Below are 57,671 nucleotides of genomic sequence, written 5' to 3'. Positions count from 1 at the left end.
GCCGCCTTTCACAACGGCAATTACGCCAAGTGCATCGGCGACTGCCGGCTGGCGTATGATCGCCTGGGCCTGACCTCAACACCCAAGACCAAGCTTCCCGACAAGCAGTTCGACATGTCCTTTTCCGAACGTGTCGATCTGCTGGTCGCCTCGGCCCGGCACTGCACTCACCTTCCGCACCACGACGATGGCGCCGACAGCAGCGAACATACTTACTCTCGCGAAGAAGCACGGCTCGTCTTTCAGGTTACGGCCGCGGTTGCGTCATACTGGCTGAACGCTCGATAGAGGACGCTGGCTCAAGCCTTCTCCGCGCCGGCCGCGACCGTCCACAGGCCTGTCCCCAGCAAACCGAGCCCAGCGCCGCTAACGACGTTCTGCGGTCGCCCGATTTGTGGTACCCACAAGATCTAGTGTGCGTGCGTACCCCTCGTCCCATCATAGGCGAACATGAGCACGGAACGAAGCAAGGCGGCACGACCTGACCTGGGCCCGTATGGACGGCTGGCCTACGCCTATGCTGTCGCGGGCGTGCCCACCTTTCCCGTCTGTCCCCAGACTAAAAAACCGCTGGTGCGCCAGTACGCGAAGCGGATCCCGTCCACCACGACCATCGAGACCTGGGCGCAGCGCCACCCCCACGCCAGCCTCGGCTTCGCGACGCGTCGCGCCGGGGTTGTGGTGCTGGATGCCGACGACGCCGAGGCGCTGGCCTATTTTCGCGAGCACGCCGGGCCTCCCGTTCTGCGCACCCTGACCCCTAAAGGCGAACACTGGTGGTTCACCGATCCGGGCCGACGCCGCCGGGGCGGCAACCGTCCCACCGATCGCGCCTACGACATCAAGGGCGCCAAATCCTGCGACCTCGTGCTGTTACCCGGCTCGGTCTCGGCCAACGGCGTCTACACCCTGGCCGACGGTGGCTCCAGGGACGTCCCCGGCCTATTCGCCGAGCGGCTGCGGCGCCTCACACCGCTGACCGACGACGCCTACGAGACTCTCATGGGCCCAGGCGGCCTCGATCCCGCGAGCCGCCGATTCGGCCAAGCGCCGATCGCGATGGACAGCGTCGCTCTGCTCGCCCTAGACCGCGTGCCCGAAGGACATCGCAATCAGGCCGTCTTCGCCTATGCCCGGCGTCAGTGTCGGCAGGTCCGCCGCGAAGTCTCCGATGCCGCCGGCCTGGAGGTCCTGCTGGCCCGGGTCTCGCACTACAATCAGATGGCCTGCGATCCGCCGCTCGACGATGCGGAGGTCGAAAAGACCGCCCAGAGCGCCTGGCGCTGGGAGCTGGCCAACATGATCCGCCTGCCCGCCAACCGGGCGCGCGAGATCCGTAAGGCCCTCATCGACCACCAGGGCGAGGCCCGCGCAGTCACGCTTCTGCTGCTGCTGTCGCAGACCTCCGTGCCGGGCGAGGACTTGGTGCTAACTCCCTCCCGCCTGGTCAAGCAGTGCTTGGTGCCCACCTGGAGCCAGACGCACTATCGCACCGCGATCGACGCCCTGGTCGCCACGGGCCGGCTGAGAATCACCGAGCGGGCGCGTCGCGGCCGTGGCAGGACTGGAACCTACCGGCTGGCCTCGCCGCTCGTTTCGTCCCTGAACATCACCAACCTCTTAGCGCGCCTGGACGGAAACGCCGACGCCGCCACGCTCTACGCCATCGTCGCCGAACAATGGGGCGCGCCGTCCACCGCCGAGCTGAGCGTCCGGGGCATGTGCGCCCAGCGCGGCGGCCCGTTCGGAACCTGGGACGAACGCCGGCTTCGTCGCGCACGCAACCGGCTGGAAGCGGCGGACCTGCTCGAGCGGCGCCTCCAGCCACGTCTGGGTCCGAGAACGCCTCGCGCGATGTTCTCCGTCCGGTCCTTGGATGTTCCAGACGTTCCTAAAATCATCGCAATCGCACCAGAAGAGAATCACCGCCCCCTAGGCCTGACGGTGAACTGCACAGTTCTCTCCAGCCCCGCACCGATGCGTCCAGTTGAGCGTCCACTGGACCCCGCAGGTTGGGCCAAACCAGATCAGAGTGGTCCGCCATGACCGATCTGATCACCGAAACGCCCGATCCGGACCTCCAAAAATCGGCGGGCGAAAATTTTGGCGATCGATCGTTCTCCCCGAACGGTCAATTGGGCTGCCACGACTCAGGCCCCAACGACCCAGGTGACGCCGCCCTGGTCGAACTACTCCGGCGCGATCGCGACCGTCAGCTCAAGGCGCTGACCGTGGAGCTGGGCGAGAGCCTGGACGGGCGAACGGTCGTCTACCTCGACACCTGTTTTTGGATCCACCTGCGCGACGCCCAGCGCGGCGACCACGGCGTCCGGGGCGGTGAACTCCTAGGCCGGGTCCGCGGAGCCTTGGCCACCGGCGCGGCGATCTTCCCGATCAGCGACATGACAGTCTTCGAGGTCCTCAAGCAGTCGCCCACGTCACGAGCCGAAACGGCCGCCCTGATCGCCGAACTGAGCCAGGGCGTATCCATCGTCGACACCCATCGCCGGATGGCCACGGAAATCTGCCACCTGGTCAAGACCGGACGGCCGGAGCTGGATCCCGATCAGTTTCATCCGTTGCGCCACCTAGTCTGGAGCCGGGGCCTCGGCATGGCGGGGATGGACTGCCCCTATGTGCCCGGCATGGATCCCGGTCAGGCCGTGCGATTGCAGCGCCGGGTCCTGGACCACCTCTGGCGCTCGATCGGGGCCGAGGAGGTCATCGCCGCCTTCGACGCGTTCGATGACGAAGACTTCCACAAGCTGGTCGTCGAACTCAATCTGCGCATCGCCAAGCACAGCGGCGAGCTGGACAGTTTCAAGACCGCCTACGGGGCCGAGGCCGGCGGGGTGGCCGACCTGGCCGGCGACGTCAGCATGGAGATTTTCGCCGACGAAGCGCGCGCGGCCGGCATCGAGCCGCCGCAGCCCGGAACCGAAGCCTGGACCCAGGCCCGAGGGCGATGGTGCGCGCTGCTCGTCGCCGCGCTCACCAACGGCCCCAAGCCTCGCCAGCGCCTGAGAACCCTTCACGCCCTGGCCGCCCTCCACGCGGCCTTCCGCTGGAACAAGGGCCAGAAGTTCGAGGTCAATGACCTCTACGACTTCGAGCACGCCGCAGCAGCCCTAGGCTATTGCCAAATGTTCTTCACCGAGCGGCCGCTGCACCACATGATCACCGCCGGCAACCTCAAGCTGGACCAGCTTTTCGACTGCCGGGTCGTGCATGGCTTCGACGCGGCCATCGCCGCTATCGCCGGTCTGGCCAAGCCATCGCCTTCCTCTTGAACTTATCCCTCTTTTTGCACATCGCCGCCCTCACTGATCTTGCTTTATGCATAATATATGGCATTGTTTCCGGGTTCACGCACACGCGGACGGAGAGATTCGATGCCGACCGACCTGAAGAAGCGCCTGATCTCGACCCTGCCGCGCGATCTGCTGATCGATCTTTTCGACATGGCCGCGGCCATGGCGCTCAAGGCGTTCGAACTGATCCGCGACGGGACCGACCTGGACACCAAACGCGCCCGCAAGTCGGTCGGTTGGATCCGCTTCCATATGCAGGAAAAGGGCTTCGTCGAAGTTTGCGAGAAGCACGGCGGGGTGATCCTGGCCGACGGCGTCATCCCGGGCGCGGCGGCCAAGGCCTTCCAGCCCTTCGCCCGTTTCGGCGGCGACCGTCCCGGCGTGATCCTGGGCCTGGCCACCATGCCCGTCCCGCACGAGCTGCCGGCCAAGAACCGCTCGCGTCTGGCCGCCGTCACGCTCAACCCCGGTCTCACCGGCAGCCTCTTCCCCGAGCCCGACGCGCCGCGCGAGGGCGACGTTTTCGTGTGCTTCCTGGTCGCGCGCGACCGCAACAGCCCCGGCCTGATCGAGGAGGTGGCCATCGGGGTTATCAGCAGCGCCTATGACGGCTGGGTGCATTACGAGCCGATCGCCACGTTCCTGGACGGCTACGGCGTCGGCGACGCGCCGGACAGCCCCGACGGTCCGTCCGAGCCGCCGCTGGTCAGCCTCAAGCGCCGCCGCAAGCCCTTCACCCCGCCGGAGCAGAAGCCGCTCGACGCCGCCAACGACACCGACGAGGCGGCCAAGGACCGCAAGGACGAAGGCGAGGGCTAGGCCGGAACGGCCGCTCGTCTCTGGTGGGGGCGCCCCTCTGGCCTTTCGGGGCCGGGCGCAGTAGGGAACGACGCCATGCGCGTAGGCACACCTGGGTTCATCCCTGGCCGTCTCTCGGAGGCCAGGGATGCTAGACGGATTCCGAGCATGTCGGCGCTGGCGCGCCAGCTGGGCATCAACCCCAGCACCGTCTCCCGGTGGGAAGATGGCGACAGCTCCCCCGACCCCGAAACACTTCGCCGTCTCGCGGCCGAACTTGATCTTCGGCCCGAGTATTTTCTGCGTGACCCCCTGGCCGCCAAGGAGCCGGTGTTCTTCCGCTCTCTCGCCAGCACCCTCACGCGCGACCTGAACTACCAGCGCGCCCAGATGCGCTGGCTGCAGGAAATCAGCAGCACGCTGGAAAACTATGTCGACCTGCCCGACCTGAACCTGCCCGACGTGCTGGGCGGGGCCAGCTGGCGGCAGCTGCGCGATTCCGACCTGGACGCCATCGCCCTGGACCTGCGTCGCCATTGGCGCATAGGAGAGGGCCCCTGCACGGACGTCGTCAGCGTCCTGGAGCGAGTCGGGTTCGTAGTCGGGACGATCGAAATGGGCACTGCCAAGCTCGATGGGCTGTGCAGCTGGTCGCCGATCGACGGCCGCCCCCATATCCTGCTGGCTACCGACAAGATGTCGTTCCCGCGCCGGCAAATGGACGCCGCCCACGAAATGGCCCACGCCCTGCTGCACCGCGGCGTGTCCGAAGAAGAGTTCCAGTCCGACCTGAAGGCCATCGAGGCCCAGGCCTTTCGCCTAGCCAGCGCCTTTCTGATGCCGGCCGCCACCTATCCGATGGAGGTTAAGTCCGCCTCGCTAGCCCAGCTGCTGCTGCTCAAGGAGCGCTGGCGCGTGTCGGTCAAGGCGCAGATCCGGCGCCTGGCCGACATGCGGCTGATCTCGCCCGAATACGCCACCCAAATGTACAAGCTCCATTCGGCTAAGGGCTGGACCAAGGAAGAACCGCTGGACCGGCAATGGGAGCCCAGCAAGCCCCGGGTCCTGCGCGAGGCGCTACAGCTGATCGTCGACGAGCGCGTGCGCACCAAGGCTGACCTGCTGGCCGTCGAGTTCACAATCGCCCCGGACGACATCACCAACCTGGTGGGCCTGCCGCAGGGATGGTTCGAGCGCGATCCGGCTGAGGTGGTGCGGCTCAAGCCCACCAGCCGCCCGCCGATGATCGGCGGTGGCGACGTCGTGCCCTTCCGCCGCAAATAATAGTCAACTATTTTGACTATCTGACGATAGCCGACGCGGCGGGGCCTATTAGACCTTCTGCTGAGTCACACCGACCGCCGCTAGGGCATGAAAGATTTCCGCGATGCTGGCGTTACGGTCAGTCCCGCACCGCGTCATCAGCAGCCGGTCGCGGGCCCGCGAGGCGGCCACGAAAAACACCGAACGCCCCTCGGCCGGGTTCTTGGAAAAGCTCCACCACTGATCGTCGTTGAGGCCCAGCAAGATCACCAGGTCGTATTCGAGGCCCTTGCTCTTGGTTATGGTCAGCAGCGGCGTCTGACCCTCGCCCCGGAACCGCGCGATGACCTCCAGCCACGACCCCGCGGGCTTGGCGCATTCGATCAGGAAGGCTTTGGTGGCGCTGCGGATGCGCTCGAAAAAGTCGCCGACCGCGTATTGCGGCATGATCGACTTGAGGCGGGGCAGCTGCAGGAAGCTCTCGATCTGCCCCAGCGCCGCCTCGATCGCCGCCGGCGTGGCCAGGCCGGTCAGCCGATGGGCGTCGTGAAAGTCCGCTAGCGACAGGGCCAGGACCCGCTCGATCTCCGGATCATCGTCCGGCGACAGGCCCGCCACCGTCGCCAGGTGCGATAGCGCCGTGGTCCACAGCACCCCGCCATGCCGTCGGCAGAGCAGTTCGAGCATGTCCACCACGACCCGGGAATAGGCCTCGGTCATCAGGTCCTGGATGGCCGCCCCGCCGACATCACGGTCCTCATTACGGAAGGCCAGGCCAGCGGCCGAGAACGCCGCCGAAAGGCGCGCCTCCCAGTCGTTGGCCTTCTGCCGGACCAAGAGCCCGATCTGGCGCGGATCCACGCCGCTTTTGATCGCTGCGGCCACGCGCTTGGCCACGGCCGCGGCCTCGGCGTCCTCGTCGTCGGCCACCAGGATCGAGCAGATCTCCGCGCTAGGCAGGTTCGGTGCGGGACGGGCGGCGATGAAGTCGGGCTCGCTGGGCGCCAGCCGCTGCTTCAGGCCGTTGAGGATTTCCACGATACGCGCGTTGCTGCGGAAGTTCTGGGTCAGGACGACGCGGCCTAGATCATCCGGGCCGCCCAGGAAGTCGGCCGAGAAGGCGGCGAAGACATCCTCCCGCGCGCCGGCCCAGCCCATGATCCTCTGCTTGTCGTCGCCCACGGCCACCAGGGAGGTCTCCGTCCCCTTGAAGATGGTCGCGATCAGATCGTACTGGACGGAGGTCGTGTCCTGGAATTCGTCTAGGAACACTTGGCCATACGTCGCGCAGAGCGCCCTCCGCACCTGCGGATTGCCCGCCACGATCGCCTGGGCCAGGCGGCCGATCATCGCAAAGCCAAACTGCGGCGTCGGGCTGGTCAGGGTGGCGCGCAGCTGCACCAGCTGCAGATATTGGGCGTAGTCGGTGATCGTCAGAGGCTCAAGCCTGAGCGCCTGGATCGACTTGTTGAACGCGTCCAGCGTCACCCCGTTGATGCCGCTGGTCGTCACGTCCTTGCCGATCAGGGCTTTGGCCCAATGCGCGGGATGGCCCTCCTGGTAAAGCCCCCAGGTGGCCGAGCGCTGCAAGTCGGAGAAGGCGGCGTTGTTGACGAAGGGCGCGATGCCGTAGGCGCCCTTGAACGCCAGATGCGCGGGCAGGGCGGGCCAGAACCGATCGAGGATCTGCTTGGCGAAAGCGTCGAAGGTCATCGAATCCAGGCGTCGGGCCAGCGCCGGGCCGCACCGGCGCTCGACCCGGTCGCGCAGGTTGCTGGCCGCATCGCGCTTGAAGCTGATAGCCAGAATACGCCTTGGAAAAATGCAGCCGCCCGTTTGTAGGAGATAGGCGGCCCGTTGGCCCAGGAGTTCGGTCTTGCCGGTGCCCGGGCCGGCCACCACCAGGGCGCTGCCGCGAACCCGAACCGTGTCGAGCGCGGCGGCCTCCATGGCCGCCACGCCGATCGGCTTCCAGGCCTGGCGGTCGATCATGCCAGCGGCGCCGCGAGCGAGGCGCGCACGTGGGCGATCAGCCGCTGCAAGACCGAGGGGCATTCCAATTCTATATCGACGTCTTCAAGGTCGTTCAGTTCGCCGAGCGCGGCCAGGTGGACGGCTGGCTTGCCCCGATCGCCCAGGAAGAGATAGGCGTACCAGGCAAAAAGAGCCATTTCCGGCGTGCCCGCATAGGCCGCCACGCCCAGGCCGTCCTCGCCCAGCACCCGCTCGGCCGCCTTTTGCTGGCGCGTCGGGTCGTCTGGCGTCTGCGGCCCCCGTGCGCCGGCCGGCAGTTTTTTGTAGGCCGCCGGGAAGGCCTTCAGCATCAGCATGTCCAGGTCCAGCAGGGACGACATGAAGATCCCTTGACCTTCGAATGCCTTTGCCCAGTTCTCGATAGTGGCGCGATCGATCGCGCCGCCCGTCGCCGGATCGGGACGCACCAGGGTGAACGCCAGGTCCACATTGGTCTGGTCGGTCTCGGGCAGCTTTCGCCCGGAGTCGCGCAGCGCAGCGGCGGCGGCCTTGAACTGCTGGAAGTCGCCGCTGCTGCGACCCAGGTCCAGATCCAGCAGGGTGGTATGGGGAATGCCCAGCTGTTCGACCAGCCGCCAGAAGTGCTGGATGTGGCGCCCGCCGATCGGGACGATGGCTACGAACGATCGGTCGATCGGCACGCCTAGGGCCTCGGCCAGGCGTGGGATGACGATCTCCTCGGACGGGCCTTCGCCGAAGATGGCGTGGCGCGCGAAGTATATCTCCGGATGGGCCCTGACGGCCTCGCGCACGAACTTGGACGCCTCGGCGTCGCCCTTCGGCAAGGCTAGGCGCGTGATGGTGGAGGCGCCGGTGGCCTGGACGCGGCGTACATGCCGGATCGCCGTCGGCTCGATCCGGCCCACGATCGCCGGCGCGTGGCTGGTCACCACTCCCTGGACGCGTTCGGTCTGCGTCAGCACCTCCAGCTGGGTCAGCAGCCGCGACAGGAAATAGGGAGCCAAGTGATTTTCCGGCTCCTCGAAGGCGAAGACCGTCAGGGCCGGCGCTCTGGCGAACTCCGGTTGGAAGGGGATGTCCTCGCCGCCGGCCGCGGACTTTTCCAGATCCAGCTTGAGGTCCAGAAGCGCCTTGACCAGGGCGAAGTGGAAGAGCGAACGCTGCCCGTCACTGAGATCTTCGACCCCCATGACCCGTCCGGTGGACGAGGGGGTCAACATCATGGTCGCGGCCTTGACGATCTGCTGGAGGTCGGGCGCCAGGACCGATAGGTTGGCCACAGTGCCGGTCTCGGCGGTGTTCAGCTGCGACCAGCAGGCGTTGATAGCGGCATTGACCTGGCCCAGCGCGGCCTCCTGGTCCAGCTCCTTGGAGGCCTCGGCGATCAGGGCGTCGATCTTGGCCTTCTGTTCCCACTTCACCGCCCGCATCAGGCTTCGGCCCAAGCTGCGGACGGTCAGCTGGGTCAGGGCCGTGACGTCGCGCGACGCGGGGATGTAGCGCACCACGACCTGACCGCGATCGCCGGCCGTCACCTTCTTCTTTCGCAGGGGGTCGATGTCGCCGAAGTCGACGAAATCCGAGCCCAGGATCCAGTACAGAGCTTCCTCGACCACCCCGTCCAGGGTCCCGGCCTGCTGCCAGGTCGCCTCCAGGCGCACGCGCGCGAACGGCGCAGCACCCGGTTTGTCGACGATCATGTGCCGGAAGGTCGGCGGCACGGTCCTGTCGGCCGCCTCGCCATCCTTGGCCAGTTCGGGAAAATGGAACGTCGCCTCGATGAACAGGCGCCGCTCCACGACACTGTCCAGGCGCTGTCCGGGCGGCACGAAGAAGTCGGCCGGCTGCACGGCGCGCTCATCGCGAGTTTCGCCGAAGAGGCGCAGCACGGCCTGGATGAGAGAGCTTTTGCCCGCGCCGTTGCGGCCGATGAAAACGTTGGTGGCCGCCTCCAGATCGACCTCGACCGGACACGGTCCAAGCACGTCCTCGAAGTCGGGCTGGGTGGAGGCGAAGCTTCGGAAGTTCCAAAGCTTCAGCTTGGCGATGTGCATGCTGCCCTCCGAGGCTTCTCCGTCCTATGGCGGTTTGCTTTGCAACTCTTCCTCTCCATCGGCAAACCGAAATTCCATCGGTTGCGCCGCGCCATCCGGTCCAGGCCACCGGCCTGTTGTTGTGGGGCCTGGCTTTACAACAAGGCCGTGTTGCGTCGGCGACGTCGTGATTTTAGTGACCAGGGCTATCCAACCGCCCCTGACGCCGCCGGCCCGATGCCGGATCGTCGGGGCAGCAACGAAAGGCCCTCGCATGTCCCTCATCGATCTGACCGCCACCGTCGTGACCGCCGCCGCCGGCCCCGCCGGCGCGATCGTCGTCGCCCTAGCCGCGCTCGCGGTCGTCGCCTTGGCCCTCAGCAAGATCCCCGGCGCGGGGCGACCTTGACGACGGTATCGGGCAGATGGCGCCCAAGGCGCCGATCAGAGGTCAAAACCGGGCGCTGCGTCGGCTGGTCGGTTCGGGCGCCGTCGCAGCTTGGCGCGCGAACAAAGCTATGGCATCGCCGCGCTCGATACCAACCATGCCAGCGCCGGGCCCCATGACCGCCGACGACTTTCGCCAACTGGCGCTCAGCCAACTCAACGCCCGCGTCGCCTCGCGCCTGGGGACGATCGAGTTCCTGGTCGGCGACAAGGTGTTCGCCACCCTGGGCGCGCCCGACCCAGCCTTCGCTGTGCTGCGCCTTTCGCCCGAGGACCAGGCGGCCGCCCTGGCCGCGGCGCCCGGCGTCTTCTCGCCTCAGGCCGGCGGGGCCGGCGCCCGCGGCGTGACCTGCGTGCGTTTGGCGCTAGCCCAGGCCGAGCACCTGAAGCCGGTCCTGGCAAAGGCGGCCGCCAAGGCCCGCAACAGCAAAAGCGCCTTTACCCGCCTGGTCTGACGTCGCCACATCCCGCCGGCGGCGCTCAGTTCGGCAATGACGCCCGCGCCCGCTGGCTGTGCCTTGCCATTTGGTCGAACCGCGTTCTAGACTCTTCGCACGCCGCTGAAAGCGCGGCGTCGAGGCGTGAGAACCTCGCTTGAACCAACCGCTTCGCGTTCGGCTCCGCCCCGGCGCGACCGGTGTGCTGCGCCGGCGGCGCCGTCGATGACGGCCGCTCCACACTCAAGCTCGGTCTCAGGGATCCGGCGTCGCCGGAGCCGCCGCCTCTCCTGGAGGCGGACGTGGCTAGGCGAGCAGAGACCAGACTTCGAACTAACGACCCTCGGCGCGCGATCTCACGCCGATGACCATGGACACCGTCGACCCCGTCCTGGCCGAGGCTGAGACCGACACGCATCGCCAGCTCGACGCGCTCTTCCGCCGCCAAGCTCCAGCGCTGGTGCGGTTCCTGTCCCGGCGGACCGGCCGCGAGGAAGCCCAGGACTTGGCGCAGGAGGCCTTCCTGCGCCTGACCGACGCGGCCGGGCGGAAGATGCTGCAAAAGCCCGAAGCCTACCTCGCGCGCATCGCCCGCAACCTGCTGCGCGATCGGGCCAAGAGCGTTTCGGGTCATCGCGAACGCACCCACGCGGTCCTGGAGCCGGAACTGCACGCGGCCTACGACGGCGACCCGCATCTCGTGCTGGAGGCGCGCCAGTTGCTCGAACGCCATGAAGCCGCCGTCCTCAAGCTCAAGCCCAAGACCCGCGAGGTCTATCTGCGCCATCGCCTGGACGGCCAATCCTACGCCGAGATCGCTCAGGCCCTCGGGATCGGCGTCAGTGCTGTGGAAAAGCACATGATGAAGGCGATCGCCGCCGTCGACCGCAGCCTCGGCCGGCCCTAGGATCGCAACATGACCCCGGGGGACGAAGAGCATCTGCGCCGCGAGGCGGCCGCCTGGTTCGCGCGCATGCGCGGACCCGGCGCCGAAGCCGCGCGCTCCGAGTTCGACGCCTGGCGCGCCGGACCCGGTCGCCAGGGCGCCTATGACCGCCTGGTCCAGCGCTTCGAGGAGTCGGCGGTCCTGGGTCATTCAAGACTTTCGGACCTGCGTCTGCGCACCAGCGCCGCCCGTCGCGGCCCGCCGCCGGCGGTGTGGTGGACGGCCGCCGCCGCCGGCCTCGTCCTCGGCGCTGTCGCTCTGACACAGACCCTGCGCGCGCCCGTCACCGAGGCCGTAGGCGGCGCCCGCTATGTTTCCACGCCGGGGCAGATCCGGACCATCGCCCTGGCCCCCGATCTGACTGTCGTGCTCGACACCGACACCGTCCTGACCGCCTCGACCCGTGGAGATCGCCAGCGCCTGGTGCTCGAACGCGGGCGGGTCCGCGTCCAGGCGGAACGCCCCCTTGAGGTCGACGCCGACGGCGCGCGCGTGGTCGCCGCGCGCGCCGCTTTCGACATGCGCCGCCAAGGCGGCCAGGACGTCGAGCTCTCGATCCTGCAGGGCGAGGTTCAGGCTGAGGGCGGCGGTCTTTTGCGACGCCCCCGGACGCGGGTTGGGACCGGACAGCGGCTGATCCTGACGGGCGGCCGCCCCGGCTTGGCCACCCCGGCGCCCACGCGCGATCGGCAATGGCCCACGGGCCTGTTGGTGTTCGACGGCGCGCCGCTGGGCCAGGTGGTCGCCGAGGCCAATCGATACGGCTACCGCAAGATCCGCTTGGCCGACCCGGCGCTCGGCCGCCTGCAGGTCAGCGGTGGGCTGAAGGTGACCGATCCGGACGGCTTGGCCCGGGCCCTAGCCGCGGCGCTCGGCCTGACCATATCGGCCGCGCCGGGCGGCGACCTAGTCCTGGCCCGTACCGACGCCTGACCGACGCGCGACAACTCGATGAAAGTTTTTTGTGAGGTCGCTGGCGCCTAGCTCGTCAGAGCCCCCCGAACGACCGCGACCGTCGCGGTCCGGGTTCTGGGGGCCCTCATGTATCGCCACGCTTCTCATCTCCGCCGCGGCCTGCTGGCCACGGCCGCCACGCTCGTCCTCGCGACCGCCGCGCCCGCGCTGGCCGCGCAGCCGCTGCTCCAGGCCGAGCACCAGACCTATGACCTCAAGGCCCAGCCGTTGGCCGCCGCACTGGCCGAAGTGGCGCGGATCAGCGGCCGGCCGATCGTCGTCTCCACGAGCCTGGCGCGCGGCAAGACCGCCCCGCCCCTGAAGGGCCGCTTCACGCCCGACCAGGCGTACGCTGCCCTGCTGTCCGGCTCTGGACTCAAGCTGGTCACGGTCGGCAACAACCTGGTGGTCCAGCCCGCCGACACGGGGGTCGCCGCGCCAATCACGGGGGAGTCCCCGGCCGGCGACGCTGAGCAGGTCGCCGAGGTCGTCGTCACCGGCACGCGGATTCGGGGGGCCGCGCCGGCCGGCGCGCAGGTCATCACGATCAGCCGAGAGGACATCGAGGCCAGCGGCTACGCGACCACCCAGCAGATCGTGCAGGCCTTGCCGCAGAATTTCGGCGGCGGCGCCAACGAGGCCACCACGATGTTGAGCACGCGCAGCGGCGCCGGTTCCAACACCGGGATGGGATCGGGGGTAAACCTTCGGGGCCTGGGTACGACCTCGACGCTGGTGCTGCTGAACGGCGAGCGTCCCGCGATGGGCGGTATTTCGGGGACGTTTGCCGACCTGTCCCTGATCCCGGCCAGTGCGGTGCAACGTATCGAGGTCCTGCCCGACGGCGCGTCGGCCTTGTACGGCTCGGACGCTGTCGCCGGCGTCGTCAACGTGGTCTTTCGGGATCGCTTCGAAGGCGCGGAGACGCGGCTGCGCTACGCCACGGCCGACGGCGATTTCGATGAGGTTCAGGCCGGCCAGTTGTTCGGCAAGGCCTGGGACAGCGGTCACCTCATCTTGGCCTACGAGTACCATGCCAAGGGTCGCCTCGCGGCGGCTGATCGGGACTATGCCCGAGAGGACCTTCGTCCGTTCGGCGGCGGTGACTATCGCGCCAATTACAGCACGCCGGGGACGATCGTGGCGGGCGGACGCACCTTCGCGATCCCGGCGGGACAGAACGGCGTCGGGCTGACGCCCTCTCAACTACTGCCTGATCAGATCAATCGCCGGGACGCGCGCCTGAACACCGACCTTTTGCCGCGGCAGCGCCGCCAGTCGATGTTCGTCGCGGCCGAACAGGCCTTGGACGGCAAGACCACCCTGAAGGCCCAACTGCTCGCCGCCGATCGTCGCTTCAATAGCCGCGTGATGAACGTCTCGCAGTCTGCTGTCACGGTTCCCGTCGCGAACCCCTTCTATGTCGACCCGATCGGGACGCGTGCGCCAGTGCGCGTGCAGTACGATTTCAGCCAGGACCTCGGGCCGATGGCCCTTCTTGGCCATGTACGCGCCTACAACGGCGTGGTCGGGCTGACCCGCACGCTCGGCGACTGGTCGGCCAGCGCCGATGTCGGCTTCGGTCAGCAGCGGGAGTATTCCCGCTACGACAACTACGTGAACACCTATCGTCTGGGCTTGGCGTTAGCCGACACCAATCCAGCGACGGCCTATAATCTCTTCGGGGACGCCCGATCGACCAATCCAGCCACCATAGAGTCGATCCGGGGGTGGAGCGCCAACAGCGGTCTGTGGCGGGTCTGGACCTCGAGCCTGCGGGCCGACGGCCCGCTCTTCGACCTGCCCGCTGGGACGGTGAAGCTGGCGATCGGCGGCGAATGGCGAGCCGAGCGGTTCAAGTACGGTTCGCTGACCTATCGAACGACGGCGGCGCCGGCGCCCTCGTCATCGCTCTATCCTGGCGCCCGCAAGATCTTGGCGGCCTATGCCGAGGTCCGCGTTCCGCTCGTCGCCGAGACCATGGGCGTCACCGGCGTCCGCAACCTCGCGGTTTCGCTGGCCGGTCGTGTCGAGCGCTACAGTGACTTCGGCACGACCGCCACTCCGAAGGCGGGTCTGGAATGGTCGCCATTCCAAGGCCTGAGCTTGCGCGGATCCTACGGTCGGTCCTTCAGGGCGCCGTCGTTCGCCGATCAGCGGATCGCCGTCGGCTACGTGCTCTATCAACCCATCCGCCTGACCGATCCAAAGTCCCCCACCGGCGCCACCAATGTCGTCGCCCTAGTCGGCAACACCGCCGACATCGGGCCGGAGCGAGCCCGGACCTGGACGGTCGGGTTTGACCTCCGCCCGACCTGGGCGCCCCGCGCACGGCTGGAAACGACCCTGTTCAAGGTCGACTATCGCGACCGGATCGGCAGCATAAACGCCGACTTGTTGAACGTGCTGGTCAACCGCGCGCTCTACACCTCCCTGATCGAGAACAGCCCATCGGCCGCGCGCCTGAGCGAGCTCTATGCCAGCCCGTTCTTCAGCAATCCCTCGAACATCCCGGCATCGGCGATCGGAGCCATCGTCGACAGCCGCAACACCAACCTGGCCTCAGTGGTCGAAACCGGCCTCGACTTCGACGCCCGGTACGCCCCGGAGATGGGTCCCTACCGGCTCGAACTGGGCCTTTCGGGGAGCTACCTCTTCAACCGAGATCAAAAGGTCACGCCCGACGCCCCCAAGACTGATGTCGTCGGGACAGTCGGAAATCCCGTCGACCTGCGACTGCGCGGGCGCGCGATCCTGTCTCGGGGGTCGTGGGACACAGCCGCCTTCGTCAACTTCTACAACCACTACACCAACCAGACGGTGGCCCCGGCCAAGACCATCAAGGCCTGGACGACGGTCGATCTCCAACTCGGCTATCGTTTCGGGGCCAGCACCGGTCCGCTCGATGGCGTCCGGCTGGCGTTGACCGCCTCGAACGTCTTCGACAAGGACCCGCCGTTCGCCGACCTGCGCGTCAATATCTCCGGCGTCGGCTTCGACAGCGAGGCGGCGAGCCCAGTGGGCCGCTTGATCGGCGTGCAGGCGACAAAGTCATGGTGATCGCCGCGCTCGCGGCGGCGGCTCTGGCGACCGCGCCGCCAGCCGTGTCCGCAGGACCCCAGGACCTGTCGGCTCTGGTGTCGATGCAGGATATCTCCAGCCTATCGGTCGGACCGGACGGCCACAGCCTGGTGTTCCGGGTCGACGCCGCATCGCTGGCCACGAACCGGCGCCATCTTAACTGGTGGACGCTCGATATTGACCGCCCTGGACCGGCTCGCCGGCTGACGGACGGCGGGGACGCGATCTGGGGCGGCTATGGCACAATGGACGATGAGCCAGCCCAATGGTTGGCCGACGGACGCTGGATCTACTACCGCGCCCTGTTCGGCGGCGCGGTGCAGGTCTGGCGGTCGAACCTGCGGGGCAAGGCCCGGCAGGTCACGCACGACGCGGCGGATGTCGAACGCTTCGCGCTCGATCCTGATGGGCGTGGCCTGCACTACGAGGTGCGGGCGACCCGGGCCGCGATCGACGCCGAAGAGCAGCGTCAGGCCGAGAGCGGCGTCCGGATCGACCCGTCCGTCGACTGGGGTCAGAACCTGTTCGGCGCCGCCCTGATTAACGGGCGCTGGCGCGCGCAGCGTCTGACGGGGACCTGGTTCTCCCGCACCGGCGTCCTGGGCATGACGGCCGTCAGGGGGCGCGGCGTCGCCATCGACGGCAGAGGTCCTGTCCAGGACCGTACGCCGCTCGGTCAGGCCCCGAAGCCCTCGGACCGCCGCCTTGTCATACGGTCTCGGCAAGGCGACGAGGCCTTCGTCGCCTCGGAAGCCGGACGGGACGTGGTGAACCTCGTCGACGCCACAGGGCGGCTTCAGTCCTGCCCACCCACGACGTGTCCGGGTCGTCCGATCGCTCTGGCCTGGCGGCCCGGCCGCCGAGAGCTGGTCATCACCTTGCGCGACCCGGCGTTGAACACTCGATTGCTCGTCTGGGACGTCCAGAGCGGGACGGCGCGCTCGATCGGTCCCACCGAAGGTTTGCTGAGCGGCGGAGCCCGGCCTAGTTGCGCGATCACCGCCAGATGGGCCGTCTGCGTGCGGAGCAACCTCAGGACCGCGCCGCGCCTTAGTCGTATCGACCTTGAAACCGGCGCCTTGGTGGACCTGTACAGCCCGAACCGGTCGCTCGATCTCCCGGCAGAACTGGCGACAGAACAAATGACCTGGCGATCGCCGCTCGGCGATGTCCTGACCGGCCAACTGCTGCGCCCCGCGCGCGAGGGTCTAGGCCGCCTTGCGCTCTTCATCACCTACTACAACTGTCCTGGGTATCCGCGCGGCGGCACCGGCGATGAATGGCCGCTTGCCGCCATGGCCGCGGCCGGCATGGCCGTCGTATGCGCCAACCAGATTGCTCGGCCAGGAAAGCCGCTTGAACAGGACGCCTTCGACGACAGCGCAAGGGCGCTCGCCGGAATCCGCGCTCTCATCGATCAACTCGACCAGAGGGGTCTCGTCGACCGAGGCCGGGTCGGCATGGGCGGTCTCAGTTTCGGCAGCGAGCAAGCCTTGTGGATCGCCACCCACTCGGATCTCATCGCCGCGCTGTCGATCTCGTCGGGCCAACTTGAGCCGACCTACTACTGGATGAACAGTGGCCCGGGTCGAACGACGCCAGCCACCCTAAAGCGGACCTGGAAACTCGGCCGGCCCGAGGAAACCCCAGAGGCCTGGCGACGGATGTCGCCGGCGCTCAACACCGACCAGCTTAAGGCGCCGCTGCTGCTGCAACTGCCCGAGCAGGAGTTTCGGTTTATCCCGGAGCTCATAGCCCGCACGGCGTCGGCCGGCACACCGGTCGAGCTCTACGCCTTCCCTGGCGAACCCCACATCAAGATCCAACCGCGCCACCGTCGTGCGATCTACGAGCGCAATCTCGACTGGTTTCGGTTCTGGCTCCTTGGCCAGGAAGACCCGGACCCGAAGAAGAACGAGCAGTACGCCCGGTGGCGGTCCCTTCAGTCCGCCCGCCCATAGTCGGGCGGCCGATAGGCCTCCCAGCCACGAGCCCAGGTCTCTGCATCGGCGAGCGCTACCAGCGCGGTGATCCCCGCCTCGCTGTCCTTCAACGGCCGACGCAGGAAACGCTCGACCGCTTCGACGTCGATCACCCCGTTTTGAGCCAGCAAGCCGCCCAGGAGATGGTCGCGCAGGGCGGGACGCTGCGCGTCGAAAGCGCCGGCAATCTCCCGATCGATCCGGCCCTTGGTCCGCCGCTCAAGGACCAGGTCGGGGACCTGACCCCGGAAGGCGCGGCGCGCTATGGCCCGGTCGATTCCCCCCTCTACCCAAAGCCACGTTGGGATGCGCAGGCAAAGCTCGACAATCGGCTGGGCAAGCAGAGGGAACACCATGGGGGCGTAGGCCGCACGGTCGTGCCCTTCGATTAATCCGTGGATCCAGGCAAGGCTATGGATGTGTCGGTAGCGTCCCGGAAGATTCAACCCTGGAAGGTCAAGCCAAGGGTGAGGGTCGGGCGGCGACAGTCCTCCATCAGCACGCAGAAAGCCGTCACGCAAAACGGGACGCATGGCCGCATCCGGTCGCCGCGCCAGTTTCAAGGCCTGGGCCAGCACCGACCATAGGGTCGTACGATGAATCTTGGCGACACTTAGGGCCGTCTGCAGAACGTCTGGGCCCAAACCCTGACTTCGCATCTGGTCAACGACCGGCCCCGCTGAGCGCAGGGAGCAGAAGACGTTGTCGCCTCCGCCGCCGCTGAAGAAGGCGCTGACCCTGTGTGACTGGCCGAATTTGAGAAAGGCCTGATCGATGGCGTCCAAACCGCTCGATCGTCCCGGACGTGGTAGTAGTTTCGCCGCCGGGCTGAGGAGGTTCATCTGGGCCTGTTGGAGCTCGACGACGGTGAGCGAGGTTCCCGTGGCCTGGGCAACCGTCTCGGCATAGCGTCGCTCGTCCCCCTCCGGCCGCCGGGTCGCGCAGTTCACGGCGAAGACGGCGGCGCGGTCGGCCAGAGCCGCACACAGAATGGACGAGTCCAGCCCTCCGGACAGTTCGAGTGCGAGGGTCTTCTCGGCGTCCGCCATGGCCCCCACGCAGCGTTTGACTTCGTCGGCCAGAAGGTGCGCGGCGCGGGCTGGCTCGAGGATCTGTTGATCGGAGGCGATGAACGGCGCGGGCGTCCAGACCGGGGTCGGCCCCAGATCCTCCTGGCCAAGGGCGATCGCCATTCCGGGCAGGACCTCTCGAACGCTTCGCAAGCCGGTGCGGATCGACCGCAAGCCGCCATAGGCGATGTGTGGCCCGATGAACCCCCAATCCACATGCGGCTCGATAACCCCAAGAGCATCGGCGACCGCCAAATCCGAGCAGAGGATCACCAGCCCCCGCGAGGACAGCCGATAGCAGCCGACAGCCCCGGAAGGATCGCGCAGCACTCGCACCGTGGCCTTGTCGGGAGCGACGGTGAAGGCGACATACGCGCCCCAGATTTCCCGAAGCAATGACGCTGGGTCGGCGATCGATGCGTCGATCAGTTCAACCGGCGCTGGCTGCTCTTCGCGGCTCCAGGCCCGCCCGAGCACAACCCCGCCCCCGCCCTCGATCGGAATTCTCGGTGTCGCCCCATCCACAAAGACGGCGAAGGTCTCGCCGTCCACCAAATGCTCCAGACCAAGGCCTGCGGCCCTGGCGACGACCGCGTCGAACGGATCGCGCGGAAACCGCAGGGCCGCGCGCCCGATCGCGACATACTTCACGACCCGACAGCCAGGATGGGGGTGTAGACGACGATACGCTCGACCGCGTCGTTCAACACGCAGTCACCGCTCTGAACCCAGGCATGGGCGGTGAAGGGTGGGATCTCGACGCCAAAGACCAGTGTGGCTGCGCAGCCGCGCCAGGCCAGGAACAACATGAGCGCGAGGCTATCGACCAGGCAGACCGCTGAAATCGGCACCCAGGGGCGCGCCCGATTGAAACGGAGCGCCTGGTTCTCGATTACCTCAAGGTCCTGAACTTGCCAGGACGTTGATGTTCTCCGCTCCAGCCCGCGCAACATCCGATCAAGCCCGCCAGTGGCCAGGATCAGGCGAGCCAAAGCGCTCGCAAGTCCGGCCTGGACAGCGTCCGCCAGGCGCAGCCGCGCCGCCTCCCGGCAGAAGAGGTCGCGGGTGGCCCGAGGGGCGCTGCAGGGTTGTGGCCGCGTGTCGTCGTCGGTCGCCTTGACCAGATCGCTATCCAGCAGAACCTTGAAAGGGTTACCGGCAAGGAAGGCCGCCGTCTGGGTGGCGTTGATCGCGCGATATCGGTCGCGGCGACGGTCAAAGAAGATTGCGCGAGTCCCCACCAGGCAGAACGACACGCCAGGATTCAGAGCGAGCGCCATGCGGCCTCCGGACAGGGCCGGACGCCCGCAGGGGCGCCCGGCTGGACGTCATTCTTGGGTCAGGCCTGCGGGCTTGTCGTCTTCGCCGAGAATCTCGACGAAGGCGCCCGGCATGCCCTTGGTCTCGACGCTGGCGGCGCCCAGGTCGACCACGGCGTCTTCGATGGAATCTTCGATGCGTTGCATCGGCTCGTCCTTTCGGTTCCGTCACAAAGCTTGTGACACCTCGAACGCCGCGACCGGACGCAAGTCAGGCCCGGCCGCGACAGCCAGGCGGGCGGCCCGGTGAGGACGCCCGCCGGTCGATCAGTCGTCGGCCAGGCCGAGCGGCCGATCGTTCTCACCGATCACCTCGGTGTAGTCGCCGGGCAGGCCCTTGGTCTGGACGCTGACGGCGCCCAGGTCGATCAGGGCGTCTTCGATGTGGTCTTCGATCCGTTCCATGACGGTCTCCTTCTCTAAGTCACGCCCACCGTGACGGTTGTACGGTGCGACCGGAGGTGGAGAACCCGAAGAGAATAACGCCAGAATTTTCCGATTATTCCGCCGGTCGACGCGGGTCGCGATCGGTCAAGCCGTGCAGGCTGCGCACGATCGCGGGCACCACGCGCAACCGCCTGCGATGGTAGGTGACGATGGCCTGCCGCAGCGGACCCGCCGACCCGATGGCGGCCAGGCGCCGCAGTTCCAGCGCCTCGTCGAGGAATTCGGGGATCAGATCCAGTTCGGCGCAGCGGGGACGATGCAGCCGGTCGCTGGCCCCGGCCACGGCCCATTCCATCTCGACATTGCCGCTGCGCGCGGCCAGGCGGGCGAAAAGGTCTTCGAGAACGGCGATCGGGCCATCGCCCGCTGGCGGCTCGACGGGGACGGCCGGCTCCACATCGGCGGCTCGAGCGGCGTTGACCAGCAGAGCGGCGTTCCACTGGTAGAGGTCCGACAGGTCCGGCTCGTTCATCCGCGGGACCAGGAAACCTTCGCCGGGCAGGGCGGTCAGCAGACGTTCGCCGACCAGGCGGTGCAGGGCCGCACGGACCGGCGTGGCGCTGGCCCCAAACCGTCGCGATAGATCAGGGACGTCGACGCGTTCGCCAGGCCGAAGCGCGCTTTCAGACAGCAGGAAGGTCTTGATCGAGAGGTAGACGCGCTCACCAGTACCGGGCCGATCGATCATCAGGCTCACTCCCTGGACGCCACGCAATGCAGCACGCCAAAAGGCGAGCCGCCGTCGTCAGGTCCTGTCGCGCCAGGTCCTTTCGTCCGGGGCCCGCCAAAGGGGCGTGAGGATGGAAGCATCGACCGGCGATGGCACCTCGCCAAAATTCCCCCGCGAATTTTGGGGGGTGGATTTTCCCTGACCTAAAGCAGGCCAAGGGCGCGGAAGCTCTCGACCTTCCGCGCCCCGACGATCAGGTGATCGTGGACGAGCACGCCCAGGACCTTCCCGGCCTCGACGATGACCCTGGTCATGTCGATGTCGGGACGGGACGGTTCGGGATCACCGGAGGGGTGGTTGTGGGCCAGGACGAGGGCGGTGGCGCCGACCTCCAGGGCTCGGCGCAACACTTCCCGCGGATAGACGGGGGCGTGGTCGACAGTGCCTTCGTTCAGGGCCTCGACCAGGATCAGCTGGTTCTTCTTGTCCAGGAAGGCCACCCAGAACGCCTCGCGGGGCAGGCCCCGCAGCTTGGCGCGGAAGAAGTCGGCGACGGCCCCGAACGAGGAGAGCACCGGCCGGGCTGCCAAGGCCGCCAGGCTGACCCGACCGGCCGCCTCGCGCAGGATCTTGAAGTTGAGTATGGTCGCGTCTCCGACGTGGCGGCGCAGTTCGGCGCGGTCGGCGGCGAGCACGCCGGCCAAGCCGCCGAACCGCTCGACCAGACGCAGCGCCAAGCCAAAGCCCTCGGCCGCCTCGTCCTCGGCCAGGTGTAATTGAAGGATCTCGGCGTCCTGCATGACGTCGACCCCGAAGCGCGCGGCGAAGTCGAGGACCTTCTCGCGCGACGGCGCCCATCGTCCCAGGGTTTCGGGCGCGAAGGCGCCGGGCGTGGCCGTCTCCTCGACCAGGTTGGCGGTCTCGATGGCGACGGCGGTGAGGGCAGGGGAGGCGGACATGGCGTCCTCCGATCTGACGGCGCCGGACCCCATGTCCGGATCGCTCGACCGCCTGGCCCCTGCCTTTTCCTTTCACGCCGCCGCCGGCAGCAGGCTCTGGGCCGGCCAACGGGCCAGGACCGCCGACAGCACCGCCGGCTTGTCGACGGGCACGAAGACCCGCGGCGTGTAGGCGATGATCTCCACGAAGCAGCCGAGATTGACGAACACCTGCCGCTGGGCGCCGGCCCCGACCACCTCGAGGCGCCAACGGTCCATGACCCGTGCCCGCCGCAGCCACAGGCCGCCGGCCAGCGCCAGCGACGCCCCGTCCTGCAGGACCGAGCGCTGCGCGAACCCCGGCTCGCCGATGGTCTGGGCCGCGTCGCCAAGCCCCAGGGCCAGTTTCAGCGGCGGGACCTGCAAGGGGTCCAGCACCCGGCCCAGCCACCGGCGCCCGTCCGGGGCCTTGATGCGCCGCACGCTGGCCTGGCGGCCGGGCAGGCTCGACCAGACCGGTAAAAGCAGGCCCGTCACCAGGACGATCTCACGAGTGGTGAACGGGTCGGCCGCCTCGAGTTCGGCGCGCCAGGCCGCCGACCAGGTCGCCTCGTCAACGCCCTCCCACGCCGACTCCTCGAAGGTCTTGAGCGGCGCGGTGACGCGCTTTTCGGGCCGCACCAAGCGCACGGCCGGGGTCAGGCGATCGTCGTCGTCTGTCGTGGTCAGGCCCTGCACCACCAGGGCGGCGCGGCCGGACTTTCGGTTGACGCAGTAGAGCAGGGCGGCCGGATCCAAGCCGGCCAGGGCGTCTTCGATGCTGGCCAGGCTTCGCCGTGTGCGTAGCGAGAACCGCGCCAGGCGCGTCTGCGCCCTCGTCATGACGTCGGTGCGGATGGTCTCCTCGTCCAGCACCACCAGCTCGTCGGCGACGATGTCTTCCACGCCCCGGTCCAGGGCGCCCGCCGCGGCGGCCCGTTCGAGGATCCCGGTCAGGATGACATCGAAGGCGGCGAACAGGCCGTTCTGGTCGGCGATGCGCAAGGCCAGCAGCCGGTTGAGGAAGGTGTTCATGGCCGGCAGATCGTCGGAAGGCCGAAGATTGCCCTCGCCGTCGAGCAGGGACAGGCCCGTCTTGGTCTCGAACGTCGGGCGGTCCATGGCCTCCACCTCACCGTGGTGGAGCGCGACATAGAAGGCCTGCAGGGCGCGGTGGGCCCACGGACTTTCCAGATTGTCCTCGGCCCGGAAGAGCCCGGCGCCGGCGGTGCGCCGCTCGCCCCGGGTCAGGGCGCCCAGACTGTCGAGCCGCCGCGCGATGGTCGACAGGAAACGCTTTTCGCCGTGGATGTCGGTCGTCACCGGCCGAAAGAGCGGGGCGCTGGCCTGGTTGGTGCGGTGCGAGCGGCCCAGGCCTTGGATGGCCGCGTCGGCCCGCCAGCCTGGCTCGACCAGGTAGTGGACCCGGCGCTGCTGGTTGGCCGCCGACAGGTCGGCATGATAGCTGCGGCCGGTGCCGCCGGCGTCGGAGAACACCAGGACGCGCTTGACCCCCGACATGAAGGCGTCGGTCTCGGCCTTGGCCGCCGAGGCGCCACGCCGCTCGACCACGCGCCGATCGTCACGCCGCACGATCCGCCGGCCCCGACCGGTGACCTCGGCGACCAGATCGGGACCCAGGGCGTCGAGCACCGCGTCCAGGACGCCCGGCGCGGCCGGCAGGCAGGCCAGTTCGCTCACCAGCTGCTCGCGCAGCGCCAGGGCCTCCTGACTGTAGACTGGCCTTCCGTCCTCGACCATGGGCACGAGCGTCACCCCGCCGTCCTCGTCCTCGATGATGCTCATCGCCTGGATCGGGAAGGTCGCCATCAGGTAGTCGAGCACCTGGTCCTTGGGGGTGAGATCGACGGTCAGGTTGTTCCATTCCTCGGCGGGGATCTGCGCCAGGCGCCGCTCCATCACCGCCTCGTTGGTGCTGACCACCTGCACCACGCTGGAGCGGCCGGCGGCGAGATCGGCGCGGATCGCCGCGATCAGGCTGGGGGCCTTCAGGCCGGCCAGCAGGTGGCCGAAGAACCGAAGCTTGGTTCCCTCGAAGGCCGACATCACCGCCGAGGCGGCCTGGCCGCTGCGGGCCGCTCCGTTCGCGTCGAGCACGCCGGTGGCTTTGAGCGCCTGGCGAAGATTGCGATGGATCAGCTGGTAGGCGTCGGCCCAGCGGTCCCAGATCAGGATGTCGTCGGCCGACAGGGCGTGGGGCAGGGCCTCGTACTCGACGCCGTCGAACGACAGCGAGCGGGCGATATAGAGACCCAGCGCCTTCAATTCTCGGGCGATCAGCTCCATGACCGCCACACCGCCGGCCTCGACCGCTTCCAGGAAGGCCTCGCGCGTTGTGAACGGCGCCTCGGTCCCGCCCCACAGCCCCAGGCGCCCGGCATAGGCCAGGTTCTCCGGCGTCGTCGCCCCGGTGGCCGAGACATAGAGCACCCGGGCGTTGGGCAGGCGGTTCTGCAGGGCCAGCCCCGCCTGACCCTGCAGCGAGGCCTTCTTGGGTCCGCGCCCGCCCTTGGCCCCACCCGCGGCGTTGGCCATGGCGTGGGCCTCGTCGAAGACGATCACCCCGTCGAAGTCCTCGCCCAGCCAGGCGACGATCTGGTCCAGGCGCGAGGGCCGGTCTCCGCGGGCCGGCTGGCGCAGGGTGGCGTAGGTCGAATAGAGGACGCCGCGCTCGAGCCGGATGGCCTCGCCCTGCTTCCAGCCGCTCTGCGGGACGATGTCCTGGGCCTGGCCGCCGATCGCGCCCCAGTCTCGACGGGCGTCTTCCAGCAGAGCGTCGTTCTTGGAGAGCCACAGGGCGCGCAGGCGGCCCTGGGCCATGTTGTCGGCGATGATCCCGGCGATTTGGCGGCCCTTGCCGCAGCCGGTGCCGTCGCCCAGGAAGAAGCCGCGCCGGAAGCTGACCGCATCGCCGGCCTCGGCGCCCACCGCGACCGCCAGGTGGGCCGCCTCGCCGATCCGCCAGCGGCCCGGCAGGGTCTGGGCGTGGGCCTCGCCGGCGTAGACGATCGTCTCCAGCTGGGCGTCCGACAGGCCGTGGGCGTCGATCAGGCTGGTGGGCAAGAGCGGGCGATAGGTGGGGACCGGCGGGGCGACCGAGGCCATCGGACCGGATTCGACGAGCGGCGAGGGATGGGGAGCCGCCCCGGCGATGGCGATGCGCCCCAGGCGGTAGGCCTGATAGAGGCCAACATCGGCACCCTCGCCACGCCAGTCGATCACCGCGTAGTCGAGGGTCCGGGTCTGCGCCAGCAACGCCAGGCGACGACCCGGACCGGCCGGTCCGCGCTCGCGTCCGACGAACGCCGCCGGCTGGACGACCGTGCGGAAGACCCTCGGCTTGGCGCTCGGCCGGGCGGGCAAGGCGGCGACCCTGCCGGCCGCTTCGGCCAAGTCGTCACAGGCCTGAAGCGGCGCGATCGGTCCGGCCGCGCCGCGGTCGACCACCAGAAGTCCCGTCTCCACCGAGGTCCCCTGGCCGGCGAAGGCGCGCGGGGGCAGGGCGATCCGGCCGACAATCGTCCCGCGCGCGGCCAAGCCCGCCAGTCTGGCCTCGGCTTCGAGTCGGCGCAGCGGCACGATGACCACCAGGCGCCCGCCGTCGGCCAGGGTGTCGAGCGCAGCGTGCAGATGCTGGTCGAGCGGCCCGAACGGCGGATTGCACAGCACCACGTCGAACGCGCCCGCGCCCGGCAGGCGGTCCTTCAGTTCGATCGCGTCGTGGCGCGTGCGCGGCGCAGCCGGAAAGAGGCCGTCCAGCAAGCCCGCCCGCTGGGGCGAAAGCTCGTTGAGGGTCAGGCTCGCGCCACAGACTTCGGCCAGGATGGCCATCAGACCCGTGCCCGCCGAGGGCTCGAGCACCTTGTCGCCGCCGCGCACCTGACCGGCCAGGGCGGCGAGGGCGCAAAGCTGCGGCGGGGTGGAGAACTGATCAAGCGCCACCTGCTCGTCATCGCGGCGGGTCTGGGTCGGACAGAGCGCGGCGAGACCCTCGAGCAGGGCGCAGATCTCGGCGGGGGCGTCCTCGAGGCGGGCCACCTGGGCCGCGAGCCGGCGGACCTGCAGGACCAGGGCGACCTCGCAAGCATCATAGGCGTCGCGCCAGGACCAGGCGCCCTCGGCGTCGCTGGCCCCGAAGGTCAGGGTCATCACCGAGGCCAGGAGCTTGCGGTCCAGGCGGCGCGAGCGGTTGAGGTGGGGAACCAGCGCGCGGGCGGCCGCCAACAGATTGGCGACGGCGTCGCTGGTGTCGTCGGCGAACAGCGACAGGCGCGAAGGGGACGAGGCGGTCATCGGACAGGGTCTTTGCTCACCCGCCGCGGAAGGCTCCTCCTCCCAGACCCGGCGGGCTCGCCCGCCCCGGCCCTGCCTTCTCCTCGCGGAACCGCCCGGGGCCGGACCAGCACAACGCGAGCCCCCGCCCGGAAGGCGGGGGCTCGCGCCGTCAGGCCGCGATCGCTGGCGCTGCCTCGTCTTCTTCCCCGGCGACGGCGTCGCCTTCGACCTTGGCGGCCTCGAGCGCCTGGCCGGTCACAGGGCCGGCGTCTGCGCCGACGGCGGTCTCGGGACCGTCTTCCGGCGCCTCGACCTCCGGCTCGGCCGACGCCCAGGAGAGGGCGGCCGGCGCCCAGCGCCGCTGGGCGGCCGCGTCCCCCACCAAGGTGACCAGGTCGTCCTTCTTCAGACCCGCGGCGCGATCGTCCTCGACCTCCATGGCCGACAGCATGGCCAGGAGCTGCTTCTTGGAATGCAGCGCCAGGAACGGGATGTCGGCGCACCAGTGGGCCGCGAGGTCGGCGTCGCAGAGGGCGGCGATCTCGACCGCCTCGGCCCGGGCGCTGCGCCTGATCAGGGTGTTGCGCACCTCCTTCAGGTCCAGGGACACCGCGACCAGTTCGGCCAGCAGCGCCATCTTCTCGCCGTGCGGCAGGCCGTCGATGAAACCGATCGGGCGAAGGCCCGAGGCCAGATAGGCCTCGCGCCGCGCCGCCAGGCGCTCGAACACCTCGCCGTCGAGGGCCGGCATCGGCGGCGCGCCGCTGCGGGCATAGGCGCTGGCCTCCACGGCCAGTGCCGACTCGCTGACGCGGCCCGTCCCGCGCAAGGCCAGGCATTTGAAGAGCTGGGCCAGGAGCGCGGTGAGGGCCGCGGCGGGATCGTCGGCCAGATCCCGGATCAGGCCGCGCGTGGCGATATCGGTCCGGGTCTCATGCAGCCGGTGGCCCGCCCCGTCCAGTTCGACGCTCACCTTGGCTTCGGCGACGTCCGGCGGGCTGGCCGGGGCGGCGATACGCGGCGCGGTTTCGGCATCGGTCTCGTCCTCATCGTCCAGGACCTCTTCGATCTCCGTCCGGAAGAAGCGGGCCTCGACCCCAAGATCGGCGCTGGGCGACAGCAAGAGCGCGCCCAGTTGGCCGCGGCCCAGACCGGCGGCGGCCAGCGCAGCGTCCGCCGTGATCAGCTCGACCATGACGTCCAGAGCCGCCTCGCTGTCGAAAGCCATCGCCTTCAGCCGGACCCTGGCCGCGTCGAGGGCCTCGCGCGCACTGGCCCGCGCGGCCTTCTGAGCGTCGGTGAGGTCGCCGTGATAGACATAAGGCAGGGTCTCGAAGCCGTCGGGCGCGGCGACGCCGCCGTCCGGCCCGCTGAACACCGTCAGCCCCAGCGGGACCAGTTTTTCGCCGAGTTCATCGACCCGCGACTGCCACAGCCGCTGCAGAAGGTCCGGGTCAAGCACCACGTCGGGCATTTCGCCGAAGAGGTCGCTGCTGGAGCCGCCGCCGGCCGCCGCATAGCGGCCCATGCCGACCAGGGCCACGCGCGGGTCCTTGACGCTGACCCGCCCGCCTTCGACGCGGGCGCGCAGCTGGTAGTCCTGCAGGTGGCCGTCCAGGGCGGCCTGGGCGAGCTGGCCCTGCTGGGTCTTGTCGTCGATGCGCGCCAAGAGCTTGACCTGCTTGAGCGTGAGGCGACCCTGGCGGAAGGCGTCGAGCACCTTGGCGTGGACGCCGGCCAGGGCTTCCAGGCGGCGGATCTCGACGACGTCGTAGCCCAGGGCCTTGGCGATGGCGGCGGTGTCCATGCGGGCCTTGCGGAACTTGCCGATGGCCAGGATCACCGCGGCGGTGTGGATCGGCGCCCGCTCGGTGTTGGGCAGGACCAGGGCGGCGGCCTGAGCCGCCTTGCTCACCGCCACCTGGCAGGTGACCAGATGATCATCGTCGATCTCGCCGCGATCACGCCGCAGCAGCAGGGCCATGCGCCGCCGGCGCCCGTCCAGCACCATGAACGGCGCCTCGTCCTTGCGGCCGGGCCGCACGATCGGCGCGATCAGGACCCCGGCAGCGCCGATGGTGTCGGCCAGTTGAGGGACGTCATCATCCACCGGCTCGTCGAAGCGAAGGTTCTCCGGCGCCAGGCCCAGGTCCACCAGACGGACACGGAGGGTCTGGAAGTCCTGGAGCTTGGCCGCTGAAGCGGCGGGCTCGCCAGAGGCGATCGGGGGGGTGCGGGTCTTGGTCATGTCGAGACTCCCGCGCCGGGCCAGGCCCATCCTGGATCCTCGGCGCGCCCGCGCCGGCCCTGCCTTTTCCCTTTTTGTTCAGCACCCCCCGCCGGCCGCCTCGTCCCAGTCGCCGAAGGCGGGCGGAGGCAGCACGATCCGGGACTTCACGCCGGCACGGCCCAGCGCCTGGGCCAGATGCCGGGCCGAAGCCTCGCCGTCGAAACCACGATCGGCGGCGATCAGCACGAAGCGCACGCCCGATGGCGGCCGCCAGCGCCGCAGGTTCGAGGTCGACAGCAGCGCCCAGGCCGGAAGGGAGAACCGACGTCGGGCGGCCAGGGCGGTGAACACCCCTTCGGCCACCAGCAGGTCCGGCCCCGCCGCATCGAGGCGGACGGCGCTGCCGGCCGGGATCAGACCGACGGTCTTGCGCGACAGGGCAAGGTCGAAGGCGCGCCGACCGCCCGGCGTGAGATAGGTGAGCTCGATGGCGGTGACCGTCCCGTCCGCGTCGAGCACCCCGGCCATCAGGGCCGGCCGCGCAGCCCGGGTGGGCCGATAGACCGCAAGCGGCGCGCCGGGATGATGGCGCAGCGCCTCAGGTCCGGGGATGACGCCGACGACACCGCGACCTCGGCAGTGGCGTTCGGACAGCGTGCCCGCGACGGGCCGGCCCTGTTCCCAAAGCCGCAGGGCCGCGTCGCGGCGCGCCGTCCGTTCATGGTCCGACGCAGTCTCGACCGCTGGCGGCGCCGGGGGCCGAGCTCCGGACGGTCCCAACAAGCCAAGGTCGCGCAAATGATCGCGCACGGCGCGCCAGTCGCTGCCGCCAAAGGTGTGGATGACCAGTCGGCCGTCGCGCTCCAGCAGCGACACCGAACGATCGCGCCGACTGTGACCTGGCGCAGGAATGTTGGCGCGGCGACCCTCGTCATAGAGGTCGCCGCCCAGACGGCGAACGATGGCGCGCAAGGACATGGCCGTGGAACTCCTTGGCCGCCGGAACGCGGCCCGCCTCACCGGTCCCTGCCTCCCGCTCAGGACTCGGACCCACCCGCCGGCCGAAGCCACCGTGCAAATCGCCGTCAAAATCGGCCCTGTCGCGCACAGCGCAGCTCATCGCGCTACCGCTGTTCGCCCGCGCGTCTGGCGCGACGTCCCGGCGGCGCCGATCGCTCCTTCAGACCGTAGAGGCTGGGCAGGAGCTTCAAGCCTCCGAACCGTTCGCGCTCGCACATGGCGCGCAGGTAGCCCCCGGCCGAACTGCGGATTTCGCCGTCCTTCCAGCGCGCCAGGACGGTGGCCAGGGCGATCGCCGCCCGGGTCTTGCCCATGGCGTCGCGGGCTTCGCGCACGGCTGAAAGATTGATCCCCATCAGCGGCGCGGCCCGGCCGACCGCGTCGATCAGGTCCTCCCACTGGGCCGCGGCAGGATCGGTAAGGAAGTCGTCCAGCTCGGGCACGGCCTCGAGCACCAGCGACAGCGGGATGACCTCCTCGCTGATCACCGCCTCCACCTGGGTCCGGTCGGCCCGCGCCGGTTTGTCGGGGGTCCGCGCTGAGGGCTCGACTACCTCCTGTCGAGGAGAGGAATACGTTGCTCCTGCGGATCTAGGCTGGGTTGTAGGTTCTTTATGGGCTTCGTCCACGACGCCCCTGGGCTCAATTTGAGTGGATTTCCGAGCCTTCACCCAGGCTGCGTCCACGGACGCCAACAGCGCCTGGAAGGTCTCGTGCAGCGCCTCAAGCTCTCCGAGACTGGGGGTGCGGGGCAGGCGGCCAAGCGCCTGGTCGACGGCGGCGGTCCAGTCGTAGGTCGTAAAGCCCCGATGCACGGCGTCGGCGCAGACGGTGCGGATTTCGCGACGGATCTCTCCCAGCTTGCGCTTGAGATGCCGGCGTTGGGCCTGCTCGAGACTGCGGGCGGCGGCCAGGTCGGCGAACTCGTCCCAGCGCGCGGCCATGGGCGCCAGGTCAAAGCCGAAGGCCTCGACGATATGACCGCGTTCGTCGCGATACCCCCAGCGCTTGCCGTTGCCGCTGTCCTTCATGTGCACGAGGCCCGCCCGCACGGCCAGGCGGATCAGCCCCTGGACGCAGCTGCGCGACCGCTGCAGCTCTTCGCAGAGCGCATCGTTCGACGGCCAGGCCAGGGGATGGGTGCGGCCGGTCCAGTCCTGTTCGGCCGTGACCCGCACCAGGGCGCGGATCAGGCGCACGAGCCCGTCGCCGTACCCAAGGCGGGGCGCGGCGCGCTCGAACCGGTCAAGCAGCATGGCCTTGGAGATTCCCTCCGGCAGGCCCTGGTAGGTGTCGGCGAGCCGCGCGGCCGCCCACTGGGCGTCCGCCAGACGGCGCACGTCTCCCACCCCGTTCGAGACGGTCTGCATCTTCTGCTCCTCCTTGGAGAGGCCGCAGGCGCACAGGTTCCCGTCGCGCGAACGCGCGTTTTTGGATTGCAGCGATGTCGGTGATTCGGTTAGAAAGAGCAGGAAGCAGAGCTCGGTCGGGGTTGGCGCCCCGTCTAGCGAATGACCTGGAGAACCCGGCGCGTTACAGCGAGCCGGGTTTTTCTATGCGCTCACGGCGTGTTTCCTTTCCTCGTCGCCCCCATCGAAATAGACCTCGAACACGTGCTCGAGGGCCTCCATTCGATTGGCGAAGCCCCGCTCGGCCTTCATCGCGTCAAGCAGTTCGACGAAGCGTTTGCCGACCATGCCGTTCAGTTGCGTCTTGCCGGCCGCGCGGGCCGCGGCGCGAAGGCGCTTCTGGTATTCAGCCTGATATGCAAGATCGTGAGCGGTCTTCATGGCGTCGCCGATAAGATCGCGATTCCAGCCGGCCAACTAATAAAGGTGAACGGCGAAACACCCGCGTTAAGCGAATAATGACCCTTGATCTGTCTGGGAATCGGGGCGCGCTCCATTGCTTGGTTATTCAAGGGGATGACGCGCCTTCCGGTGGCAGGACGAGATCGCGATCGATCAGCACGCGGACGAGCTGGCCGGGCGCGATGCGCAAGGTCGGCGCCCTCTGCAGATCGCGCTCGACCAGACGCTGACCGGTCTGGCTGGCCGAGGCGGCGATCCCGCCGGCCGCGTCCTGCAGCACGACCTGGTCGTCCTTCCGGCCTGCGCTGTTCTGGGCCGCGGCCCCGCTGATCGAAATCAGGGTGGAAAGACCGATAGCCCGCGCCAGCACCGGCAGATGGCGATCGGTCTTCCCTGTCAGCCCGCTCATCCCGGCCGCGTCCAGCCCGACCATGGCGCCCAGATCGACGCTGCGACCGCTTGGAAAGACGATCTGGGTCCAGACGACCAGCACCCGCTCCTGGCCATAGCCCACCTGGCTGTCGTAGCGGCCGATCAGCCGCGCGCCCTGGGGGATCAGGACGACGCGGCCGGTGCGATGATCGAAGACAGGTTCGGTGACCTGGGCGATCACCGGCCCGGGCAGGTCGGAATTGATGCCGGTCACCAGGGCGGCCGGGATTAGCGAGCCGGCCTTGACCTCGTAGGGCGAGAGGGGCGGCCGAGGCAGGATCGGGGCCTGCGGCCCATGCGCGGCGGCCGCGGCGATGAACTGCTCCTTGGGGGACGCCGCGCTGGGCGCCGGCGAGGGCGCGAAAGACGCCGGGATGGCCGGGGGCGCGGCCTCGGCCGCGGCCCGCACGGTCGAGCCGCCGCCCGCGCCGCCGAAGAACGGCGCCGAAGCGCGCGCGGCCAGGGTTTCCTGGCGGGCCCGCTGGACCTCGGGCGACACCGGCGGCGGGGCCGGGGACGCCGGCGTCGCGGACGGCTGGGGACCCGTGGCCGTCTCGCCAGGGACGGCATACCCCGCCGGCGGGGGGAGGGCGGCGGCGTCATCGTAGCGCGCCGGCAGGCGCTCCTCGACGAGGCTTGGTCCTTCGGGTCCTGGACCGGGCGGCTCCGGCGTGGCGGCGCGGCGCGCCGAGGTCTGGTCCATGCCGAGCATGAACCCGGCCCCGATCACCAGGACCACGGCGCCGGCCACGGCGGCGATCACCGCCGGACGATAGCGGGTGATGGGCCGACGCGGCGCGACGAGCACGCCTTCGGCCGGGGATTTTGGGGGCTGACGGCTGCGCGGGGCGTCCGGCCCACCTGGCTCGGCGATAGGCGGCTCGACGCTCACGGCCGGTCGCCCTGTCGGGTCAGCCGCACGATCACCGGCTTCTTGTCGCCAAGGCGCAGTTCGGCCCGATCGATGACGCGGTCGACCACCAGATAGCGGCCCGCGAGTCGCGAGTTGACCAGTTGGGCCTGATCATCGGCGTCGAGCAGGAAGACGGGCGGCGCCTCGCGCACCGCAAGATCGGGCGGGAACTCGATATAGGTCTTGGCGCCGTCGTCGAAGACCCGCACCGGGGTCCAGGCCGGCGCGCGGCCCTTCAGCGGCGTGATCGCATAGCGAAAATCCAGGCGCTCGACGGGCACGGCGGACTGGACCGCCGCCATCTGCTCGGCGGCCGCCGCGCGGCGCGCGGCCTCGGCCGCCCTTTCTCGCGCCTCCTCCTGCGGATAGGTCCAGGACAGGACGCTGGTATAGGCGCCGCTGTCGGTGGAGACCGCGTCGATCAGATAGGTCCTTTGGTCGGTGGTCAGCACCAGGTTGGTGCGCAGACCGCTGCGCATCGGCTTGACCAGGACGATCACCTGCTGGGCCTCGCCGGCGCCGGACTCGGTCTCACCCAGCACCCAGCGCACGGTGTCGCCGGCGGCCTTGGCGATCAGCTTCTCGCCGGGTCGCAAGGCGATGGTGGTCAGGAACCTGGGGCTGGTGTGGATCGCATAGAGGCGACCCGGCTCGAACGCATGATAGAGCGCCGAGTTGACGAATACGCCGCTGGACGGACCGTCACGCGCCACGGCGTTGGCCCGCTGCAGGGCCGCCAGAGGGCGCGCCAGGGTCGGGCCGAGCGCGGCGCGCCGCCGCGATGGCGGACGGCGCTCGCCTCCTACGCCGCCAGCGCTGCGGGTCGTCGACGCCCGTGGCGTCGTCGCTATTGAGGCCCCCGCCTGCGCCTGCCCCGTTGGCGCGGCGCGCCCGACGCCGGGCGTTGCAGGATCGCCTGGACTTACGGCCACAGGGACCGGCGGCAGAACGGCGGGGCGGCTGACCGAAGGCGCCGAAGCCGCAGGAGAGGGCGTCGGGGACGAAGCCGCCGCCAGGGGCGCGCAGGACAGGGCGGCGATCAGGGCCAGGGCGCGGGCCGGCCGATTGTGGCGCAAGCTCATAGGTCGCGGCTCCATTGGAAGCTGGTGATTTCCAGGCCGCGGGGGTTGCCGAAGAGCTCGGCCTCGGTCTTCGGCGGCCGCGGCCCCAGAGTGAAGAGGCCTGTCCAGCGCACCGGCAGACCGGCCACGCCTTGCAGATAGGTCGTTTCGCGCCACTGGACCTGGAAGGTGGTCGGGCTGCGGGGCAGCACCGAGGCGATCTCGACGGCGATCGCCTCCTGCCCGAGCCGCGCGGCCGGATCGTGGTCCTGGCCGTACTGGACCAGGCTGGCGCGCGCGGCCTGGTTGGTCATCCGGGTGGCCCGGGTCCAGTTGTCGCGCAGCACCACCGGATCGGTGCTCTTGGACCGCACGCGCTCAACGAACTCGCGCACGAAGCTGGCCTTGATCGCGTCGTCCGGCCGGTAGGCGCGGTCGACCAGTTCGACGCGACCGGGCTGACCGTAACGGTCGAACGGAATGGCGTAGGTGGCGATCGGGCGCTTGAGCTGCACATAGAGAAAGGCTCCCGTGCTGAGGCCCGCCAGGGCCAGACAGCCGAAGGCCATCATCCGCCAGCTCCGGGCCTGGACCCTGGCCGAACCGATGCGCTCGTCCCAGACCTGGGCGGCGCGGTGATAGGGGGTCTCGGCCGGCGTGGACGCGCCGTAGCGGTCCTGCGGGCGCTTGAAGGCGTTGGACGACATCGTGGCTCCCTTCACGGTTTGGGCGGACGGGGCGGATCTGGCTCCCACTCGTCGGGCGGCGTGGGCTCGCCGGCCGGCGGTTCAGGCGGCGGCTCGTCCAACGCCCCGCGCGAGGCCGAAGAGGGCGGTGGATAGGCGGCGCGCGCGCGTCCGACGACGGCGCTGGTCGTCGCGGCCTTGCGCGCCCCGGCCACCGGGCCCGCCCCCGAACCGCCGCCTGCGCCGCCGCCCGATCCGCCCGTGGGCCCGCCCGCAGAACCGCCGCGAGCCGCACCGCCGCCGGGCGGCAGGCGCGAAGCCGACCGGGCCGATGACGCCGAGCCGGCCGCCGCGCCCGCGCCCATGGCCCAGCGACCGACCAGGGCCGCGCCGCCGATAGTCGCCGCCAGGCCCACGGCTCCGGCCGCGGCCGAGCCGGCGCTGAGCTGGGGTCCGCCGGTGATCTGGGCCGCGGCGACGGCCGGAACCTTGAAGGCCAGCATGACGATCAGCAGGGCGGCCAGCAGCAGTCCGCAGGACTCCGCCCAGGTCGGTTCGGCCGAGACCGTGTAGCTGGCGAAGATCTGCTCGCCGATCGAGACCACCAGGGCCAGGGCCATCACCTTGGCCCCGACCGCCACGACATAGCCGATGGCGCGCTCGGACATGAAGGCGGTCTGGGTCAGGATGCCGAACGGCACGGTGACGAAGCCGATCAGGGTGACGATGTAGAACTCCACGATGGTGACGGCGATTTCCACGGCCAGCACCATGAAGGCCAGGATCACGCCGATGGCCGCCACCGCGGTGATCAGGATGGCGTCTATGTGGGTGAAGAACCCCACGCCCATGCCCTCGCTCGCCAGCCGGCCGATATATTTGAGCAGGTCGAACGCGACCTTCATCCCGTCGATGGCCACCTTGGAGGGCTGCATCAGGTCGCCGACCGTCAGCGCTCCGCCGCCGGCCTTCAGACCCAGGGCCGCAAAGCCGTTGATCACCGTCAGGGTCAGCGCCTTCCAGCCCGAGATCAGCCAGGCGAAGAAGCCGAACAGGAGGATCTTGCGCACCAGGGCGGCCGGCACGTTCTGGTGCTCGTCCAGGGCCCACAGCAGCGCCGACAGCCCCAGGCTGATGATCATCAGAATGCCGAACGTCGTCTGCACGTCGCCCTGGATCAGCCCGAACCCCGAGCCGACCTGGCTGGTGTAGCGGTCGAGCAGGTCGTCGATGGCGGCGGGCGAGGCGGTCGTCATCGCCGCCCTCAGAACCGGTCGCGGGTCGGCGCCGGCGCCGAGGACGGGATCTGCGAATTGCGCCGCCGGTCGGCCTCGGCCTGGTCGAGCAGGGCCTTGAACTCAGCTTCGCAGGCCGCAGTGGTCGCCTTGCGCGTGCGCATCTCCTCGGCCGTGCAGCCGGCGGCGCTGGGCTTGGAGGGGGTGTCGGGCACGCACGCGGCCAGGGCCGCGGCCAGGGCGAAGAGGACGGGGATGAGGATCGAGGGGCGCATCAGAACGCTGTCCGGATGTTGCGGGGCGGCGGGGCGGGAAGGACCGATGCGCGCTGGCGGTCGGCCTCGCCCTTACTGACGAGCGCGCGGCGCTCGGCCTCATAGGTCTGGGCCTGCCGACCTTGCGTGATCAGCAGGGTCTGCAGTTGGGTGAGCTGGGTTGAGAGCGCCGCCAGCAATTGGTTGGTGGCCTGGACCGCGGCCGTCTGCCCGGCCGCGGCCTGGGAGGCGTCCACCGCCGCGCCGACCGCGCCGGCCGTCGCGCCCTGGGCCTGGGCGATCTGGTTCTGGACCTGGAGGGCGTCCTGCAGCGTCTGGCGGCTGGCCTGGCTCCAGGCCTTCAGCTTGTCGGCCAGGGCTGCTGGGGTCAGGCCAGCCAGGTCGCCCGGATAAAGCGCGGAGAAGTCGCGGCTGATGTCGGCGGCGGTGTAGCCCAGGCCCTGGGCCTGGCGCAGCAGGGCCGTGGCTTGGCCCGCGATCTCGCGCAGCGGACCGGTGACGTCCAGGCCCAGGGTCTGGAGCATGCGCTGGGAGTTGGCCAGCTGCGCCTGGAGGGCCTGGATCTGCTGCAGGCCCTGGCTGACCTGCTTGAGCATCTGGGCGACGGCGGCGGGATCATAGACGGTGACCTGGGCGTGGGCGGTCCCGGCCAAGGCTCCCGCCAGCAGCGGACTCAGCAGCGGAGCCAACGCCAGACGCAGCACGCGGCGGCGACAAACGATCATGAGACCCTCTCCTCCTCGGGCGTGGACAGGTCCTCGGCCTCGAGGGCCAGGAAGCGCGGCTCGGACGCCCATCGCACCGCGAGCGCCGCCGCCAGCCAGGCGACGCCGGCGGCCAGCAGCGGCGGGCTGACCAGGATCTGCGCGCCGGCGACGGCCATCACCGCACCGGGCGCGACCAGGGCGACAAAGGCCAGGCGTCGCCGACGCGGGCTCGCCGTCCAGGCGGCCGGTAGCCGCCCCCAGAGCCCAAGGCGCGGATCAGGCCGCATGGCGGACCTGGTCCAGGAACTCGGCGACCTCGGCCAGGCCCTTGGCCCGATAGAAGGCCGCGGGGAAGCCGGCGCGACCGTGCTCGGCCAGGAGGCGGCCGATCAGGGCCTGGTCGCCGGGCGAGGCCGACCCGGCCGCGGCCAGCGCCACTGGACCCAGGCCCAGTTCGAACAGGCGGTTTCCGGCCGCGCTCTGGTAGTAGTATTCGCGCTTGGGACTGGCGCTGGCGATGATCGACACCTGCCGGGCGTTGAGGCCGAAGGCGGCATAGAGCTTGGCCATCTCAGGCGCGCGGGCGTCCGGATTGGGCAGGAAGATCCGGGTCGGGCACCCTTCCAGCAGCGCCCCGGCGATCGACGACTCCAGCACCGCCTTCAGACTGGGCGTGACGAAGATCACCGCCACGTTGCGCTTGCGCAGGGTGAGCAGCCACTCGCGGATCTTGGCGGCGAAGGCCGTCGACTCCAGGAGCAGGAAGGCCTCCTCGAGCACCAGCAGGGTCGGCCGGCCGTCGAAGTCCTTGGCCAGGAGATGAAACAGATAGGTCAGGACGGGACCTGCGGCCGTGCGGCTGGCCAGGAGTTCGCCCATCTCGAAGACTTGCCAGGGACTGGCGTTCAGGGTCGCTCGCGACGCGTCGAGCAGCCGCCCATAGGGTCCGGCCAGGGTGAAGGGCGCCAGCGCCGCCTTCAGTCCGCGGTCCTGCAGCGTGGCCGCCAGCATGGTCAGCGTCCGCTGTTCGCGAGGTCCGGCCGCGACGCTGGCCAGCGCCGTCCAGATGCTTTCGCGCACGGCCGGCTCCAGGACGACCCCGCCCGCGACCAGCAGATCCTCGATCCAGCCCTGGGCCCAGACCCGCTCTTCCGGGTCGTCGATCTCGGCCAGCGGCTGGAAGGCCAGGTCCGCCCCGCCGGACAGGTCGTACCAGTCGCCGCCGACCAGAAGGGCGGGCGCGCGGGCGCTGAAACCCTTGTCGAAGATGCGCACCTGAGCCTGCGGATAGCGTCGCCATTGCAGGGCCAGGGTGTTGAGCAGCACCGACTTGCCCGCGCCCGTGGGGCCGCCGACCAGAGCGTGGCCGACGTCGCCCTGGAAGAGGTCGAGCCGGAAGGGCGTGGCCTCGCCCGTCAGGGCGTGCATCAAGGGCGGCTGGGGGCCGGGGTCGCCGCGCTTGGCGCACTCGGCCGTCAGGTGGCCATTGCGGTCGGGGCCGGGCCAGATCGCCGAGACCGGCAGCATGTCGCAGAGATTGAGCGTGCTGACCAAGGGCCGGCGCTGGTCGGCATAGGCATGGCCGGGCAGGCTCCCCAGCCACGCCTCCACGGCGTTGAGGTCCTCGACCTTGGCCACGAAGCCGGCCCGATTGACCACGCTCTCGACCTGGCGGACCTGGGCGGCCAACACGTCGGGGTCGGGGTGGGTCAGGGTGATGGTGGGGGTGAGGTAACCGAGGGCGGCCAGATCGTCGCCGAGCACCGCCAGGGCCGCGTCGGCGTCATGGGCCTTCTGGGCCGCGTCGGGATCCTCCAGGACCGACGGCTCCTTGGTGATCGCCTCCTTCAGAAGCGCCAGTATGCCCTTGCGCTTGGCGAACCAGCGCTTGCGCAAGGTGGTGACGGCCTTGCGCGCGTCCTCCTTGTCGAGCGGCAGGAAACGGGTCACCCAGCGATAGGAAAGACCAAGGCCGTTGAGCTGGTCGAGGATCCCCGGCCAGGACGCGGCCGGGTAGGCGCGCACCGACAGGGTGCGCAGGTAGTGGCCGCCCAGTCGCGGGTAGAGACCGCCCTGAAGGTCGTCGTCGGTGAGGAAGGCGTCGAGATAGGCCGGCGCCGGCGGCGGGACGATCGGATGGGCCTTGGTCGAGACGCAGGCGTGCAGATAGGTCAGGGTCTCGGCGTCGTCGAGCGGCGCGACCATCGGCAGGACGCTAGCGAGGATGTCGCGCAGGCTGGCGACGGCGGCCCGGAACTCCTCGAGCGCGGCCCGGTAGAACGCGTCGGCGCCCTTGCCGTCGGGCAGGTTCTCCACCAGGAGGCTGCGGGCCGCGCCGACGGCGTCTTCCGGCGGCAGGAAGCACAGGGTCAGAAAATAGCGGCTCTCGAAGTGAACGCCCTCGGCCTCGAAATCCAGACGCCGCTCCTCGTCGACGAGGTGGCTGACCGGATCGGGATAGGCCGCGGCGGGGTAGGCGCGAGAGGGCCGGCGGACAGCCTCGACATGGAGGCACCAGCGCGAGCCCAGACGGCGCAGGGCGTTGTTGATCTGGGCGCGCGCGGCCACCAGGCCGATGTCGGTGGCGCTGGCCAGGTCCGGGCCCCGGAAGGCCAGGGTCTGTTGAAAGGCGCCGTCCTTGTTGAGCACCACGCCCGGCGCGATCAACAGCGCCCAGGGCAGGTGGTCGAACAGGCGGCTGGACTTTCTGCGGTACTCGCCCAGGAACAGCATCGGCCTGGTCCTATCCGTCGAGCCAGGCCGGCTGGCGCACGTGCCGGCGAAGAATGTCGAAGACGTACGCGTCCTGGCGGGCGAGCGCGTAGGCGCCGCCCCAGAGCGCCAGGCCGAGCGGCACGCCGATCAGCGGGGCCTGGAGTCCGAGCGCGAGTACCGCCGTCAGGGTGCCGATCAGCACGGCCAGGCCGCGCGGCACCCCGCCCAGGGTGATGGGCTCGGCCAGCGAACCATGGAAATCGATCTCGAAGCCCTCGACGCGCTCCATCTAGAACCCCGCCCCGCCGGTGAAGTTGAAGAACGACAGGGCGAAGGAAGAGGCGGTGAAGGCGATCGACAGGCCGAAGATCACGCTGAGGCCCCGCCGGACCCAGGACCCGCCCTCCGAAAAGGCCACGCCCAGGCCGGTCAGGGCGATGGCGATCACCCCGATGGCCTTGGCCACGGGCCCGGTGATGGAGTCGGCCACGGCGCTGAGCTTGTCGTCCCACGGCATGGCCGCGCCGCCCCCGCCGGCGGCGAAGGCCGGCTCGGCGGCCAGGACCAGGAGCCCCGTCACGACCAGCAGGCCAAGCACGCGGCGGACGGGACGCGGCGGAAGGGTGGGCGATCGCATGGCCGGGTCCTCGCGGTTGACGACCAAACCGTGCACAGCCTGAGTTTGCGTCGCAATCGAGAGGATTTCGCGGGCGAAAACCTCCGGGACTTGAGCGTAACAAGGCCGGCCGGCGCGGATCATTCGGCTTCGGACAAGGCTTTGACGAGCTTGAGGATCTCGCGGCGAAGCTTTGGGGAACGGATGGCCGTGACCGCGACGGCACAAGCATTGCTGTCCGCCGCGCCGAGAACGTCCCGAGAGAGCAATGCGCCGTCGCCCCAAAGCTCAAGCGCTCCGCCCGTGGACGAGGAAAGACCCTCGAAGAAGTAGCCGATCGGAACACCCAGCGCCTCGGAGAGGTCGTGCAGCCGGGTCGCGGTCAGCTGATTGGCGCCGCGCTCGTCCTTCTGGATCTGCTGGAAACTGACCCGGAGCGCCTGCCCCAGCCTGGCTTGAGAGCGGCCCAGCTGTCTTCGTCGCAAACGCAACCGCCGGCCGGCATGGCGATCGACCCGTCGGGCCGGGTCTTTTTTGTCCTCGTCGTCCAAGGCCTGCTCCGCCGCTGGCGCGGCGCCACGCGGCCGCCAGGCTTCTGACGAGCCAGGGCGGCCGGACCTGACAAAAATATCGGCGGCCAGGACGCCGGCGCCGCCGGCGAGCGACCTCAGATCTCGCCGAGTTGGACGGCCAAGGCGACGGCATGGGCGCGATTGCGCGCCCCGAGACGTCGGTAAGACTCTGAAAGATAGCTGTTGGCGGTATGCTCGGAGATTCCGAGCTGGTGGGCGATCTGGGCGGCGGTCTTACCGTCGCGGGCTAGAGAAAGGCATTCACGTTGGCGGGGTGTGAGAAGGTAACGACGGGACAAACTATTACTCCGGCGGTTGGAACCGACCGGTCTGCTCAGTTCAGAGACGGCGCTCTAAACAAAACCGTTCTCACGCGGCGTTGCTCGCCAAACTCCACCTAGACGCGGACTCGGCTCAATTTTATCGAAACGATATCCTTAGGGTCATGCTCGTTGTCGTTAGACGTGTACTCGGCTGGAATCGTCAAATTCGCTTCGGGGGCGAATTTCTCCGCGAGTTCGAGGCAAGCCGTGGGCTTGGATCTTGTCGAACAGAGCTTGACGATGTCGGCCGTGGCCCTTGACGTTGAGGGGTTCCGCCCCGCTTCAAGGTCTCGCCGATCGCCACGACGGTGGCGGGTGCCAAGCCGCCCCACACCATGCAGCCGCCCGCCCAGCGAAGCTGGCGGCGGAATTCAGAACACTCAGACGGGGATTCACGAACGCGCCGCTGAAAGCATCTTGTGTCGCCACTTTACTCTCCACTCTCGATGCGCCGCGCTGCTCAGGACGTCAGGATTGAGCGACATACATGGGACGGCGGCGGCGATGATCCCTTCAGAAAGGTCCCGGTGCGCCGGCGCCGCTCCAGCAATCCAAGGTGGGTGAGAACGTCAAGCGCCTTGCGCACAGTCACCCGCGCGACCGAAAAGCGATCTGCAAGCTCACGCTCGGGGGGAAGCCGCATCAATTCTCCCTCCGAGGGAGCCTGGAGCAAGATCGCGACCGAGATGCGGACGTAGAGCGGAACTTGACCGCGCCAGTCCCGGGTCGACATCCAGGCTCGCAGCGCCGAAACCTCTGGAGAGCTCCCGCGCGCATCCTCCTCCCTTTCTTTGGCGCGATGCGCCTTTTCAGGATCAAACAGCATCTATCCGCTCCTCGTGCCCGCGTTGTAAATGAATTAGAAAAACAAAAATATTTATTTTATGTTGGAATCCGCCGTGTTCCCCGCTAATGCCGAAGGGTGACACCCGGCCAAGGGTGCGGTGGGAGGACGGAATGATCCGGATAGGCGTCGACTTCGGGGGGACAAAGATCGAGGCTGCTGCGTTATCGCAGGACGGCCATGTCCTGGCCTCGTCTCGTGTTCCAACTCCTAGCGACTACGACAGCGCCATCGGCGCGGTCTGCGATCTCATCGCCAAGGTCGAGCAGCAGGTGGGCCAACAGGGATCGGTCGGCGTCGGCGCTCCCGGCTCGATCTCGCCGCGCTCTGGCCTGATGCGCAACGCCAATACCGTCTATCTCAATGGACGCACGTTCCGCGAGGATCTCACCCATGCGCTGGGGCGGCCGGTGCGGCTGGCCAACGACGCCAATTGCCTGGCTCTGTCCGAGGCCTGGGACGGCGCGGCCATGGGCGCCCACACCACTTTCGCGATCATCCTGGGCACTGGATGCGGCGGCGGATTGGTGGTCGACGGCCGCTTGGTGGAGGGCGTCAACGGTGTGGCCGGCGAGTGGGGCCACATCCCGCTGCCCTGGCCCACGCCGGAGGAAAATCCCGGACCGCCGTGCTGGTGCGGTCAGTCGGGCTGTCTTGAGACCTGGGTGTCTGGTTCGGGCCTGCGGCGTGACTTCAAGGCCAGGACCGGCCTGGACTGGACGGGCGAAGCCATCCTTTCAGCCGCTCGCAACGGTGATCTCGAGGCTGACGCGGCTTTCGACCGTCTCGTCGATCGCCTAGCGCGAGCGATGGCCGTGCTCTGCAACATCCTGGATCCCGATGTCTTTGTCCTGGGCGGCGGCCTGTCGAACATCGATGCGCTCTACGACCGCCTGCCATCGCTGATCGCCCCGCGAGTTTTCGCCGACCAGTGGACCGCCCGCATCGCCAAGGCGCGCTGGGGCGACTCCTCGGGCGTGCGCGGTGCGGCCAGGCTTTGGGAGCCGGGGGCTTGGACCAACCATGTCGCCGCCTGAAGACCACGCCCGCGCGCAGGCGGGGTTCAATCGCCTGAGAACCTGGCTCCTGGAAGAGGCCGCGCCGCTCTGGAGCACCGCGGGCGTCGACGCCGACGGCCTGTTCGAAGAACTGATCGGACTGGATGGACGGCCCGTCAGCGCGCCGCGCCGGGCGCGAGTCCAGCCGCGCCAGCTCTATGCCCTGACCGTGGCCCGACGGCTTGGCGCGTCGATCGACCAGGCCCTCCTGCAACGAGGACTGCGCGCGTTCCTGGCTCGCTATGTTCGCTCCGACGGTCTGGTCCGCACCTTGATCGACGCGGACGGCCGTGTTCTGGATGACCGGGCCGCGCTCTATGACCAAGCTTTCGTGCTCCTGGCCTTGGCCAATCTTCGCGCCCTGGTCGGGCCGCCGGCCGAGGCCAGCGCCATCGCCCTGCGCGAGGCGATCTTCACCGCCTTTCGCCATGCCGACGCCGGTTTCTGGTCGATGGACCCGCCGCCGGCCGAACTGCTCTCTAACCCGCACATGCATCTGCTCGAGGCGTGCCTTGCCTGGATGGAGGCCGGCGGAGACCCGCAATGGGCGCAGGCGGCGGAAGCCATCGTCCGACTAGCGCTCGATCGATTTATTGATCCGATGTGCGGAGGAGCCCTCAAGGAATTCTTCGCCGACGGCTGGGCGCCCGCCATGGGCCAGCCGGGCCGTGTCGTCGAGCCTGGACACCAGTTCGAGTGGGCCTGGCTGCTGCTGCGCTGGAGCCGGCTGGCGTCCGGGCGTCCTCACGTGCTCGCCGCGCGCGTCGCGGCGATGCGGCTAATCCGCATTGGCGAGGAACGCGGCGTTGATCCCGTGCGCAATGTCGCCCTCAACGGCTTGCTCGACGACTTTTCCAGGTTCGATGGCGAGGCCCGCCTTTGGCCGCAGACGGAACGGATCAAGGCGTGGGCGCTGGCCGCCTCGCAGGTCGGCGGCCCTTGGTGGGACACCGTGGCCATGGCGATCGAAGGGCTGGAGCTTTATCTGCAGACCTCAACGCCTGGCCTGTGGTTCGATCGCATGACCGTGGGCGGCGCGTTGGTCGAAGCGCCGGCTCCGGCCAGCAGCTTCTATCACATCGTCTGCGCCATCGAGACCTTGGGCCATGCGCTCGACGAAGCCGCGCGGGACGGAGATGAAGCATCATCTGGCCCCCGCGCCTTGCCCATCCAGCGAACGGCCTGATCGCCTACACGCGAAATAATCAAGCGGCGGCAAGAAAGCCGCGGAGGAAACCAGGATGACCCTAAGCGCTTTCAAGCTCGCCCTGCTGGCGGCGTCGGCCTTGGCGCTGAGCCAGGCCGCGTTCGCCCAGGTTACGCCCCCGGCCTACGGGCCCTACAACGCCGACCTTCCGGCGGGCGGTGATCAGCTCATCAAGCCGATCGCGACGCCCCAGGCGGGCCCGACGCTGCCGGCGGATGGGGCCTGGACGCTTTCGGGCTGGATCAAGCCATCAAAGGTCCCGAAGGGCCAGGTGCTGATCGCCGGCATTGGGGAAGCGGCCGCATCGGGCCGTTACCTGGCCCTGATCGATGGCGCGCCGGCCCTGGTCAGCGGCGGCGCGGTCGTCCACGGCGGCGCGATCCTGGCGTCCGGAGCCTGGCGACACCTGGCGGCGGTCGCCGACGCGGGTCGCGTCGTGTTCTTCGTCGACGGGGTCAAGTCCGGGGAAGGTGTCGTGACGCCGCTCGCCGCCGCCCCCGTGATCAAGCTGGCGCCGCGGGGATCGGGTGAGGCGTTCGGCGGCAAGATCGCGGGCCTGGCCTTCACCGCGCGCGCGTTATCGCCGAGCGAACTCCTGGCCCTGGCCAGGACGCCGCCGGACGAAGCTTTGACCGCGTTCGAGGCGGGAAGTCCAGTCTGGCCGGTGCAGACACGCCAGATGCTCGGCCAGACCGCGCCCCAGGATGCCTGGACGAGACCCGTCTCCAAGGCCCCGATCTCCAAACCGGTCACCAAGCCGCCGTATGCTGGACCCGTGCTGGTCACCGCGCCGGCGACCGAAGGCGGTCTGGCGGCCTGGACCTTGGCCAGTTGGACCCTGGCCGAGGCGCCCAAGGTCGCCGAGAAGGGCGCGGTGTTGTCGCGGCCGGGATATGACGCCAGCACCTGGTATCGGGCCACCACGCCCGGCACGGTCCTGACCACCCTGGTCGACCGGGGCGTCTATCCAGATCCGGAATACGGCCTCAACAACACCGCCATCCCCGAGAGCCTGAACAAGCAAGACTACTGGTATCGAACTGAGTTCGACGCCCCGGCCAATCTGGCCGCCTTCCCGCAACTGGTCTTCAAAGGCGTCAACTACGCCGCGGAAATCTGGCTGAACGGCGAGAGGCTGGGCACGATCAAGGGCGCCTTCATCCGCGGGCGTTTCGACGTGGCCGGCAAGCTGAAGCCCGGCCGCAACGCCCTGGCCGTGCGCGTCTCTCCGCCGCCTCATCCCGGCCTGGCGCACGAGGAGTCCCTGACCGCCGGCGTCGGCGAAAATGGCGGCCTGCAGGTGCTCGATGGGCCGACCTTCGTAGCGACCGAGGGCTGGGACTGGATCCCCAGCGTCCGCGATCGCAATACCGGCCTTTGGCAGGACGTGGTCCTGCGGTCCTCGGGCGTGGCCCGGCTGGGCGACAGCCAGGTGGTCACCACGCTTCCCCAGGCGCCCGGCAAACCCGCCAACAGCGTCGCCGAGGTTGAAATCACCGTGCCCGTCGAGAACCTGGGCGACAAGCCGGTCCAGGCGGTCGTGCGGGCCGCGTTCGGCGCGGTCGTGGTCGAAAAGACCGTGATCCTGGCGCCCGGGCAAGGAAAGGTGGTGCTGACGCCCGCGGAATTTCCCCAGCTGTCGATCGCCAATCCCAAGCTCTGGTGGCCCAATGGATATGGCGAGCAGACGCTTTATGATCTGCATCTGACGGTCAGCGTCGACGGCCGCGAATCCGATCGCAAGGACAGCCGCATCGGCCTGCGCCAGATGACCTACGAGCTGTCGCTGATGGACTCGCATGGCGAGCTGCGGCGCGTCGAGGTCGACTACGCCAAGGCCCGGCAGCTCGGCCAGGACATCACCGACGGCAGCCATGAGGGCATCCGCAAGGTGGAGGGCGGCTGGGCCACGTCGCTGACCAAGGAAGGCGAGACCTCGCCGGCCGTGAAGGACGTGCCCGAGACCGGCCTGGCACCGCATCTTGTGCTCAAGGTCAACGGCGTGAAGATCGCGGCGCGCGGCGGCAACTGGGGCATGGACGATTGGCGCAAGCGCGTGTCGCGAGAGCGGCTGGAGCCCTATTTCCGCCTGCACAAGGAGGCTCACCTCAACATCATCCGCAACTGGGTAGGACAGAACACCGAGGACGTCTTCTACGACCTTGCCGACGAGTACGGCCTGCTGGTGATCAACGACTTCTGGGAATCGACCCAGGACTACAATCTCGAGATCCAGGATGTGCCGTTGTTCCTGGCCAACGCCGCCGACGTCATCGACCGCTACCGCAACCATCCCTCGATCGCGATGTGGGTCGGGCGGAACGAGGGCGTGCCGCAGCCCATTCTCAACGAGGGTCTGGAGACGCTGGTCCACGACCTGGACGGCACACGCTGGTACACCGGCAGCTCCAACCGGGTGAACCTGCAGAACAGCGGGCCCTACAACTATCGTGAGCCGGAGACCTATTTCACCGAGCACGCTAAGGGCTTCTCGGTGGAGGTCGGCACGCCATCGTTCCCGACCCTGGAAGCCTTCGAAGCCGCCGTGCCCGCGCCCGACCGCTGGCCGATCAGCGACGTCTGGGCCTATCACGACTGGCACCCCACCGGGAATGGCGCGACCACGTCGTTCATGCAGGCCATGACCTCCAAGCTGGGCGCGCCCACCAGCCTCGAGGACTTCGAGCGTAAGGCCCAGCTGATGAACTACGAGACGCACCGGGCGATCTTCGAAGGCATGAACCAGGAGCTTTGGACAAAGTCCTCAGGCCGGATGCTGTGGATGACCCAGCCGGCCTGGCCCTCGACCATGTGGCAGATCCTCAGCCACGACTATGACACCCACGGCTCGTTCTATGGCGTGAAGGCCGCGTCCGAGCCGGTGCACGTGCAGATGAGCCTGGCCGATCACCGGCTGGCCGTCGTCAACAACACCACTACGCCCGTGACCGGCGCCAAGCTGCGCGCACGGGTGCTGGACCTGTCGGGCAAGGTGCGCGTCGACCAGACAGACACTGTGGAGGCCAAGGCCGACGCGGTGACCCTGGGCCGGACGCTGGAACTGGGGTTGTCGTCTGGAGACGCCGCGGTCGTGCGGCTGGATCTGACCGGCGCCGACGGCGCGGTGCTGTCGCGCAACCTCTATTGGGTGGGCGCGGACGCGGCGGGCGAGCGCAAGCTGTCGGCCATGTCGGCCCAGCCGGTCAGTCTGGCGGTCAAGGCCGCGGCCGCTAGCGGCGAAGAGAACGTCTTGGCCGTCGATCTCGCCAATACGGGCTCGGGGCCGGCGCTGAACGCCAAGCTGACCCTGATCGACGCCAAAGGAAATCGGGTCTTGCCGGCCTACTACGCCGACAACTACGTCTCGCTGCTGCCGGGCGAGCGCCGGACGGTCGAAATCCGTTACCCCGGCAAGGTCGTGGCCGGCGCCAAGGTCGAATTGCGAGGCTGGAATGTCCGACCGGCGGTCGTCGCGGTGCGCTGAGGCCGGCGGGAGAGCCGGGGGGAGGGGCGAGGGGCGGTGTTGGCCGCTGTCCCGGTAGGGCGTGGCGAGTCCGGCGCCTCCGCCCAGGTTGGTTCGACAAGCATCAAGCCGGTTCACCGGCCTGGGCTTGATCGGCCAGCGGCTGCGCCGGTCGCCCGCGCGACCCTTTTTGACGGAATGCTCGGTTCCCTAAAGCAATCGCCTCTGGACGCCCTGGAGCCGTACCTAGTCTAGGCCTGATCGGTATTGCGCAGAGCCGAGCGGGACGGCAGGTAGCGAGCGATGATCGGGATGATCGCCGCGCCCATGGCCGGTGCGTCGGACGCCAGCGCGGCTCGACGCACGGGCGCCATGGTCAGGGGCAGGTTCCGGGACGCCAGCTTGGTGTTCACGGCCTCGGCCAGCCGGTCGATCAACGGCTCGGGCAGACGGCCGCCGACATAGACCGCCTGCGGATCGATCAGACAGCTGATGGACCTTAGCGGGTCGCAAAGGCGCTCGGCCGCCTCCTCGATCCAGGCATTGAGCCGCACCTGGCCCTTGGGCGGCAGATCGACAAGGTCGGCGGGGTTGTCCGGCGCCAGATCCTGCAGGCGTTCGTAGAGCGCCGAGAGCGATACGAAGTCTTCCAAGGTCGCGGTTTGCGACCCGGTAACACCCAGGAAGCCCAGTTCGCCGCTACGGCCGCGCGCGCCGCGAAAATATTCGCCGTCGATGACCAGTCCGCCCCCCAGGCCCGAACTGACCAGCATGTAGAAGAAGCTCTGGTTGCGCATGCCGTGGCCAAAATGCAGCTCGCCCAGGGCCGCGGCGGCGGCGTCGTTCTCAAGCACGACTGGCCAATCATGCGAGCGCGACAGCAGCGCGCGGACATCGACCCTGTTCCACGCTTCGTATTCGGACGGGCGATGGGGTAGGTCGCTCTTGGCCAGATCGTCGGGCATGGCGATCCCCACCCCGATGATCCTGTCGCGCTTGACGCCCTTGATCTTTCGAAACGCCTTGCAGTGATGGTCGAAGAATTCGGCCACCGTCTCCGGGCTCGCGAAGGCCCACTCGTGCGTCGCGCGGGCGCGTACCTGTCCCGCCAGATCGAGCAGGACGATGGTCACGTGATCACGGTCGATGTTGAGACCTATGGAATAGCAGCCGTCAGGATTGATCGCGAAGGTCATGGCCGGCTGGCCGCGGGCCCCATGCAACTTGCCGGCCTCGATGATCAGTTCGTCATCCAGCAGCCGGTTGGTGATGTTGGTGATCGCCGGAACCGATAGGCCGGTGAACGCGGCGGCGTCCTGCTTGGTCTTGGCCAGCCCGACCCGGATCGATTGCAAGGCCACGCGCTGATTATAGTCGCCGGCCCGCTCCAGGTTGGTGCCGGAGAGATTCGCGCGGTCGTTGTTGGCGCCGCGCGAACGGCGGCTGGGCGCGTCGGGCATGATCGGTCCGTATCCTCAAGCTGTGGACCGATCGATACCACCATGCGTCGCCTTAAGAATACTCAGTTTTGTTTTTCAACGTCGCTGGGCGCCAGCCTGGCCGCGAGCGTTTCAAGGTCCACGCCCTTGGTTTCCGGGTAGAGGAGGGCGACCACGACGAATTGGACCAACATCAAGCCGGCGAAGATTGCGAACGGCGCGCCTGGCGCGCGGGCGGCGATGATCGGGAAGAGTCCGGAGATCACCGCATTGGCCAGCCAGTGGACGCTGCTGCCCAGAGCCTGGCCCCTGGCCCGCACGGCGGTCGGGAAGATCTCGCTCAGATAGACCCAGATCACCGCGCCCTGGCTGAAGGCGAAGGCGGCGATGAAGCCGATCAGTCCGTAGAGCAGCCAGCCTGCGTGCTGGCCGGTGGACAGGACGTAGGACGCCAAGCCCAGGCAAGCGGCCATGCCCACCGAACCGACGAGCAGAAGGTGCTTGCGTCCGAAGCGATCGATCACGGCCATCGCCAGCAGGGTGAAGATCAGGTTGGTCAGGCCGATGATCACCGCCTGCAGATCGGCCGAGGCGGCCGCGAATCCGGCGTCGGCGAAAATGTCGTTGAGATAGTAGAGCAGGGCATTGATGCCGGTGAACTGGTTGAACATCGCCAGCCCCACCGCCAGCAGGATGGGGGTGCGATGGCGACGCCACGACAACCGCACGCCATCGCCGGGGATCAAGGTTCCCGCCGAAGGCGCGCCGCCGCCCAGCCGCCGCGCCGCCTCTTGCGCCTCGGCGGTTCGCCCTCGCGCGGCCAGCCAGCGCGGACTGTGCGGCGCGGGTCCAAGGACTAGCCACAGCAGGGCGGCCGGCGCGATGGTCACTGCCAGTTTCCAGCGCCAGGCCGAAGCACCAAGATCCGCGGCCGCGATCAGGGCGTTGCTTAGATAGGCCAGGAGGATGCCAGCGACGATATTGAGTTGGAAAAGACCCACCAACGCCCCGCGCCGCCGAGTCGGGGCGATCTCGGCCACATAGATCGGCGCCAACACCGATGAGCCTCCGATCGCCAGCCCGCCGATGAAGCGCGCGATCAGCAGCGAGGGCCAGGACCAGGCGAGCGCGCAGCCCAGACTCGAGATCAGATAGAGGATCGCCATGGCGCGTAGCCCGTCGCGGCTGCCGAACCGGTCGCCGGGCTTTCCGGCGAAGGCCGCGCCCAGGAGCGTGCCCCACAGCGCGCTCGACACCGTCACGCCCAGCATCGCGGGTGAGAGATCGAACACGCGACGGATATCACCCGTGACCCCGGCGATCACCGCCGTGTCGAAGCCGAAAAGCAGGCCCGCCAGGGCGGCCGCGCCGACAGCGCCCAGTAAGGCGGGCGTCAGCGCGCCGGGTTCAGAAGGGGTCTGATTGTTCATTATTGACGGCTCCCGATGGGCGACTTGGCTAGCGGCCGGGAAGTGACGCGGCGCCCTTGCCACGGTCGTACGGCAGAAAAAGAAAAAACAAAATATTTAAGTTGACCGCCGGGGCGCTCCGAACGATGTTGCCCAAGCCAGACGGTAACAAGCCGCGGCGGGGAGGGAACGAGACTGCGCCCAGCGTCGTCCGCATCCTCCGTCGATTGCGGATCGCCCTCGAAAACGAGGTAGGGAGCACCAGGGGAAATGAAGCATTCAACAAATATGCGCCGGAGCGGATTACTCGCGGCGGTCTCGATGATCGCGATGGCGGCGCCGGCCTTGGCGACAGCCCAGGACGGGCCGGCGGCGGGTCAGACGACCGACGCCTCCACCGTCGAGGAGGTGGTCGTCACCGGCATCCGCGCTTCGCAACAGCGCGCGGTGAACATCAAGCGCGACGCCGCCTCGGTGGTCGACGCCATTTCGGCCGAAGACATCGGCAAGCTGCCCGACAATACGATTTCGGACTCGCTTCAGCGCATTCCCGGCGTGCAGATCCTGCGCAGCGCCGGCGAAGGTTCGACCATCAACATCCGGGGTCTGCCCCAGGTCTCGACCCTGTTGAACGGCGAGGTCTATCTGGGCGCGCAGTCGATCACGACGGTGCAACCCAACTTCAACGACATTCCCTCCCAGCTGTTCTCGGGCGCCGACGTCATCAAGTCGACGACAGGGGACGAGCTCAACGCCGGCATCAGCGGCACGGTCAATCTGAAGACCCGCCGGCCGTTCGACCTGAAGGACGGCGTGACGCTGGCCGCGGCGGTCGAAGGCTCCTACGGCGACAAGACCAGCAAGTATGACCCCAACGTCAACGGCCTGATCTCCTTCCGCAACGATCGCTTCGGCGCTCTGCTGTCGGCGGCCTATTCGGACGTGCGGCTGTCGAACTCCCATAACGGCATCCAGGAAAGCTACGGCGCGACCTTGCACAATGAGGGCACCGCCGACGCGACCTCCAGCAACGGCTTCTCGCCGACCAACCGTCCGCATGGGACGCCGGTCACTGGCGGCATCGACGTCAACGGCGACGGCGACGCCAACGACACGTTCATCGTGCCCCAGGGCTTCACCGGCTGGAACAAGATCAACGAACGTGAGCGCCTGGGCGTCAACGCCGCGGTCCAGTTCAAGATCAACGACGCGCTGGAACTGGTGGGCGAGGCGTTCTTCACCGACCAGGACGAGCACGACCGCACCGCCGGCTTCCAGATGCAGAACGTCAACTGGCAGGCCGCCGAATTCACGCCGGGCCAGTCGCGCGACACCGGCGCGGTCGTGGGCGGCTACCATGTCAACACCACCCAGGTTTACAATTACGACCTGGGCAATTTCGACTCCTACGCCCAGAACGACCGCTACCAGTCCAAGTCCCAGAACTACAATCTGGAACTGAAGTACGACAACGGCGGCAAGTTCACCGGCTCGGTGCGCGGCATCTACGGCAAGGCCCACCAGTATTACGACCAAAGCTACCTGCAGTTCAGCCTCTCGGACGGCTCGCAATGGCAACCGGGCGGCGTGGGTCACTATCCGACCTCGCTGGGCGGCGACCGCGTCTTCAACGCGGGGGGCTACCAGGTCAACACCGTGGCCGGCGCCTCGTCGCTGCAGGCCAAGGTCAACTATACGGGCGACAAGCCGGTGTTCACCCTGCCCAGCCAGCTGCTGTCCGAGCTGAGCAACATCAACAGCTATGCGCTCAAGACGATGTCTTCGGAAGGCAACTACCGCCGCGAGGGCGACCTGAAGGTCATCCGCGCCGACGGCGAGTACGCCCTCAACGACAGCTTCAAGCTCTCGGCCGGCGCGCGCTATTCCGAGCGCTCGGTCGACGACTTCGAATTCGACCGCGTGGCGCCGCTCTACGCCAGCAGCAGCTCGACCGGCACGGGCTGCTTGGTCAAGTGGAAGGCCTTCGACGTCCCCGTCAGCGACAGCAGCTGCAGCGCCGGCGATGCGTCGGGCTACTACACCGCCGGGCTGACCCGTAAGGCCAACGACCCGACTCTCAACGGCCAGGTCAAGCTGTTCAGCCCGGGTGTCGCGGGCGTGCCCTCAATGTACGTCCTTGACCCGGCGGCCATGGACAACGCCCTGGCGTTCCAGAACAGCTACTACCCTGGCAATGTCGAGGTGATGAACCCCGGCGCCTCGTTCAATGTCGGCGTCAAACAGACCTCGGGCTACATCCAGGGCGACTTCAAGGGCGAGGTCTTCGGCTTGCCGTTCACCGGCAATGCCGGCGTCAAGGTCATCCAGACCAAGCTGGACATTACCCAGTACGTCACCGGCAGCCCTCGCCCCTACGGCGTGGCCAACCTGCTGGCCGGCACCGTCGAAACCAAGCGCGACTTCACCGACGTCCTGCCGGCTCTCAACCTGGCGTTCGACCTCAGCGAAAACCTGAAGCTTCGCGTCGCGGCCTCCAAGACCATGACGCTCCTGGATCTCAACCAGTGGGGCGGCGGCCTGAACCCGACCTACGCCATCGACACGTCCAATCCGGGGTCTCCGGTGTTCCGCGTCACCGGCGGCAGTCAGAACGGCAACCCGGACCTGGATCCATGGCGCGCCAACAATTTCGAAGGCTCGCTGGAATATTATCTGGGTCGCGGCAGCTTGTTGAGCCTGGGCGCCTTCTACATCGAGGTCGATAGCTTCATTCAGAGCGGCACGATCGTGCGCACCGACCTGCCCGACAACGACGGAGTGGTGCGCAATCGCACCGTCTCGATCAGCACCCAGGTGCAGGGCGACGGCGGCACCCTCAAGGGCGTGGAGGCCGGGGCCAAGCTGGCCTTCAGCGACCTGCCGTTCATGCCATCGATGCTGTCGAACTTCGGCGTCGACACCAACTTTACCTACTCGCCGTCCAAGTCGGGCAAGACCGACCTGGCCGGAGCGTCCATCCCCTTCCAGGACAACTCCAAGTACCAAGCCAACCTCGCTGCCTACTACCAGGACGACAGGCTTCAGGCTCGCATCGCCTGGAACTACCGCTCCAAGCGCGCGGTCTCGCAAGACTTCGGCGGCATCTCGGGACTGGAGATGTATCAGGCGCCGACGAACTATCTGGACGCCTCGGTCAGCTACGACGTCAAGCCGAACCTGACCGTCTATGTCCAGGGCACCAACCTGACCAGCGAATACGAGAAGTACTACCTCACCTGGAAAGACCAGCACGCCTACAACAACGTCTTTGAGGCCCGCTACGTGGCTGGCGTGCGCTTCAAGTACTGATCTAAACTCTCCCCCCTGCGAGCCTGTCGGCATCCTGCGGCCGGCAGGCTCCCTTTTTGTTCTGGGGCGACCATGAGCGATCAACCTTCTCCAATCCGATCCATCCTCATCGTCGGCGGCGGCACGGCCGGTTGGATGGCCGCGACCTGGCTGGCTGGCCGGTTGGCGCGCCAGAACATCGCCATCACCGTCGTGGAGTCGCCTGATATCCGCACCGTCGGTGTGGGTGAGGCGACCGTTCCGGCGATCCGCGACTATTTCCGCGATATCGGGGTCACCGAGGCGCAGGTGATGGCCGCCACCCAGGGTACGGTGAAGCTCGGAATCGAATTCGAAGGCTGGAACCGGCCCGGCGGCCGCTTCTTTCATCCCTTCGGCCTCTACGGCATGCCCTCACGCGGCACCCCGTTCCACCAATTCTGGCTGCGCCGCCGCGCCGAGGGCGACACCACCCCGCTGGAGGCCTACAGCCTCTGTACGCAGCTTGCGCTTGCCAACCAGATGATGGATCCGCCTGCCTCGCCGCCAAACGACCTGGGCGTCTTCAATTGGGCCGTTCATTTCGACGCCGGCCTCTTCGCCGGCTTCCTGCGGCAAAAGGCGACGTCCGAACTGAACGTGACCCACATCGAGGGGGCCGTGATCGAAGTCGAGCGAGACGGCGAAAGTGGTCTCCTGACCGGCGTAACGCTTGCCGATGGAAAGACGCTCGCGGCGGACCTCTTCATCGACTGCTCTGGCTTTCGCAGCCTGCTGCTGGGCCAGGCGCTGGGTGTGGACTACGACGATTGGAGCGATCTTCTGCCCTGCGATCGGGCGGTGGCCATGCCCTGCGAGCGCGACGGCCCGTTGACGCCCTATACGCGAAGCACGGCCCTGGCCGCGGGCTGGCAATGGCGAATCCCACTGCAACATCGCGTCGGCAATGGCTACGTCTACGCCAGCGCGCATATCTCCGACGACGAGGCCGCCGCCACGCTCGCCTCGCGCCTGGAAGGACGGGCCTTGGCCGAGCCCAATTTCCTGCGCTTTCGCACGGGTCACCGCCGCACGTTCTGGAGAAAAAACTGCGTCGCCCTGGGCCTGGCCGCGGGCTTCCTCGAGCCGCTGGAATCGACGAGCATCGTCCTGATCCAGAGCGGCGTGGAACGTCTGGGCCAGCTCTTTCCAGATCGTGGTTTCGATCCGGCCCTGGCCGAGGAATACAACCGTATCACCCGCCTGGAATATGCTCGGATCCGCGACTTCCTCCTGCTTCACTACATCGCCAATGGCCGCGTCGGCGAGCCGATGTGGGACGCCGTGCGCAGCTTGAACCCGCCTGAGGCCCTAGCCCACAAGATGCGGATGTTCGAGCGTCGCGGGACGTTCGTTCGCTACGAATGGGAGTCGTTCCAGGACCCCAGTTGGCTTTCGATGTTCGCCGGCTTCGAGCGCCTGCCACCGGCCCATGATCCGATGGCGGATTATTTCACCCCGACCGAACTGGATAGCGCGATGCGCAGGATGCGTGAGGCGATCGACCGCGCCAAGGCGCTGGCCGTGCCGCATGAAGCCTTTCTCGCCGCGCGCTAGACCACCGAATATAAAGGACCCATCGTGAAATCCATCGTCGCACTTGTCGCTGGCCTTACCCTTTGCGTCACTTCGCCCGTGCTGGCCGACGAGGCGCCGCCGGCTCTTGCCGACAATGGGCTGGCGCGCACCCCGCCGATGGGCTGGAACAGTTGGAACAAGTTCGCCTGCAACGTTGACGAGGCCCTGATCCGTAAGACGGCCGACGCCCTGGTGAGCTCGGGCATGCGGGACGCCGGTTATCGATATGTGGTCATCGACGACTGCTGGCAGGGGGCGCGTGACGCGCACGGCGACATCCAGCCCGACGCCGAGCGTTTTCCTGGCGGGATGAAGGCGCTGGGCGACTACATCCACTCCAAGGGCCTGAAGTTTGGTATCTATTCGGATGCGGGCCTGAAGACCTGCGGCGGCAGGCCAGGCAGTTGGGGCCACGAGTATCAGGATGCGCGCCAATACGCCGCCTGGGGCGTGGACTACCTGAAGTACGACTGGTGCATGGCCGGCGACCAGCATGCCCCAACCTCGTACTACATCATGTCGCGCGCTTTGCAGGAAAGCGGCCGGGACATCGTGTTCTCCATCTGTGAATGGGGAAACTCCAAGCCGTGGCTATGGGGGCCGCAGGTCGGCAACCTCTGGCGTACGACCGGCGACATCTATGACGCTTGGGAAGGCGTGAAGGACTACAGCCTGGGCATGATGAACATCGTCGACAAGAACGCCGAGCTTCATCCCTATGCCGGTCCCGGCCACTGGAACGATCCCGACATGCTCGAGGTCGGCAACGGCGGCATGACCACCGAGGAGTATCGCAGCCACTTCAGCCTATGGGCCATGTTGGCCGCGCCGCTGATCGCCGGCAACGACATCGCCAACATGGACGCCGACACCAAGGCGATCCTGACCAATCGCGAGGTCATCGCCATCGACCAGGACGCCCTGGGCGTCCAAGGACGCCGCATTTCCAAGCAAGGCGCTCTGGAGGTCTGGTCTAGGCCGCTGGACGGCGGCGGGCGCGCTGTCGTGTTGCTCAATCGCGGCGAGGCCCCAGCCACGATCCGCGTGACCTGGGATCAGCTAGATTATCCTGCTGGACTGAAGGTCAGGGTTCGCGATCTGTGGGCCGGTAGGGACCTGGGCGTTTCCCGAAATGGCCATGAGGCCGCCGTCGCACCGCATGGCGTTGTCATGCTGATGGTTAAGCCCCAGGTCTGACCCGCTGGTCCCCAAACGCCGGCGCATGATGCGGGCCGCCGAACAGCTAGCCCATTCCTGGCCGAAATCGCGTTGGCGTTTGGCTTATGGGTCCGAAAAGTCGTTCAGCACCGCGTTTAGGCGGGTCATGAATTCTCCGCCGCGCCGGTACACGCGCCAGCAAAATGCCGAGCACGGCATGATGCCAGGGCCGCCGGCAGCGATGAGGTCAGCGCCGCTCGCAGCGAGCCGGATGATCAAGGCTCAGGCGATCAAGGCCAAACCTTGTGAGGCCCGTAATCGGGCGATGTCGCGCGCCGGCGGCTCTCCGAAATGGCGACGATATTCGCGACTGAACTGCGACGGGCTTTCATAGCCGACACGCAAGGCGGCGGTCCCCACATCCATGTCCTGGGCCAGCATCAAGCTGCGCGCGTCCTGCAGCCTAAGCTGCTTCTGAAACTGAAGCGGCGTCATCGCTGTCACCGCTCGGAAATGCTCATGTAAAGTCGACGGGCTCATGCCGACTTCCCTGGAGAGTTGCCGCACGCTGAACCGTTCCCGGAAGTTTTTTCCAATCCAGGCTATGGCTCGGCCGACCTGAGCAACCCGTCCCTGGCTGGCGGTGATGTGGCGCATCCTGGCGCCATCAGCGCCAGCAAGAAGATGATAGAGAATTTCCTGTTCGGCGAGCGGCCCGAGAACGGGCTGGGCTATGGGATTGTCGAGCAACCGCAGAAGACGCGTCGCCGCATCGAGCAGATCGGAGCCGGCGTCTGACACGGTCTTGCCTATGGGCGGGGATGGGACTGTCGGCGACGGCGACACACGCGAAGCCATGTCCCCAAGCATGACCGGATCGAAATCGAGATAGAGGCAAAGATAGGGCTTGTCGGGTCTGGCCTCGACGACGTGGCCGGTGGCCGGCAGGTCGTACGTCACGACCCCATAGCGCCCCGGCCCGTATCTGAACACCCAGTCGCCCAACTTAACCTCCTTGCGTCCTTGCGCGACGAGGCACAGTTGCGGCCGATAAACGCTCGGCATCGGCATCGTCGTGGTGGAGGATCGAACAAGCGTTAGGCGTTCGATGGGGGTGGCGTGGAAGCCATCTGCGGAGGCATGCCGGGCAATTAGACCCGCAATTTCATGCAATGTTTCCATGGATCGGATCATCGCAAGCGCGCGATGCAGCGGCAACGTCAACTCGGCACTGTGGGAGGATCGGGCAGATATTTCGGCGCATCAGGCTCACGATCCAGCCTCACCGGACCTCAATGTGGCGCCGGCGCTTGGTCACCCCACCTCGCCGCGGAACAGGTACGGACCAGACATGACAATCGATAATCTGAAAATCCCCACGGTCGCCCTTGGCACGTGGGCATGGGGCGACAGCGGCGAGCTCGGTGACGGCTACTTCGGCTCTCACCTGACTCCGGATGGTTTGGAGGCAATCGTCGATACGGCCCTGGCGGCGGGCTTAACTTGGTGGGATACCGCCAGGGTCTACGGCATGGGACGTTCCGAGGCTGTACTCGCGAAGGCGCT

Annotated in this window: 47 protein-coding genes (1 of these 47 running past the window's edge); 18 read left to right on the top strand and 29 right to left on the bottom strand. The window is 68.2% G+C overall.

Going from position 1 to position 57,671, the window contains the following annotated elements; all coding sequences use genetic code 11:
* The 5 genes from DI526_RS07100 to DI526_RS07080 all read left to right on the top strand — a co-directional run.
* On the top strand, nt 1-288 hold the end of the coding sequence (locus tag DI526_RS07100; RefSeq protein ID WP_304275919.1) for a hypothetical protein. It extends 555 nt beyond the left edge of the window; only the last 288 of its 843 coding nucleotides appear in the window; the start codon falls outside the window, past its left edge; its stop codon occupies nt 286-288.
* Nucleotides 289-450: 162 nt separating this feature from the next.
* Nucleotides 451-2,046, top strand: a complete 1,596-nt coding sequence (locus DI526_RS07095) for a bifunctional DNA primase/polymerase (protein WP_304275916.1) — start codon at nt 451-453, stop codon at nt 2,044-2,046.
* Nucleotides 2,043-3,290 (top strand): hypothetical protein, encoded by a 1,248-nt coding sequence (locus DI526_RS07090; RefSeq protein ID WP_304275914.1) that lies wholly within the window; start codon nt 2,043-2,045, stop codon nt 3,288-3,290. Before DI526_RS07095 ends, DI526_RS07090 begins: the two co-directional genes overlap by 4 nt.
* Before the next feature lie 102 nt (nt 3,291-3,392).
* A complete protein-coding gene (locus tag DI526_RS07085; RefSeq protein ID WP_304275912.1) occupies nt 3,393-4,130 on the top strand; it encodes a hypothetical protein in 738 nt (245 codons plus the stop codon).
* 75 nt (nt 4,131-4,205) lie between these two features.
* Nucleotides 4,206-5,393 carry an XRE family transcriptional regulator gene (locus DI526_RS07080; protein ID WP_304275909.1) on the top strand — a complete coding sequence of 396 codons (1,188 nt, stop codon included), beginning with the start codon at nt 4,206-4,208 and terminating at the stop codon, nt 5,391-5,393.
* A gap of 48 nt (nt 5,394-5,441) precedes the next feature.
* Here the strand turns inward: DI526_RS07080 and DI526_RS07075 are convergent, their stop codons facing one another.
* Nucleotides 5,442-7,364 carry a UvrD-helicase domain-containing protein gene (locus tag DI526_RS07075; RefSeq protein ID WP_304275906.1) on the bottom strand — a complete coding sequence of 641 codons (1,923 nt, stop codon included), beginning with the start codon at nt 7,362-7,364 and terminating at the stop codon, nt 5,442-5,444.
* Nucleotides 7,361-9,421 (bottom strand): ATP-dependent endonuclease, encoded by a 2,061-nt coding sequence (locus tag DI526_RS07070; RefSeq protein ID WP_304275904.1) that lies wholly within the window; start codon nt 9,419-9,421, stop codon nt 7,361-7,363. The genes DI526_RS07075 and DI526_RS07070 overlap by 4 nt, the downstream gene beginning before the upstream one ends.
* A gap of 253 nt (nt 9,422-9,674) precedes the next feature.
* On the opposite strand from DI526_RS07070, the gene DI526_RS07065 reads away from it, so the two are divergent.
* From DI526_RS07065 to DI526_RS07040, 6 genes are all read left to right on the top strand, one after another.
* A complete protein-coding gene (locus DI526_RS07065) occupies nt 9,675-9,809 on the top strand; it encodes a hypothetical protein (protein ID WP_304275902.1) in 135 nt (44 codons plus the stop codon).
* Nucleotides 9,810-9,963: 154 nt separating this feature from the next.
* Nucleotides 9,964-10,302 carry a hypothetical protein gene (locus DI526_RS07060; protein ID WP_304275900.1) on the top strand — a complete coding sequence of 113 codons (339 nt, stop codon included), beginning with the start codon at nt 9,964-9,966 and terminating at the stop codon, nt 10,300-10,302.
* A 346-nt stretch (nt 10,303-10,648) separates the two neighbouring features.
* Nucleotides 10,649-11,191 carry an RNA polymerase sigma factor gene (locus DI526_RS07055; RefSeq protein WP_304275898.1) on the top strand — a complete coding sequence of 181 codons (543 nt, stop codon included), beginning with the start codon at nt 10,649-10,651 and terminating at the stop codon, nt 11,189-11,191.
* Between the two features lie 9 nt (nt 11,192-11,200).
* Complete coding sequence (locus DI526_RS07050) at nt 11,201-12,163, top strand: FecR domain-containing protein (RefSeq protein WP_304275895.1); 963 nt, start codon at nt 11,201-11,203, stop codon at nt 12,161-12,163.
* 108 nt (nt 12,164-12,271) lie between these two features.
* The gene (locus tag DI526_RS07045) at nt 12,272-15,244 is read left to right on the top strand and encodes a TonB-dependent receptor (protein ID WP_304275892.1); all 2,973 of its coding nucleotides are present in this window, start codon (nt 12,272-12,274) and stop codon (nt 15,242-15,244) included.
* Nucleotides 15,238-17,226, top strand: coding sequence for an Atxe2 family lasso peptide isopeptidase (locus DI526_RS07040; protein ID WP_304275890.1), 1,989 nt, complete (start codon nt 15,238-15,240; stop codon nt 17,224-17,226). The genes DI526_RS07045 and DI526_RS07040 overlap by 7 nt, the downstream gene beginning before the upstream one ends.
* Here DI526_RS07040 and DI526_RS07035 read toward each other — a convergent pair.
* The 24 genes from DI526_RS07035 to DI526_RS06920 all read right to left on the bottom strand — a co-directional run bounded on the left by DI526_RS07035 (nt 17,208) and on the right by DI526_RS06920 (nt 41,448).
* The gene (locus DI526_RS07035) at nt 17,208-18,968 is read right to left on the bottom strand and encodes an asparagine synthase C-terminal domain-containing protein (RefSeq protein ID WP_304275888.1); all 1,761 of its coding nucleotides are present in this window, start codon (nt 18,966-18,968) and stop codon (nt 17,208-17,210) included. The two genes, DI526_RS07040 and DI526_RS07035, sit on opposite strands and share 19 nt — an antisense overlap.
* A complete protein-coding gene (locus DI526_RS07030; protein ID WP_304275885.1) occupies nt 18,965-19,597 on the bottom strand; it encodes a lasso peptide biosynthesis B2 protein in 633 nt (210 codons plus the stop codon). The genes DI526_RS07035 and DI526_RS07030 overlap by 4 nt, the downstream gene beginning before the upstream one ends.
* A 48-nt stretch (nt 19,598-19,645) precedes the next feature.
* Nucleotides 19,646-19,783, bottom strand: coding sequence for a benenodin family lasso peptide (locus DI526_RS07025; RefSeq protein WP_304275884.1), 138 nt, complete (start codon nt 19,781-19,783; stop codon nt 19,646-19,648).
* A gap of 120 nt (nt 19,784-19,903) precedes the next feature.
* Complete coding sequence (locus DI526_RS07020) at nt 19,904-20,041, bottom strand: benenodin family lasso peptide (protein WP_304275882.1); 138 nt, start codon at nt 20,039-20,041, stop codon at nt 19,904-19,906.
* A 94-nt stretch (nt 20,042-20,135) separates the two neighbouring features.
* On the bottom strand, nt 20,136-20,771 hold the full coding sequence (locus DI526_RS07015; RefSeq protein WP_304275879.1) for a GntR family transcriptional regulator: 636 nt from the start codon (nt 20,769-20,771) through the stop codon (nt 20,136-20,138).
* A 185-nt stretch (nt 20,772-20,956) separates the two neighbouring features.
* Nucleotides 20,957-21,712, bottom strand: a complete 756-nt coding sequence (locus DI526_RS07010; protein WP_304275877.1) for a RadC family protein — start codon at nt 21,710-21,712, stop codon at nt 20,957-20,959.
* 72 nt (nt 21,713-21,784) lie between these two features.
* Complete coding sequence (locus DI526_RS07005; protein WP_304275873.1) at nt 21,785-26,044, bottom strand: bifunctional class I SAM-dependent methyltransferase/DEAD/DEAH box helicase; 4,260 nt, start codon at nt 26,042-26,044, stop codon at nt 21,785-21,787.
* Between the two features lie 151 nt (nt 26,045-26,195).
* The gene (locus DI526_RS07000; RefSeq protein ID WP_304275870.1) at nt 26,196-28,274 is read right to left on the bottom strand and encodes a chromosome partitioning protein ParB; all 2,079 of its coding nucleotides are present in this window, start codon (nt 28,272-28,274) and stop codon (nt 26,196-26,198) included.
* 78 nt (nt 28,275-28,352) lie between these two features.
* Entirely contained in the window at nt 28,353-29,234 is an 882-nt protein-coding gene (locus DI526_RS06995) for a toprim domain-containing protein (protein ID WP_304275868.1), read from the bottom strand.
* Between the two features lie 146 nt (nt 29,235-29,380).
* Nucleotides 29,381-30,646: a plasmid replication protein RepC gene (repC, locus tag DI526_RS06990; protein WP_304275866.1), complete on the bottom strand. Its 1,266-nt coding sequence runs from the start codon at nt 30,644-30,646 to the stop codon at nt 29,381-29,383.
* Nucleotides 30,647-30,829: 183 nt separating this feature from the next.
* Complete coding sequence (locus DI526_RS06985; RefSeq protein WP_304275865.1) at nt 30,830-31,066, bottom strand: transcriptional regulator; 237 nt, start codon at nt 31,064-31,066, stop codon at nt 30,830-30,832.
* 127 nt (nt 31,067-31,193) lie between these two features.
* Nucleotides 31,194-32,411, bottom strand: a complete 1,218-nt coding sequence (locus DI526_RS06980; RefSeq protein WP_304275863.1) for a TrbI/VirB10 family protein — start codon at nt 32,409-32,411, stop codon at nt 31,194-31,196.
* The gene (gene trbG / locus DI526_RS06975) at nt 32,408-33,514 is read right to left on the bottom strand and encodes a P-type conjugative transfer protein TrbG (protein ID WP_304275861.1); all 1,107 of its coding nucleotides are present in this window, start codon (nt 33,512-33,514) and stop codon (nt 32,408-32,410) included. Before trbG ends, DI526_RS06980 begins: the two co-directional genes overlap by 4 nt.
* Nucleotides 33,511-34,200 carry a conjugal transfer protein TrbF gene (trbF, locus tag DI526_RS06970; protein ID WP_304275858.1) on the bottom strand — a complete coding sequence of 230 codons (690 nt, stop codon included), beginning with the start codon at nt 34,198-34,200 and terminating at the stop codon, nt 33,511-33,513. Before trbF ends, trbG begins: the two co-directional genes overlap by 4 nt.
* An 11-nt stretch (nt 34,201-34,211) precedes the next feature.
* A complete protein-coding gene (gene trbL, locus DI526_RS06965; RefSeq protein WP_304275855.1) occupies nt 34,212-35,435 on the bottom strand; it encodes a P-type conjugative transfer protein TrbL in 1,224 nt (407 codons plus the stop codon).
* 8 nt (nt 35,436-35,443) lie between these two features.
* Nucleotides 35,444-35,689 carry a hypothetical protein gene (locus DI526_RS06960; RefSeq protein WP_304275853.1) on the bottom strand — a complete coding sequence of 82 codons (246 nt, stop codon included), beginning with the start codon at nt 35,687-35,689 and terminating at the stop codon, nt 35,444-35,446.
* Nucleotides 35,689-36,414: a conjugal transfer protein TrbJ gene (locus DI526_RS06955; protein ID WP_304275850.1), complete on the bottom strand. Its 726-nt coding sequence runs from the start codon at nt 36,412-36,414 to the stop codon at nt 35,689-35,691. The genes DI526_RS06960 and DI526_RS06955 overlap by 1 nt, the downstream gene beginning before the upstream one ends.
* Nucleotides 36,411-36,683, bottom strand: coding sequence for a hypothetical protein (locus DI526_RS06950; RefSeq protein WP_304275847.1), 273 nt, complete (start codon nt 36,681-36,683; stop codon nt 36,411-36,413). The genes DI526_RS06955 and DI526_RS06950 overlap by 4 nt, the downstream gene beginning before the upstream one ends.
* Nucleotides 36,673-39,129 carry a conjugal transfer protein TrbE gene (gene trbE / locus DI526_RS06945; protein WP_304275845.1) on the bottom strand — a complete coding sequence of 819 codons (2,457 nt, stop codon included), beginning with the start codon at nt 39,127-39,129 and terminating at the stop codon, nt 36,673-36,675. The genes DI526_RS06950 and trbE overlap by 11 nt, the downstream gene beginning before the upstream one ends.
* Before the next feature lie 10 nt (nt 39,130-39,139).
* Complete coding sequence (locus tag DI526_RS06940) at nt 39,140-39,400, bottom strand: VirB3 family type IV secretion system protein (protein ID WP_304275842.1); 261 nt, start codon at nt 39,398-39,400, stop codon at nt 39,140-39,142.
* A complete protein-coding gene (locus DI526_RS06935) occupies nt 39,401-39,748 on the bottom strand; it encodes a TrbC/VirB2 family protein (RefSeq protein WP_304275840.1) in 348 nt (115 codons plus the stop codon). It lies immediately after the preceding gene.
* A gap of 119 nt (nt 39,749-39,867) precedes the next feature.
* The gene (locus DI526_RS06930) at nt 39,868-40,278 is read right to left on the bottom strand and encodes a helix-turn-helix domain-containing protein (protein ID WP_304275837.1); all 411 of its coding nucleotides are present in this window, start codon (nt 40,276-40,278) and stop codon (nt 39,868-39,870) included.
* Between the two features lie 116 nt (nt 40,279-40,394).
* A complete protein-coding gene (locus DI526_RS06925) occupies nt 40,395-40,598 on the bottom strand; it encodes a response regulator transcription factor (RefSeq protein ID WP_304275834.1) in 204 nt (67 codons plus the stop codon).
* Between the two features lie 484 nt (nt 40,599-41,082).
* Nucleotides 41,083-41,448 (bottom strand): GntR family transcriptional regulator, encoded by a 366-nt coding sequence (locus tag DI526_RS06920; RefSeq protein WP_304275831.1) that lies wholly within the window; start codon nt 41,446-41,448, stop codon nt 41,083-41,085.
* Between the two features lie 131 nt (nt 41,449-41,579).
* On the opposite strand from DI526_RS06920, the gene DI526_RS06915 reads away from it, so the two are divergent.
* The 3 genes from DI526_RS06915 to DI526_RS06905 are packed head-to-tail and all read left to right on the top strand — an operon-like array spanning nt 41,580 to nt 47,215.
* Nucleotides 41,580-42,503: an ROK family protein gene (locus DI526_RS06915; RefSeq protein ID WP_304275828.1), complete on the top strand. Its 924-nt coding sequence runs from the start codon at nt 41,580-41,582 to the stop codon at nt 42,501-42,503.
* Nucleotides 42,490-43,710 (top strand): AGE family epimerase/isomerase, encoded by a 1,221-nt coding sequence (locus tag DI526_RS06910; protein WP_304275825.1) that lies wholly within the window; start codon nt 42,490-42,492, stop codon nt 43,708-43,710. Before DI526_RS06915 ends, DI526_RS06910 begins: the two co-directional genes overlap by 14 nt.
* Before the next feature lie 55 nt (nt 43,711-43,765).
* The gene (locus DI526_RS06905; RefSeq protein ID WP_304275823.1) at nt 43,766-47,215 is read left to right on the top strand and encodes a LamG-like jellyroll fold domain-containing protein; all 3,450 of its coding nucleotides are present in this window, start codon (nt 43,766-43,768) and stop codon (nt 47,213-47,215) included.
* Nucleotides 47,216-47,445: 230 nt separating this feature from the next.
* On the opposite strand, the gene DI526_RS06900 is transcribed toward DI526_RS06905, so the two are convergent.
* Together DI526_RS06900 and DI526_RS06895 are read right to left on the bottom strand one after the other, a co-directional pair.
* Nucleotides 47,446-48,654 (bottom strand): ROK family protein, encoded by a 1,209-nt coding sequence (locus tag DI526_RS06900; RefSeq protein ID WP_304275820.1) that lies wholly within the window; start codon nt 48,652-48,654, stop codon nt 47,446-47,448.
* Between the two features lie 62 nt (nt 48,655-48,716).
* Nucleotides 48,717-50,063: a sugar porter family MFS transporter gene (locus DI526_RS06895; protein WP_304275817.1), complete on the bottom strand. Its 1,347-nt coding sequence runs from the start codon at nt 50,061-50,063 to the stop codon at nt 48,717-48,719.
* 300 nt (nt 50,064-50,363) lie between these two features.
* Here DI526_RS06895 and DI526_RS06890 point away from each other — a divergent pair, with 300 nt between their 5' ends.
* From DI526_RS06890 to DI526_RS06880, 3 genes are all read left to right on the top strand, one after another.
* Nucleotides 50,364-53,351, top strand: a complete 2,988-nt coding sequence (locus tag DI526_RS06890) for a TonB-dependent receptor (RefSeq protein ID WP_304275813.1) — start codon at nt 50,364-50,366, stop codon at nt 53,349-53,351.
* A gap of 72 nt (nt 53,352-53,423) precedes the next feature.
* On the top strand, nt 53,424-54,926 hold the full coding sequence (locus DI526_RS06885) for a tryptophan halogenase family protein (RefSeq protein WP_304275810.1): 1,503 nt from the start codon (nt 53,424-53,426) through the stop codon (nt 54,924-54,926).
* 24 nt (nt 54,927-54,950) lie between these two features.
* On the top strand, nt 54,951-56,144 hold the full coding sequence (locus DI526_RS06880) for a glycoside hydrolase family 27 protein (RefSeq protein ID WP_304275807.1): 1,194 nt from the start codon (nt 54,951-54,953) through the stop codon (nt 56,142-56,144).
* Between the two features lie 243 nt (nt 56,145-56,387).
* Here DI526_RS06880 and DI526_RS06875 read toward each other — a convergent pair whose 3' ends face one another.
* Nucleotides 56,388-57,299 (bottom strand): AraC family transcriptional regulator, encoded by a 912-nt coding sequence (locus DI526_RS06875; protein ID WP_304275804.1) that lies wholly within the window; start codon nt 57,297-57,299, stop codon nt 56,388-56,390.
* Between DI526_RS06875 and DI526_RS06870 the strand changes: the two genes are divergently transcribed.
* Nucleotides 57,286-57,671: aldo/keto reductase (locus DI526_RS06870; RefSeq protein WP_304275802.1), on the top strand; the 386-nt coding region annotated here is incomplete at its 3' end. The two genes, DI526_RS06875 and DI526_RS06870, sit on opposite strands and share 14 nt — an antisense overlap.

Source organism: Caulobacter segnis (assembly GCF_003243465.1).
GTDB lineage: Bacteria > Pseudomonadota > Alphaproteobacteria > Caulobacterales > Caulobacteraceae > Caulobacter > Caulobacter segnis_A.
Note: the sequence above shows the minus strand (reverse complement) of the source record. Positions and strands in the feature narration are given on the sequence as shown.

Excerpts from the sequence above, each read along its gene's own strand:
- DI526_RS06940 (WP_304275842.1), bottom strand. The coding sequence starts at position 39,400 with ATGGAGCGCGTCGAGGGCTTCGAGATCGATTTCCATGGTTCGCTGGCC.
- trbG (WP_304275861.1), bottom strand. The coding sequence starts at position 33,514 with ATGAGCTTGCGCCACAATCGGCCGGCCCGCGCCCTGGCCCTGATCGCC.
- DI526_RS07095 (WP_304275916.1), top strand. The coding sequence starts at position 451 with ATGAGCACGGAACGAAGCAAGGCGGCACGACCTGACCTGGGCCCGTAT.
- DI526_RS07025 (WP_304275884.1), bottom strand. The coding sequence starts at position 19,783 with ATGCAACGCATCGAAGATTCCATCGAAGACGCCGTGGTCGACCTGGGC.
- DI526_RS07080 (WP_304275909.1), top strand. The coding sequence starts at position 4,206 with ATGCGCGTAGGCACACCTGGGTTCATCCCTGGCCGTCTCTCGGAGGCC.
- DI526_RS06920 (WP_304275831.1), bottom strand. The coding sequence starts at position 41,448 with ATGCTGTTTGATCCTGAAAAGGCGCATCGCGCCAAAGAAAGGGAGGAG.
- DI526_RS06935 (WP_304275840.1), bottom strand. The coding sequence starts at position 39,748 with ATGCGATCGCCCACCCTTCCGCCGCGTCCCGTCCGCCGCGTGCTTGGC.
- DI526_RS07050 (WP_304275895.1), top strand. The coding sequence starts at position 11,201 with ATGACCCCGGGGGACGAAGAGCATCTGCGCCGCGAGGCGGCCGCCTGG.
- trbE (WP_304275845.1), bottom strand. The coding sequence starts at position 39,129 with ATGCTGTTCCTGGGCGAGTACCGCAGAAAGTCCAGCCGCCTGTTCGAC.
- DI526_RS06895 (WP_304275817.1), bottom strand. The coding sequence starts at position 50,063 with ATGAACAATCAGACCCCTTCTGAACCCGGCGCGCTGACGCCCGCCTTA.
- DI526_RS06885 (WP_304275810.1), top strand. The coding sequence starts at position 53,424 with ATGAGCGATCAACCTTCTCCAATCCGATCCATCCTCATCGTCGGCGGC.
- DI526_RS07085 (WP_304275912.1), top strand. The coding sequence starts at position 3,393 with ATGCCGACCGACCTGAAGAAGCGCCTGATCTCGACCCTGCCGCGCGAT.
- DI526_RS07065 (WP_304275902.1), top strand. The coding sequence starts at position 9,675 with ATGTCCCTCATCGATCTGACCGCCACCGTCGTGACCGCCGCCGCCGGC.
- DI526_RS07045 (WP_304275892.1), top strand. The coding sequence starts at position 12,272 with ATGTATCGCCACGCTTCTCATCTCCGCCGCGGCCTGCTGGCCACGGCC.
- DI526_RS06875 (WP_304275804.1), bottom strand. The coding sequence starts at position 57,299 with ATGATCCGATCCATGGAAACATTGCATGAAATTGCGGGTCTAATTGCC.
- trbL (WP_304275855.1), bottom strand. The coding sequence starts at position 35,435 with ATGACGACCGCCTCGCCCGCCGCCATCGACGACCTGCTCGACCGCTAC.
- repC (WP_304275866.1), bottom strand. The coding sequence starts at position 30,646 with ATGCAGACCGTCTCGAACGGGGTGGGAGACGTGCGCCGTCTGGCGGAC.
- DI526_RS07000 (WP_304275870.1), bottom strand. The coding sequence starts at position 28,274 with ATGACCAAGACCCGCACCCCCCCGATCGCCTCTGGCGAGCCCGCCGCT.
- DI526_RS06950 (WP_304275847.1), bottom strand. The coding sequence starts at position 36,683 with ATGCGGCCTGATCCGCGCCTTGGGCTCTGGGGGCGGCTACCGGCCGCC.
- DI526_RS06910 (WP_304275825.1), top strand. The coding sequence starts at position 42,490 with ATGTCGCCGCCTGAAGACCACGCCCGCGCGCAGGCGGGGTTCAATCGC.
- DI526_RS07040 (WP_304275890.1), top strand. The coding sequence starts at position 15,238 with ATGGTGATCGCCGCGCTCGCGGCGGCGGCTCTGGCGACCGCGCCGCCA.
- DI526_RS06915 (WP_304275828.1), top strand. The coding sequence starts at position 41,580 with ATGATCCGGATAGGCGTCGACTTCGGGGGGACAAAGATCGAGGCTGCT.
- DI526_RS07010 (WP_304275877.1), bottom strand. The coding sequence starts at position 21,712 with ATGTCCGCCTCCCCTGCCCTCACCGCCGTCGCCATCGAGACCGCCAAC.
- DI526_RS07005 (WP_304275873.1), bottom strand. The coding sequence starts at position 26,044 with ATGACCGCCTCGTCCCCTTCGCGCCTGTCGCTGTTCGCCGACGACACC.
- DI526_RS06905 (WP_304275823.1), top strand. The coding sequence starts at position 43,766 with ATGACCCTAAGCGCTTTCAAGCTCGCCCTGCTGGCGGCGTCGGCCTTG.
- DI526_RS06890 (WP_304275813.1), top strand. The coding sequence starts at position 50,364 with ATGATCGCGATGGCGGCGCCGGCCTTGGCGACAGCCCAGGACGGGCCG.
- DI526_RS07060 (WP_304275900.1), top strand. The coding sequence starts at position 9,964 with ATGACCGCCGACGACTTTCGCCAACTGGCGCTCAGCCAACTCAACGCC.
- DI526_RS07075 (WP_304275906.1), bottom strand. The coding sequence starts at position 7,364 with ATGATCGACCGCCAGGCCTGGAAGCCGATCGGCGTGGCGGCCATGGAG.
- DI526_RS06900 (WP_304275820.1), bottom strand. The coding sequence starts at position 48,654 with ATGCCCGACGCGCCCAGCCGCCGTTCGCGCGGCGCCAACAACGACCGC.
- DI526_RS06960 (WP_304275853.1), bottom strand. The coding sequence starts at position 35,689 with ATGCGCCCCTCGATCCTCATCCCCGTCCTCTTCGCCCTGGCCGCGGCC.
- DI526_RS07020 (WP_304275882.1), bottom strand. The coding sequence starts at position 20,041 with ATGGAACGGATCGAAGACCACATCGAAGACGCCCTGATCGACCTGGGC.
- DI526_RS07070 (WP_304275904.1), bottom strand. The coding sequence starts at position 9,421 with ATGCACATCGCCAAGCTGAAGCTTTGGAACTTCCGAAGCTTCGCCTCC.
- DI526_RS07055 (WP_304275898.1), top strand. The coding sequence starts at position 10,649 with ATGACCATGGACACCGTCGACCCCGTCCTGGCCGAGGCTGAGACCGAC.
- DI526_RS06985 (WP_304275865.1), bottom strand. The coding sequence starts at position 31,066 with ATGAAGACCGCTCACGATCTTGCATATCAGGCTGAATACCAGAAGCGC.
- DI526_RS07090 (WP_304275914.1), top strand. The coding sequence starts at position 2,043 with ATGACCGATCTGATCACCGAAACGCCCGATCCGGACCTCCAAAAATCG.
- DI526_RS07030 (WP_304275885.1), bottom strand. The coding sequence starts at position 19,597 with ATGGCGCTCGCTCTGAATCCTGGCGTGTCGTTCTGCCTGGTGGGGACT.
- DI526_RS07015 (WP_304275879.1), bottom strand. The coding sequence starts at position 20,771 with ATGATCGATCGGCCCGGTACTGGTGAGCGCGTCTACCTCTCGATCAAG.
- trbF (WP_304275858.1), bottom strand. The coding sequence starts at position 34,200 with ATGTCGTCCAACGCCTTCAAGCGCCCGCAGGACCGCTACGGCGCGTCC.
- DI526_RS06955 (WP_304275850.1), bottom strand. The coding sequence starts at position 36,414 with ATGATCGTTTGTCGCCGCCGCGTGCTGCGTCTGGCGTTGGCTCCGCTG.
- DI526_RS06995 (WP_304275868.1), bottom strand. The coding sequence starts at position 29,234 with ATGTCCTTGCGCGCCATCGTTCGCCGTCTGGGCGGCGACCTCTATGAC.